This is a genomic window from Consotaella aegiceratis, from assembly GCF_036541425.1.
GTDB lineage: Bacteria > Pseudomonadota > Alphaproteobacteria > Rhizobiales > Rhizobiaceae > Consotaella > Consotaella aegiceratis.
In genome coordinates, this window is sequence record NZ_JAZHFT010000002.1 from 285929 (window position 1) to 343599 (window position 57671).

The following is a 57671-nucleotide window of genomic DNA, read 5'->3' on the forward strand; positions in this document are numbered from 1 at the left end:
AGCGGAGGACGGCAAGAAGAAGGTCGACATCGCGGTTCCGACCTTCGGCTACAAGAGCCACGCCTCGATCGACCGGCGGCATGGCTTCATCCGCGGCTTTACGGTCACCAGCGCGGCGGCCTACGACGGTGCGCAGCTCTGCGAAGTTCTCGATCGCTCGAACACCGGCTCGACGGTGTGGGCTGACACGGCCTACCGATCCGCCAAGAACGAGGCGTGGCTGGTCAGGAACGGCTACGTCTCCAACATCCACCGCAAGAAGCCGGCGGGGCGGCCGATGAGCGAGCGAACGGCTCGCGCCAATGGCCGGCGATCGAAGGTGCGCTCGGCGGTCGAGCATGTCTTCGCCCGGCAGAAAGGGCCGATGGGCCTGTTCGTGCGCACCATCGGCATCGTGCGCGCCGAGGCGAAGGCTTGTGCTCGGGCTTGACCCGAGTATCGGCATGGCGAACCTCGTCCACAATCTCACCCGCTTCGTCTGGCATCAGGGCGAGGTGCGCCCGCATGGCCGGCACAATGGCTACCGATACCCTGCTGTAGCTCTGGTCCGGACCAAAAGCAGAACGCAGACATCGATCAGGCACAGATCCGCCCGCCATCACCGATGCCATTGCCTTCGACGCCCAAAACGCCGGTTCTTCGAGGTGGCCAGTTACGACTTTCCCGATTCCACCGAGATGTTTGGCGAGTTGTTCGGACGCTCGACGGCAACGACGACGGTCAAGCTGACGGCGAACAACTCGGTGAACATCGTCTTGCGGGAACATTTGAGCAGGCTGACGACGCTGCTTTCCATGGTGGGCGGAATCCTGACGATCGGATTGATCTCAGGCGGCCTGATCGTCGTCTACATGACCAAACAGCGTGCTTCCGGCAAACGTCTACGCACCGCGCTGGATCAGGCCCAGCAGGCAAACGAAGCAAAATCGATCTTCCTGGCCAACATGAGCCACGAAGTGCGCACGCCGTTGAACGGCGTGCTGGGCATGGCCGAGCTCCTTCTGACGCGCACACAACTCGACGAGACACAGAGGCGCTTCGCCGAACAGATCAAGTCGTCGGGAACGACTCTCCTGGCCATTCTCAACGACATTCTCGACATTTCCAAGCTCGAGAGCGGCCAACTTTCGATCGATCCGATCCGCACCAATCTGCCCGAGTTGATGAGCTGACATCGTATCGTTCTACGCGGGGACGGCTCAGCACAAGGGATTGCAACTGCTTCTGGACCTCGATCCCGACCTGCCGGAATTCGTGGAGATCGATCCGACGCGCCTGCGTCAGATCGTCGGCAATCTTGTCTCCAATGCGCTGAAGTTCACGAAGGATGGCGAGGTAGTGGCTACCGCCTCTGTCCGCCAGTATGACGACGCCGAGCAGCGCGGCATCGTCGAATTCTCAGTCAAGGACAGTGGCATCAGCATTTCCGATCAGGCGATCGGCAAGCTGTTTTCGCGTTTCATCCACGCGAAAGGCAGCACGACGCGATTTTACGGTGGAACCGGACTGGGTCTCTCCATCTGTAAGGAACTCTGCGAGTTGATGGGAGGCACGATCGGCGTGGTCAGCGAAGAAGGCCATGGCTCGACGTTCACCTTCTCGCTTCCGATGCCCGTTCTGAGGCCCGCCCGCTCCGGGGATGGCAGTCCACTCAAGGCGGTGGTCATCACTGCATCCCCGACATTGAAGCGGATCGTGAGCAAAGGGCTGGAAGCGCGAAAAGTCGCGTGTACCTGGTTCGAGCCCACGATCACCCTCGCCAAGGCACTGGAAGCGGAGATCTCCAAAGCCGAGCGTTTTGATGTGATCGTCGTCGACCAAGGCAAGCACATCAGCGAATGCGTCGAAATAAAGCGCCTCGTAAAGACCATACCGGGCGGCAGGTAGCGCGACCCGGCAGAACCCCGCGCAACCGGGACGGAGGGAGGTGGCGGCCTCGGCACCGAGTGCGCCGCTCGACACTCGCGCATGCCGATGGCAATGATCTTCCAGGGCCGGTCGACGAGCTTGTTTCAGGCTTGATATGCCTGCTTCGGGCTGCTTCTTACGTCCCACGACGGGCGATGGTCCGGCCGGGATTCGCTGGGGAGCCATGATGAAGAAGACCTATCACGGGAGCTGCCACTGCAAGGCGGTGACGTTCGAGGCCGACATCGATCTCGACGCCGGCACCGGCAAGTGCAACTGCACCTTCTGCCGCAAGCAGCGGATGTGGAAGGCCGACAGGATCGAGCCCGGCGAGTTTCGCCTGCTGTCCGGCGAGGAGGCGCTGGGCGACTACGGAAAGTCCGGCGCGTGGGGCGAGAGTCATCACCGCTTCTGCACCCGCTGCGGGATCGCCACCCACAGCCACGGCCGCTTGGATCACGTCGGCGGCGAATTCGTGGTCGTCCAGGTCGCGGCGCTCGACGATCTTGCGGTGGAAGTGCTTCTCGCCGCACCGCTGCGATATGCCGACGGCCTGCACGACAACTGGCAGAATCCGCCCGACGAGACACGCTATCTCTAGGACGATGCAGGCGCTGACCCTGGAACGCTACCACTGAGCGGTGGAATGCGGCGACCGGTAGGCGGAAATTCGGCAGAGGCCGCTTGTGCGCGTGACGTCCGGCCCGCGGAGGTCGGCCAAAGAATAATGCATTGCAGCATCGCGCCTGACCTGTGCAGTATGATGCCATGAGCCCAACAACGCTGTCGATTCTGGTCGTCGATGAAAACCGGGCGCGTGCGGCCATCATCGAGGAGGGCCTGCGCGAGGCGGGGCATCAGCAGGTCGATCTCATCACCGAGATGAAGGGACTCGTGCGGGAAATCGAACGCATCAATCCCGACGTCATCGTCGTCAATCTGGAAAACCCCAACCGGGATCGCCTCGAACACTTCTTTCAGGTCTCGCGGTCGGTGCAGCGGCCCGTGGCCATGTTCGTCGACCGATCCGACGCGGCCTCGATCGAGGCGGCCATCGCCGCCGGCGTCTCGGCCTATGTGGTAGACGGCATGAAGAAGGAACGCATCAAGCCGATCCTCGACATGGCGATCTCCCGTTTCAACGCCTATCGCAGCCTGACGCAGGAGCTGGAAGAGGCCCGCAATGAACTGGAGGCGCGCAAGGTCATCGACCGCGCCAAGGGAATCCTGATGAAGCTGAAGGGGCTCGACGAGCCCAGTGCCTACAAGCTCTTGCGCAAGACCGCGATGAACGAAAACCGCCGCATCGTCGATATCGCGCGCAGTCTGATCACGGCGCAGTCGCTGCTGGGAGAGGACGGATGAAACCGATCGAGATTCGCGCCGGCTACATTCCGCTGCTCGACTGCGCCCTGCTCGTCGTGGCGGCGGAACAGGGGTTCGCCGCCGAGGAGGGATTGGAGCTTCGACTGGTCCGCGAAACCTCGTGGGCGAATATCCGAGACCGCATGGGCGTCGGTCATTTCGACGTGGCGCATATGCTGGCGCCGATGCCGATTGCCGCGACCCTTGGGTTGGCTCCCCTGCCTACGCCGATGCTGGCACCCATCGCGCTTGGTCGCGGCGGCAACACGGTGACGGTCAGCACCGGCCTGTTTCGCGAGATGAGGGAGCAAGGCTTCGACCGCGAAGGTCCGCGGGAGGCCGGCGCATCCCTCAGACACGTGATCGCGGCGCGTCGGGCCGGCGGTGGAGATCTCCTGCGGTTCGGCGTGGTCCATCCCCATTCGAGCCACAACTACGACCTGCGCTATTGGCTGGCAGCCTCGGGAATCGATCCCGCCACCGAAATCGAAATCACCGTGATCCCGCCGCCGTTCATGGCCGATGCTCTGGCTGCCGGTCATATCGACGGATTCTGCGCCGGCGAGCCTTGGGGTACGGTGGCGGTGGCGGCCGGCGCCGGGCGCATCGTCACCACGAAGGCCGAAATCTGGCCCCGCAGTCCCGAGAAGGTGCTGGGCGTTTCCGAGCGGTTCGCCGCAGAACACCCCGATGCCGTTGCAGGTCTGGTGCGGGCTCTCGCCCATGCGGCAAGCTGGTGCGATGAGCCGGCCAACCATCCTGTGCTGATCGACCTGCTGGGCGCGGCGAGCCGTCTCGACGTCGATGCGAGCCTGCTGCGGCCGGCTCTGACCGGCGATCTGATGATCGAGCCCGATCGGGTGCGGCATGTGGAGGAGTTCGTGGTGTTCGGGCGCCACGGAGCCAACCGGCCGGAGCCGCGACACGCCGGCTGGCTGTTTTCTCAGATGGCGCGGTGGGGCGACGCGACGATGTCGGACGACAGCCGACGGCGTGCCATTGCCGTCTTTCGGCCCGACATCTTCGAGTCCGCCCTCCAGAAAAGTCCGATCGCCTCGCTCTTGGCGGCGCCGATCGCGCCGGCGCAAGACCCAGGCGAACCCGACGACCTGTTTGATCGATAGATGGTCAATTTGCTGCCTTTGAGGGCACTCTTCGCAGTTCACCGAACAAGCGGCTGCACACAAAATAAACAGATATCGGACATGTGCAAAATCGCTTCATTTCGCGCTTGCGAGACGGTTTTGGAACGGTTATGAAAACCTACCGGCGGGTTGAAAAACTCGTCGCATAGCCAAGACGGCTAGAGATTTCGGCGTCCAACGGCGGGCGCTTCGGCAAGGCTGCCGACCTTGAGCGAGCATGCAGCGTTTCAGCGCGTGCGCGAGGTCGGGCAGCCTTTTTCATTTTCAAACCATCGGCACGCGGGCGCCTGGCGCCTGCCAGGGGAACGGCTATGCACCACCGGACCATCCATGCCCTGTCGCGGCGCTCCATGCTCAAATTCGCTTCGGCCGCGCTCGCCCTTTTCGCCGCCGCGCCGGCCTCGGCCGACATGGTGTTTCCCGAAAAGGACGAGCTGAAATTCGGCTTCATCAAGCTGACCGACATGGCGCCGCTCGCCATCGCCAAGGAGAAGCACTTCTTCGAGGACGAAGGCCTCTACGTGACGCTGGAGCCGCAGGCCAACTGGAAGGTGCTGCTCGACCGGGTCATCACCGGCGAACTCGACGGCGCCCACATGCTGGCCGGCCAGCCGCTGGCCGCAACCATCGGCTACGGCACCAAGGCCCATATCGTCACGCCCTTTTCCATGGACCTCAACGGCAACGGCATCACCGTGTCGAACACGGTCTGGGCCGAGATGAAGAAGAGCCTGAAGACGGACGCCGACGGCAAGATCGAGCATCCGATTTCGGCGGCCGCCTTAAAGCCGGTGGTCGACGCCTACAAGGCTGAAGGAAAGCCCTTCAACATGGGCATGGTGTTCCCGGTCTCGACCCACAATTACGAGCTGCGCTACTGGCTTGCCGCCGGCGGCCTCAATCCCGGCTACTATTCGCCCTCCGACACCTCCGGCCAGATCAAGGCCGACGTCCTCCTTTCGGTGACGCCGCCGCCGCAGATGCCGGCCACTCTCGAAGCCGGCACGATCCAGGGCTATTGCGTCGGCGAACCCTGGAACCAGCAGGCCGTGTTCAAGGGGATCGGCGTGCCGGTCATCACCGATTACGAGATCTGGAAGGACAATCCCGAAAAGGTCTTCGGCATGACGGCGACCTTCGTCGAGGAGAACCCGAACACCGCGGTCGCCGTCACCAAGGCGCTGATCCGCGCCGGCAAGTGGCTGGACGCCAGTCCTGAAAACCGCAAGGAAGCGGTCGAGATCCTGTCGCGACCCGAATATGTCGGCGCCGACGCCGAGGTCATCGCCAATTCGATGACCGGCACCTTCGAATACGAAAAGGGCGATAAGCGCGAGGCGCCGGACTTCAACGTCTTTTTCAAGAAGTTCGCGACCTACCCCTATTATTCCGACGCCATCTGGTACCTCACCCAGATGCGCCGCTGGGGCCAGATCGCCGAGGAAAAGCCCGACAGCTGGTATGCCGAGACCGCCGCTTCGGTCTATCGCCCGGACATCTACAAGAAGGCCGCCGAGTCGCTGATCGACGACGGCGAGATCGAGGCGTCCGAGGTGCCGGAGACCGACGGCTACAAGCCGGCAACCGCTGCCTTCATCGACGGCGTCGAATATGACGGCCGCAAGCCCAACGCCTATCTCGAACAGTTCAAGATCGGCCTCAAGGGCAGCGAAGACGTCGCCAGCCTCTCCAACTGACGCAACTCCGCGCGTGCCGCCGCCCTCGAGCGGGTCACGCCCTGCCCTTCTCCGTCTCCCAGCCCCAAGCCCCAGGAGAGCCTTCGCGCCATGAGCACGGCATCCGATTTCATGGGACACGAGCTGTCCGCCGAAGAACGCCGCACCCTGAAGCGTGAAAAGCGCATGATGCGGATCACGCGCGCCACCGGCCCTTTGACCGCGATTGGTCTCGGCTGGTTCGTGCCGATCATGAAGATCGCCGCCGGCGACGACCGGCGCTCCAACATGAAGGCGCTCTGGCAGGGCCTGGCGGTGCCGCTGATCGGCATCCTTGCCTTCCTTGCGGTGTGGGCCGCCCTTGCCCCGCAGGTTCAGACCTCGCTCGGCACGGTGCCGGGCCCAGTCGAGGTCTGGGGCCAGGTTGAGAGCCTCTACGCCGACTATCAGCACGGCCGCGAGGACCGCGCCGACTTCTATGCGCGCCAGGAGGCGCGCAACCAGAAGCTCGCCGCCGCCGGCCATGCCGACCGGGTGAAGGTGCGCGACTACACCGGCGCGCCCACCTATCCCGAGCAGATTGTCACCAGCCTGAAAACCGTCTTCCTCGGCTTCCTGCTCGCGACGATCATCGCGGTGCCGCTCGGTATCGCCTGCGGCCTCTCGGCCACGGTCAACGGCGCGCTCAATCCGCTGATCCAGATCTTCAAGCCGGTCTCGCCGCTCGCCTGGCTGCCGATCGTCACGATGATCGTCTCGGCGCTCTATGTGAACGCCTCGGACGCCGTGCCGAAGTCGATGGTGGTCTCGGCGATCACCGTGACGTTGTGCTCGCTGTGGCCGACGCTGATCAACACGGCGCTGGGCGTCGCCTCGATCGACAAGGACCTCGTCAATGTCGGCAAGGTGCTGCAGCTGTCCACCGCCAAGACGATCACCAAACTGGTGCTGCCCTCGGCGATGCCGCTGATCTTCACCGGCCTGCGCCTGTCGCTGGGTGTCGGCTGGATGGTGCTGATCGCCGCCGAAATGCTCGCCCAGAACCCCGGCCTCGGCAAGTTCGTCTGGGACGAGTTCCAGAACGGTTCCTCTGCCTCGCTCGCCCGCATCATCGTTGCGGTGATCACCATCGGCATCGTCGGTTTCGTCCTCGACCGCCTCATGGCCGCCCTGCAGGCCGCCTTCACCTACTCTTCGACGCGATAGGAGGGCCGATCGTGAGCACGCCCATCATCGAATTGAAATCGGTCGCCAAGGGTTATGGCGAGAGCGAGAACCGCGCCCAGATCCTCGAAGGCGTCGACCTTAATGTCGCCGAAGGCGAGTTCGTCGCGATCGTCGGCTTCTCCGGCTCCGGCAAGACGACGCTGATCTCGCTGATCGCCGGCCTCGTTCAGGCCGACCAGGGCGAGGTTCTGATGCGCGGCCAGCCGATCACCGGCCCCGGACCCGAGCGCGGCCTCGTCTTCCAGTCCTATTCGCTGATGCCCTGGCTCACGGTGCGCGGCAACATCGCGCTCGCCGTCGATTCCGTGTTCGCCAAGGAAGCCAAGGCAAGCCGCAAGGCCCGAGTCGAGAAGTATATCGAGATGGTCGGCCTGTCGCACGCCGCCGACCGACGGCCGGCCGAGCTGTCCGGCGGCATGCGCCAGCGCGTCTCCGTCGCCCGGGCGCTTGCCATGAGCCCGGAGATCCTGCTTCTCGACGAGCCGCTGTCGGCGCTCGACGCGCTGACCCGCGCGAAACTTCAGGACGAGTTCGCGGCGATCAGCCAGGTCGAGAAGAAGACCATCATCCTGATCACCAACGACGTCGACGAGGCGATCCTTCTCGCTGACCGCATCATTCCGCTCGATCCCGGCCCGCGCGCCAAGCTGGGGCCCTCCTTCTCCGTCGACCTGCCGCATCCGCGCGTGCGTTCGGAGATGAACACCAACGAGGCCTTCAAGCGCCTGCGCCGCGACGTCACCACCTATCTGATGGAGCGCGGTCGCCATGCCGCGACCGAGGCCGGCGAGGCCAAGGCGCTGCCGAACGTGGTGCCGATCACCCAGGCGCCGCAGAAGGGCCCGGCGCCCGACCTGCCGGCGGCCTATCGCAAGGCGGCCCATTCGCCGATCGAGCGGGGATATCTGGAATTCTCCGAGGTCCGAAAGACCTATCCGACGCCGAAAGGCCCGCTCACCGTCGTCGACGGCTTCGACCTGAAGATGGAAAAGGGCGAGTTCATCACCCTCATCGGCCATTCGGGCTGCGGCAAGTCGACGGTGCTGTCGATGGCGGCCGGCCTCAACGACATCTCGTCGGGCGGCATCATCCTCGACGGCAAGGAAGTGCACGGCGCCGGACCCGACCGCGCCGTCGTCTTCCAGGCGCCCTCGCTGATGCCCTGGCTGACGGCACGCGAGAACGTCGCGTTGGGCGTCGACCGGGTCTATCCCACCGCCTCGTCGGGCGAGCGGCGCGACATCGTCGAGCATTATCTGCATCGCGTCGGTCTGGCGGACGCCATGCACCGCAAGGCGGCCGATCTGTCCAACGGCATGAAGCAGCGCGTCGGCATCGCCCGCGCCTTCGCCCTGTCGCCGAAGCTTCTGCTTCTCGACGAGCCGTTCGGCATGCTCGATTCGCTGACCCGCTGGGAGCTGCAGGACGTTCTGATGGACGTCTGGAAGCGCACCCAGGTGACGGCTGTCTGCGTCACCCACGACGTCGACGAGGCGATCCTCCTCGCCGACCGCGTGGTGATGATGACCAATGGGCCGATGGCCAAGATCGGCAAGGTCATGAAAGTCGACCTGCCGCGCCCGCGCACCCGCAAGGCGCTGCTCGAACATCCCGACTACTACCTCTACCGCGAACAGCTCCTGAGCTTCCTGGAAGAGTACGAAAAGGGCGCCCACGGCTCGGAGCCGAGCGCCGCTCCCGCAAAATCCGAGACGAAGAGAGAGGCAGCATGAGCGCTGTCATGGCACCTCAAGACACCCCCCGTCCGTTCGTCGAAGTGACCGAGGTCTGGGTTCCGGAAGGCGACCGTCTGGTCTGGTCGAGCGGCAATTACGGGGCGCTCGCCTCCTTCGCCGCCGCCTCCGAAAAGCACAGCTTCGCCAAGGGCGAAGGCCTGCCCGGCAAGGCCTGGGCCGAGGCCCGCCCGGTCGTTCTGAAAGGCTTCGACGGCTCCTATTTCCTGCGCGCCGACGCCGCCAAGGCGGTCGGCCTGACCAGCGCCGTCGCCGTGCCGATCTTTCGCGGGCCCGATCTGAAGGCGGTGGTCGTCGTCCTGTGCGCCGACGACGAGGACCGCACCGGCGCCATCGAGATCTGGCGGGCCGACAACGGCTTGATGATGCTCGACGACGGCTATTACGGCGCCGCCAAGCATTTCGAGTGGGTCTCCCAGCACACCCATTTTCCGCGCGGCCAGGGCCTGCCCGGCGGGGTGTGGGCGGCCAATACGCCGATGCTGATGCGCGACCTCGGCTCCGGCTACCGCTTCATTCGCGCCGACAGCGCCGGCAAGGCGGGCCTCACCACCGGCCTCGGCCTGCCGATTCCGGTGCCGGGCGATCCGACCTACGTGTTGACGCTCCTGTCGGCGCGCGGCACGCCGATCGCCCATCGCTTCGAACTGTGGAGCGTGCCCGGCGCCAAGACCGGCAGCTCCAAGGATGCGGTTCTGACCGACGGCATCTGCCAGCGCGAGGGTCCGCTCTGGACCGACGAAGAGGAGCCGCGCGTCGCGCCCTGGCAGGGCACGATCGGTCAGGTGCTCGGATCGGGCATCCCCGTCGTCAAGGTCGACAAGGCGGGTCTGGCCGCCGGCTACGCCTCGATGGTGGCCGTCCCGATCTATCGCGACGGCGCGATCGCCCACGTCGTCGCCTGGTATTACTGAGGTGAAGCCTATGCAGAAACTGGTCGTCATCGGCGCCGGCATGGCGTCCGGCCGCGCGCTGGAACATCTGTTCGAGGCGGACGGCGAGCCTTACGAGGTCACGCTGTTCAACGCCGAAGCCCGCGGCAACTACAACCGCATCATGCTGACCTCCGTGCTCTCCGGAGAAAAGAGCTACGAGGAGATCGTCACCCATGACGAGGCCTGGTATGCGGAGCGCGGCGTGACCTGCCGCTTCGGCGAAAAGGTCGTCGCCATCGATCGGGCCCGCAAGATCGTCGTCGGCGAGAAGGGCGAGGTCCCCTACGACAAGCTGATCGTCGCGACGGGCTCGGTGCCCTTCATCATTCCGGTGGAAGGGCGGGACCTGCCCGGTGTCATCACCTATCGCGATCTCGACGACACCAACGCCATGGTCGAGGCGTGCGGGCCTGAGGGCAAGTCGGCCGTCGTCATCGGCGGCGGCCTTCTCGGCCTTGAAGCCGCCGCCGGCCTGCGGCTGCGCGGCATGGAGGTGACGGTCGTCCATCTCGCCGGCCACCTGATGGAGCGCCAGCTCGACCCGTCCGCCTCCTATCTGCTCGAACGGGCGGTGGAATCGCGCGGCATCCGCGTTCTGACCAAGGCCAACACCCAGGCGATCGAGGGCGAGACCCACGTGACCGGCGTGCGCCTCGACGACGGCACGGTGGTTCCTGCCGACATCGTCGTCATGGCGGTCGGCATCCGCCCCTCGACCCAGCTCGCCAAGGACGCCGGGCTCGAAGTCGGGCGCGGCGTCAAGGTCGGCGACGACCTGCGCACGTCCGATCCCGACATCTTCTCGGTCGGCGAATGCGTCGAACATCGCGGCGTCTGCTACGGCCTGGTCGCGCCACTCTACGAGATGGGCAAGGTGGTCGCCGCCCATCTCGCCGGCCCCTCCGAAAACGTCTATCTCGGCTCGGTCACCTCGACCAAGCTCAAGGTCACCGGCATCGACCTCTTCTCGGCCGGCGACTTTTCCGAGGGCGAGGGCCGCGACGAGATCGTGCTGCGCGATGCCGCCGGCGGCGTCTACAAGCGCCTCGTCATCGAGCACAACACCATTATCGGCGCGGTGCTCTACGGCGATACCGCCGACGGCGCCTGGTTCTTCGACCTGATGAAGAAGACCACCGACATCTCCGAGATGCGTGACACCCTGATCTTCGGCCAGTCCTACCAGGGGGGCGCCCCGCTGGACCCTACGGCGGCCGTTGCAGCCTTGCCGGATGAGGCGGAGATCTGCGGCTGCAACGGCGTCTGCAAGGGCACCATCGTCAACGCCATCACCGAGCGCGGTCTGAACTCGCTGGAAGCGGTGCGCTCGGCCACCAAGGCCTCGGCCTCCTGCGGCTCGTGCACCGGCCTCGTCGACCAGTTGCTGCTGTCGACCCTGGGGCCCGCCTATATCGTCAAGGCGCTGCCCTCGGTCTGCGGCTGCACCGAGCTCTCCCACGGCGCGGTGCGCCGGCTGATCAAGGCGAAGGAGCTGAAGACCATTCCGGCCGTCATGCAGGAGCTGGAGTGGAAGACCGCCAACGGCTGCTCCAAGTGCCGGCCGGCGCTCAACTACTATCTCCTCGCCGACTGGCCGGGCGAATACGTCGACGACCAGCAGTCGCGCTACATCAACGAGCGCGTCCACGCCAATATCCAGAAGGACGGCACCTATTCCGTCGTGCCGCGCATGTGGGGCGGCATCACCTCGGCCAAGGAGCTGCGCGCCATCGCCGACGTGGTCGAAAAATTCGACATCCCGACGGTCAAATGCACCGGCGGCCAGCGCATCGACATGCTGGGGGTCAAGAAGGAGGACCTGCCGGCGGTCTGGTCCGACCTCAACGCCGCCGGCCTCGTCTCCGGCCATGCCTACGGCAAGGCGCTCAGAACGGTGAAGACGTGCGTCGGCACCGACTGGTGCCGCTTCGGCACCCAGGACTCCACCGGTCTCGGCGTTCGCATCGAAAAGTTCATGTGGGGCTCCTGGACGCCCGGCAAGGTCAAGCTCGCCGTCTCCGGGTGCCCGCGCAACTGCGCCGAGGCGACCTGCAAGGATGTCGGCGTCGTCTGTGTCGATTCCGGCTACGAGATCCATGTCGGCGGCGCCGCCGGCCTCGACATAAGGGGCACCGAGCTTCTGACCAAGGTTTCGACCGAGGACGATGCGCTCGAAATGATCGTCGCCACGGTGCAGCTCTATCGCGAGCAGGGCTGGTATCTGGAGCGCATCTACAAGTGGATGCGCCGGGTCGGCCTCGACACCATCAAGAGCCAGGTGGTCGACGATGCGGCCAACCGCAAGGCGCTGTTCGAGCGCTTCGTCTATTCCCAGCAGTTTTCCCAATCCGATCCCTGGCAGGCGCGCACGCAGGGCCTCGACGCCCACGAATTCAAGCCGCTTGCCGATTTGACCCTGGAGGCCGCCGAGTGATGAGCGAGAACTGGATCGAGATCGGCCGCGTCTCCGACATTCCGGCGCTCGGCGCGCGGGTCGTCAAGACGCACGAGATGAACATCGGCGTCTTCAAGACCGCCGACGGCAGCATCTACGCCATCGAGGACAAGTGCCCGCATCGCGGCGGGCCGCTCAGCCAGGGCATCGTCCATGACGAGGCCGTCACCTGCCCGCTGCATTCGGTGGTGATCTCGCTGAAGACCGGCATCGCCGCCAATCACGAAGACGGCTGCGTGCGCACCATTCCGGTGAAGATCGAGGGCGAGCGCATTCTCATCGACCTTGCGGCGGCCGCCACGCGCAAGGCCGCCTGACCCGAGAAAACGGGAGGTGCCAGCCGGCCGGTGTCGGCAGGCCAAGCTCTGACGACGGCGGCGCAACGCGGCGCCGCCGATCCCCTCTTGTCTGACCTCAACGCAATGGAGAGTCCCCATGGCCTATGTCGCACCCTCCGAATTCGTCACCAAAATGGTCGATGCCGGTGAAGCGAAGATCTTCATGTCGACGCGGGACACGGTGATCCGCGCCTATATGGCCGGCGCCATTCTCGCGCTCGCCGCCGCCTTCGCCGTGACGATCAACGTCCAGACCGGCCAGCCGCTGGCCGGCGCCATCCTCTTTCCCGTGGGCTTTTGCCTGCTCTACCTGATGGGCTTCGACCTTTTGACCGGCGTCTTCACGCTGGCGCCGCTCGCCCTGATCGACAAGCGTCCGGGCGTGACGCTCGGCGGCGTGCTGCGCAATTGGGGGCTGGTGTTTCTCGGCAATTTTGCCGGCGCGCTCACCGTCGCGGTGATGATGGCGATCATCTTCACCTTCGCCTTCACCACCGAGCCCAACGCGGTCGGCAAGGCGATCGGCCATATCGGCGAGGGTCGCACGATCGGTTACGCCGCGCACGGCGCCGGCGGCATGCTGACCCTCTTCGTGCGCGGCATCCTGTGCAACTGGATGGTCTCGACCGGTGTCGTCGCGGCGCTGATGTCCAGCACCGTGTCGGGCAAGGTGATCACCATGTGGATGCCGATCATGCTGTTCTTCTACATGGGCTTCGAGCACTCGGTGGTGAACATGTTCCTGTTCCCTTCGGGCCTGATGCTGGAAGGCAACTTCTCGATCGGCGACTACTTCATCTGGAACGAGATCCCCACCGTCCTCGGCAACCTCGTCGGCGGCCTCTCCTTCGTCGGCCTGACGCTCTACGCCACGCACCTGAGGACGGGGGCGGCGCGCGAGCGCCGCATCGTCGAGCCGGCGGCGGTGCCGGCCGAGTAACGAGCGGAACTAGGGCGCGCACGCCCTTAGGCGGCGCGCCTTCTCTAACCCTTTTCGCATCCATCGGAACGGCGGACGCCATGGACGGGTCGATTGTCGATAAGGCGGTGCGCACCACCTGCCCCTATTGTGGGGTGGGCTGCGGCGTCATCGCCACCCCGCACGCCGACGGCAGCGTCGGCATTGCCGGCGATCCGGATCATCCGGCCAATTTCGGCCGGCTTTGCTCCAAGGGCTCGGCCCTCGGCGAGACCCTCGGCCTCGAAACCCGCCTCACCCATCCGACGATCGGCGGCGCGCGGGCAAGCTGGGACGAGGCGCTCGACCGCGTCGCCTCGCGCTTCAGCCAGGCGATTGCCGAACACGGGCCGGATTCGGTCGCCTTCTACGTCTCCGGCCAGCTGCTCACCGAGGACTATTACGTCGCCAACAAGCTGATGAAGGGTTTCATCGGCTCGGCCAACATCGACACCAATTCGCGCCTGTGCATGGCGTCTTCCGTCGCCGGCCATCGCCGGGCCTTCGGCTCGGACACGGTTCCTGGCGTCTACGAGGACCTGGAAGAGGCCGACCTCGTCGTCCTCGTCGGCTCCAACCTCGCCTGGTGCCATCCGGTCCTCTACCAGCGCCTGGCGGCGGCCAAGGCGCTGCGACCCGCGATGAAAGTCGTCCTCGTCGATCCGCGGCGGACCCAGACCGCCGATCTCGCCGATTTGCATCTGCCGATCGCGGCCAATGGCGACGCGGCGCTGTTTGCCGGCCTCCTCGCCCATCTCGCCGAGGTCGGCGCCGTCGCCGCCGACTATGTGGCGCGTCACACCGAAGGCTTCGGGGCCGCCATGAGCGCGGCCCGATCGCTCCGCCGCGCCGACATCGCCCGCCTGACCGGCCTGCCGGCCGCCTCGATTGCAGCCTTCTACGACCTCTTCGCCAGAACCGAGAAGGTCGTTACCGTCTATAGCCAGGGGGTCAACCAGTCGGTCGGCGGCACCGACAAGGTGAACGCCATCGTCAACTGCCATCTGGCGACGGGACGGATCGGCCGGCGCGGCATGGGGCCTTTCTCCGTCACCGGTCAGCCCAACGCCATGGGCGGGCGCGAGGTCGGCGGCATGGCCAACATGCTCGCCGCTCACATGGAGATCGAAAATCCCGACCACCGTGCGCTGGTCCGGGACTTTTGGGCCGCGCCGACCATAGCGGACAAGCCCGGCCTCAAGGCGGTCGACCTGTTCGAAGCGGTCGCGGACGGCCGCATCAAGGCTCTGTGGATCATGGGCACCAATCCGGTCGTTTCGATGCCGGATGCCGATAGCGTCAAGGCGGCGCTGAAAGCCTGCCCCTTCGTCGTCGTCTCCGATGTCGTCGCCTCGACCGATACGCTGCACTTTGCCGACGTGGCGCTACCGGCTGCCGCCTGGGGCGAGAAGACCGGCACGGTCACCAATTCGGAGCGTCGGATCTCGCGCCAGCGCGCCTTCCTTCCGCTGCCCGGCGAGGCCCGGCCCGACTGGGCGATCGTCGCCGACGTCGCCCGCCGCATGGGATTTGGCGAGGCCTTCGCCTTCTCCCATCCGTCCGAGATTTTTGTCGAGCATGCGCGGCTCTCCGGCACCGACAACGACGGCGCCCGCGCTTTCGACATCGGCGCGTTCGGGGTGATCGGACAGGAGGAGTACGACCGCCTCATCCCGACGCTTTGGCCGCAGCCCGCCGCAGGGCCGGCGCGGACGCGCTTCTTTGGCGAAGGCGGCTTTTACCATGGCGATGGCAAGGCGCGTTTCATGCCGGCCGCCCCGATGGATCGCGCACTCGCTGCGCAGACGCTCCTGCTCAACACCGGCCGGGTGCGCGACCATTGGCACACCATGACCCGCACCGGCCTGTCGCCGCGCCTCTCCGGCCATCTGGCCGAACCCTTCGCCGAGATTGCGCCCGACGACGCGGCCGCTCGCGGCATCAAGGACGCCGATCTGGTCGAGGTCACCTCGGCGCGCGGCTCGGTGACCGTACGTGCGCTGGTCACCGAGCGCCAGCAGACGGGGACGGTGTTCGTGCCGATGCACTGGACCGGTGAAGTCGCGGCGAACGCCCGCGTCAACGCCCTGGTCGAGGCCCTGGTCGATCCTGTGTCCGGACAGCCGGGATCCAAGGCGACACCCGTGCGCGTCGCCCGCTTCAAGGCCGCATGGTACGGCTTTGCGGTTCTGACCGAAAAGCCGGCGGCGATCGAGGCGTCCTATTGGGCGCTCGCCCGCACCGAAGGCGGCTGGCGCCTGGAGCTTGCCGGCACCGACCCTCTCACCGACGGAACGGCGCTGGCCGAAAGTCTCTTCGGCTCCGGCAACGAGGCCGAGCGGCTCGCCTATCACGACAGCCGGGCCGGTGCCCATCGCTTCGCTGCGCTCAAGGAGGGGAAGCTCTTCGGCGCGCTTTGGCTTGCGCGCGAGCCCGTCGCCGTTTCGCGGCTCTGGGCCGCCCGGCGTCTGACGGCGGACGATGCGTCGGCGGACCGCTCGCGCATCCTTGCCGGGCGCAGCGGCGGCGACCGGCCCGATCCCGGCGCTATCGTCTGCTCGTGCTTTTCCGTCGGCAGCAACGACATCGTCCGTGCCGTGCACAACGGCGGCTGCATCAGCGTCGAGGCGGTCGGCGAAGCCCTCAAGGCGGGCACCAATTGCGGCTCCTGCCGCAGCGAGATCAAGGAGATCATCGATGGCACGAAGCTTCGACAGTCGGCCTGACGGCTCCCAAGGAGCGGGGCGTGCGGGCCAACCTCGCCGCGCCCGCATGGACGCCTTGGCATCGCTTCCGGTCTTCTACGACCTCGCCGGCAAGCGGGCGGTCGTTGCCGGCGGGACCGCCGCTTCCGCCTGGAAGGCGGAGCTCCTGGCCGCGACCGGGGCAGCCGTCGAGGTCCATGCCCCGGCTCGCGAGGTTTGCGACGAGATGCACGCACTGATCGAGGCCCACTCGATCGTCCATCTCGATCGCCCTTGGACAACGGCGAGTTTTGAGGGAGCGGCGATCGCCATCGGCGACTGCGAAAGCGAAGAGGAAGCGGCGCGCTTTGCTGCCGCCGCCCATGCAGCCGGCGTTCCCGTCAACGTCATCGACAAGCCGGCTTATTGCGACTTCCGCTTCGGCTCGATCGTCAACCGCTCGCCTGTCGTCGTCGGCATTTCCACCGACGGCGCCGCGCCGATCCTCGGCCAGGCGATCCGCCGCCGCATCGAGACGCTGCTGCCGCCGTTTCTCGCCGACTGGGCGGGCCTCGCCGCCAACGTGCGCGACACCGTCATGACGCGCCTTGCCGCGGGCGCGCCCCGACGCGCCTTCTGGGAGCGTTTCAGCGATCGGGCCTTCGTCGCACCGGTGGACAAGGCCGCCGTGACCAACGTGAAGCGCCTCGTCGACGATCTGGCGCAGGCGCCGGCCTCCGGCGGCCGGGTGACGCTGGTCGGCGCCGGACCGGGTGCCGCCGAGCTCCTGACGCTGAAGGCCGTACGCGCACTCCAGGCGGCCGACGTCATCCTGTTCGACGATCTCGTCTCGAGCGAGGTGCTGGAGCTCGCCCGGCGCGAGGCCAAGCGCATGCTGGTCGGCAAGCGCGCGGCGCGCGAAAGCTGCCGCCAGGAAGAGATCAACGCGCTGATGATCAAGCTCGCCAAGGCGGGCAAGCATGTGGTGCGGCTAAAGTCGGGCGACGTCTCGGTGTTCGGACGCGCCGGCGAGGAATTGGCCGAGCTTGCCCGCGAGGGCATCCCGGCGACGATCGTTCCCGGCATCACCGCCGCCTCGGCGCTCGCCGCCGCCTTCGGCGTGTCGCTCACCCATCGCGATCGGGCAAGCCAGCTTCGCCTCGTCACCGGCCATTCCAAGCACGGCGGCCTTCCCGAGGATCTCGACTGGCCGGCACTCGCCGAGCCGCGCGCAACCACCGTTTTCTACATGGGCGGACGCATGGCCGAAAAGATCGCCGCGCGCCTGACCGCCGAGGGCCTCGGCACCGAGACGCCCGTCGCCGTCGCCGCCAACCTGTCGCGGCCCGACGAGACCCTTTGCGCGGGCCGGCTGTCGGATCTCGGCGCCATAGTCGGCCGCATCGGCCTCGACCGCCCCATCTTGATCGGCGTCGGCCAAGTGTTCGCCGAGGCGGAAAGGGCGTTCGCCGAAGAGCCCATGACGGTCGAGGCGGAGCCAGAGGAAGCGCGGACAGTCGGACGTTCCGCTACGGAGCGGTCGGCGATCAGGGCGACTGCACCCTGTGCGTCTTGACCACTGCCGACGATGAAGCCCTGCCGGCTCAGGCGAAGATCAGCCAGACGACGATCAGCGCCGAAACGATGGCCGCGATCAGCCAGATCATCGGCCAGGCCCGGCCTTCCTGGCGCTGAACCGACGCCGAGTCGGCCGGTGCCGGCGTGGAATGGTCGGTATCGACGCTCGTGTCGATTGCGGATTTGAGGGCCGGATTGAGGCCCTTGGCGTCCTTGGGACTCTCGTTCATCGAACTCTCCTCGTCAAAATGCGCCGGTGCCGTCGCTCTCGCGGACAAGACGCCAGTCGAGCATGGTGAAAAGGCAGACGCGGCCAGGGTCGTCTGTGGCCCGGAGGCGCGACGTCAGATCCGCCCAGTCGTCCTCGGAACCGAACTGCGAAAAGTCGGCGACCGCACCGCGCACGAAGCTCGGCACCGTCTCGCCAAGCCGCGCGGCGGCGGTTTCGATGCTGGCCGCACGGTCCGGATCGTTGTCGGCGATCCAACGGACGACCGTACCCGACGAGCGGCGCGCCTCGGCCAGGATGTCGCCGAGCATCATCATCGCCCGATCTCCGGCTCGACGACGACCCCTTCGATCTCCGCCGCCTCGACAAGTCGGGCGACGAGACGGCTGGCCGCGACCGTCCAGGCGCGCGCCGCCAGCATCTCGGCGATCTTCGGCTTCATCACCTCGAAGGGCAGGGTCTCGCCCTCGATACGCCGATGCAGCCGGACGACATGCCAGCCGAAGCGCGAGCGCACCGGCTGGGGGGCCGTCGTGCCGGGGTATAGCGAAAACAGCGCGCCCTCGACCTCCCGCACCAGTTCGCCGCGTCGAATCTGACCCAGCGATCCGTTCTGCCGGGCAGAAGGACAACGGGAGAAAGCCCGCGCCGCCTCGGCAAAGGCCGCGTCATCGTCGCGCACCTGCCCGATAATGGCTGCGGCGTGCTCGCGCGCGGCAGTCCAGGCTTCGTCATCGTCGCTCTCGGGCTCGATCAGGACATGGGAGGCCTCCAGCAGATCGGCCGTGCGGAAGCGTTGGCGCTCGGCCTCGTACACCCGGCGGCACTCCGTGTCGGTCGGCAGGGCCGGTTCCACCTCCCGGTCGAGGAGCGTCGCGATCAGCGCTTCGTCGTCGGCCCCCTCGCCTGGGAGCGCGCGGGTCGGGTCGAGGCGGCGCGCCTCTTCCAGAAGCAGGTGGCGGATCACCAGGGCGCTGGCCGCCGCCGTCCACGCGGCGTCGGCATTCTCGGCCGGGTGATGCTGCATTTCACGAGCGATCGCCTCCGGCGCGATCTCCGCCCCGTTGACGAAGACGTCGGAGAAGACAGGCGGCGCCGGCCGTCGCGGGCTCGGCGCCCCGCCGCAGCCGCCGCTCTCGCAGGCGCTCGGCATGACCGAACGCACGCGCTTTTCGACCGGGGCATGCTCGATGGCGATGGAATGGGCCATGTCAGCGTCCGCCTTCGCCCTTCGCCGCCGTCCGCCTCACACGTCCGACGGGGGCGAGCGAACGCACGATCTGGTAGCCCGGCCGGAACAGGAACCAGATCGGCGCGGAGAACACGTGGACGAGACGCGTGAACGGCGTGATCAGGAACAGGGTCAGTCCAAGGATGATGTGGAGCTTGTAGACCAGCGCCACGTCGACGATGATGTCGGGCGCGGCCGGATTGAACGTCAGGATGCCGTTCGCCCAGCCCATCAGTAGAACCATCTCCTCACCCTGCAGCGCCTGCATCGTCCAGTAGGTGGTGGCGATGCCGAGGGCGAGTTGCAGCCAGATGAGCACCAGCACGGCGATGTCGCCATAGGAGGATGAGCGGCGGATGCGCGCGTCGAACAGCCGGCGATGAAGCAGCAGGCTCGCCCCGACGAAGGCGGAGATGCCGGCGAGCCCGCCGACGATCAGCGCCGTCATCTGCTTGAAGCCATGGCTGACGCCGACGGCGTCGAAGAAGTTGATCGGCGTCAGCAGTCCGACGAAATGGCCGGCGAAGAGCATCAGGACGCCGAGATGGAAGAGGTTCGAGCCGATCATCAGCTGCCGGCGCCGCAGGAACTGGCTCGACTGCGAGCGCCAGGAATACTGGTCCTTGTCGAAACGCAGGATGGAGCCGACCACGAGAACGGTGATGGCCAGATAGGGATACCAGCCGAAGGCCAGCTGGTTGATGAAGTTGCTCACTTGGGTTCCTCCCGTCAGGCCGATTTGGCGGCGACGGCCGCCTTGCGGGCGGCGCGGATCTTGGCGACGAGCCCGGTCGGCCCCCCCATGTCGTGCGGGCCCGTAAAGGCGATGGGCGCCTCTTCCCATTCCTCGTCGATCGTCGAGATGTCATCCGACGGCGCGGCCTGCTGAAGCTCGGCCAGCGCCTCGCCGTCGGGCTTGGCACCGGCGACGGCCAAGATCGCGCCGAACACCGGCGCATAGTCCGATCCCCGCTCGCCGAGCCGTTCTTCGAGCGCGGCGAAGACGTGAGCCGGCTGGCCCAGCATCTCGCGCGCCTCCGCCTCCGGCAGGCAGGAGGCGAATTCGAGGAAGGCAGGCACGTAGTCCGGCAGTTCCTCGCTCTCCATCAGCAGGCCGTGGCGGGCATAGGTCTCGCCGAGATCGACCATCGCCTGGCCGCGCTCGCGGCTTTCGCCGTGAACGTGTTCGAAGAGATGCAGGGCGAGCGAACGTGAGCGATCGAACAGCTCGCTATAGGCCGCCTGGCTGTCGAGGACGTCGTCCGCCTCGATGCGGAGAAGCAGCGGCTCCAGCCGACGGAGCGCCGGGCGAGCAAGGGTTCCCTCTTCCTGCAAGGCGCTCCGCACCTCGCCCATATGAGCTTTCAGCTCGTCGTTCGGATAGGTGAGAAGCGCCGCGAAGGCGCGCAGCGTCCGTCTCATGTCGGGATATCCATGTAAGGTTTGCGGGGCGTTCGCTTGGAACTGCCGAAGAGATTGGTTTCGGTCCGGCCGTTGGTGCCTTCGCGGAAGCCGAAGCCGGCCGAGCCGCGCAGCAGATAGGCGTCCTCCTCCCACTCGCGGTGGGCGGTGGGGATGACGTAGCGGTCCTCATAGGCCGCGAGCGCCATCACCTTGTACATCTCCTCGATCGTCTCGACCGAGAGCCCGACGCGGCCTGGGATCGAGGCGTCTGCCGCCCCGTCGACGCTCAGCCCACGCATATAGGCGCGCATCGCCAGCATCCGCTCCAGCGCCTGGGCGACCGGTGCCTCGTCGCCGGCCGTCAGGAGGTTGGCGAGATAGCGCAGCGGGATACGCAGGCTGCGGACGTCGGGCATGTTGTCCTTGACCGACATCCTGCCCGCCTCGGCCGCCGACTGGATCGGCGAAAGCGGCGGCACGTACCAGACCATCGGCAGCGTGCGGTATTCGGGATGGAGCGGGAAGGCCACCTTCCACTCCATCGCCATCTTGTAGACCGGCGAACGACGTGCCGCTTCCAGCCATGCCTCGGGCACGCCATCCGCCCGCGCCTGCGCCGTCACCTCTTCGTCGTAAGGGTTCAGGAAGACGCCGAGTTGGGCCTCGTAGAGGTCCTTGGGATCCTCGACGGAGGCCGCCGCCTCGATGCGGTCGGCGTCGTAGAGGACGACGCCGAGATAGCGAATGCGCCCGACGCAGGTTTCCGAGCACACGGTCGGCTGGCCGGTCTCGATCCTCGGATAGCAGAAGATGCACTTCTCGGATTTGCCCGAAGACCAGTTGTAGTAGATCTTCTTGTAGGGGCAGCCGGAGACGCACATGCGCCAGCCGCGGCACTTCTCCTGGTCGATGAGGACGATGCCGTCCTCGGCGCGCTTGTAGATCGCGCCCGACGGGCAGGAGGCGAGGCAGGTCGGGTTGAGGCAGTGCTCGCACAGCCTCGGCAGATACATCATGAAGGTCTGCTCGAACTCGCCGAGCATCGCCTTTTCGACGCCTTCGAAGTTGTAGTCCTTCGAGCGCTTGTCGAACTCGCCGCCGAGCATGTCCTCCCAGTTGCCGCTCCACTCGATCTTGTCCATCACCTCGCCGGTGACGAGCGAGCGCGGCTTGGCCGAGGGCTGGGCCTGGAGCTCCGGCGCCTTCTGCAGCCATTCGTATTCGAACGTATAGGGCTCGTAGAAGTCGTCGATCTCCGGCAGATGCGGGTTGGCGAAGATCTTGGACAGGATCCGCCACTTGGCGCCCTGCTTCGGCACGATCTTGCCGTTCGACTGGCGCGTCCAGCCGCCCTGCCAGCGGGTCTGGTTCTCCCAGTCCTTGGGATAGCCGATGCCGGGCTTGGTCTCGACATTGTTGAACCAGGCGTATTCGACGCCCTCGCGGTTGGTCCAGACGTTCTTGCAGGTGATCGAGCAGGTGTGACAGCCGATGCACTTGTCGAGGTTGAGGACCATCGCGACCTGTGCGCGGATCTTCATTCTGCGGCCTCCTTGCTCGCGGCTTGGCCGGTGCCCCAACCGTCCGTTCCCGCTCCGGGGTCGATGCCGTCCTCGGCGGCCTTGTCGAACCAGTTCACCTCGCTCATCTTCCTGACGATTACGAACTCGTCGCGGTTGGCGCCGACCGTGCCGTAGTAGTTGAAGCCGTAGGCGAGCTGGGCATAGCCGCCGATCATGTGGGTGGGTTTGGTGACGATGCGTGTCACCGAGTTATGGACGCCGCCGCGCTGGCCGGTGATCTCCGAACCCACCGTGTTCACCAGCTTCTCCTGGGCATGGTACATCAGGGCCGAACCCGGCATGATGCGCTGGGAGACGATGGCGCGCGCCGTGAGCGCTCCGTTGACGTTGAAGACCTCGATCCAGTCGTTGTCGACGATGCCGGCCGCCTTCGCGTCGTCTTCGCTGATCCACACCGCCGGTCCGCCGCGGTTGAGCGACAGCATGATGAGGTTTTCGGCGTAGGTGGAGTGGATGCCCCATTTCTGGTGGGGCGTCAGGAAGTTGAGCAGCACCTCCTTGTTGCCGTTCGGCAGCTTGCCGAGGGCGGCGGCGACGCTCTTGGTGTCGATGGGAGGGCGCCAGGTGACGAAGGCCTCGCCGAAGGCGCGCATCCAGTGGTGATCCTGATAGAGCTGCTGACGACCCGAGATTGTGCGCCAGGGGATCAGCTCGTGCACGTTGGTGTAGCCGGCGTTGTAGCAGACCTTCTCGCTTTCTATGCCCGACCATGTCGGTGAGGAGATGATCTTCCTCGGCTGGGCGACGATGTCGCGGAAGCGGATCTTCTCCTCCTCCTTGCCTTCGGCGAGATGGGCGTGTTCGCGGCCCGTCGCCTTCGACAGCGACTCCCAGGCCTTGAGCGCCACCTGGCCGTTGGTCTCCGGCGCCAGCATCAGGATCGTCTCGCAGGCGTCGATGTCGGTGTCGATCTTCGGCCGGCCCTTGGCGGGACCGTCGAGGACCTTGCCGTTCAGCTGGCCGAGCAGCTCGACCTCGTGTTCGGTGTTCCAGTTGAGGCCCTTGGAGCCGTTGCCGAGGGTGTCGATCGCCGGACCGAGCGAGGTGAAGCGCGCGAAGAGGTCGGGATAGTTGCGCTCCACCAGATGGACGGTGGCCATGGTCTTGCCCGGGATCGGATCGCACTCGCCCTTGCCCCAGTCCTTGGGCTCATAGGGCTGGGCCAGTTCGTTGGGCGTGTCGTGCTGGATCGGGAAGAGCACGACGTCGTGCTCGACGCCGAGCACCTCGGGCGCCACCTTCGAGAAGGTTTCCGCGATGCCGCGGAAGATCGCCCAGTCGCTTCTCGCCTCCCACGCCGGGTCGACCGCCGCCGACAGCGGATGGATGAAGGGGTGCATGTCGGTGGTGTTGAGATCGTTCTTCTCGTACCAGGTGGCGGTCGGCAGAACGATGTCGGAATAGATCGACGTGGTCGACATGCGGAAATCGATGTTGACCATCAGGTCGAGCTTGCCGACCGGGGCCTCCTCGCGCCAGGTCACATCCTCGGGCCGGCAGTCCTTGCCCGCCTCCTCGGTGCCGATGACGCCGTGCAGCGAGCCGACGAAGTGCTTGAGGAAGTATTCGTGGCCCTTTCCGCTGGCGCCGAGAACGTTGGAGCGCCAGAAGAACATGTTGCGCGGCCAGTTCTGCGGATTGTCCGGGTCCATGCACGCCATCTTGAGCGCGCCGGACTTCAGGTCCGCCGCCACCACGTCGCCGGCATTGGCACCCTCAGCGGCGATCCGGTTGCCCAGCTCCAGCGGGTTCGCCTGGAGCTGCGGCGCCGAGGGCAGCCAGCCCATGCGCTCGGCCTTGGCGTTGAAGTCGATCAGCGAGCCGGACCAGTCGCCCTTGGGCGCCAGCGGCGACAGGATGTCGGAGACCTTCAGCGTCTCGTAGCGCCACTGGTCGGTGTGGGCGTAGTAGAAGCTGGTGGAGTTCATCTGGCGGGGCGGACGGTTCCAGTCCAGCGCGAAGGCGAGCGGCAGCCAGCCGGTCTGGGGCCTGAGCTTCTCCTGGCCGACATAATGCGACCAGCCGCCGCCCGACTGGCCGACGCAGCCGCACATCACCAGAAGCGAGATGATGCCGCGGTAACTCATGTCCATGTGGTACCAGTGGTTGAGACCGGCACCGAGGATGACCATGGACCGGCCGTGCGTGCGCTCGGCATTGTCGGCGAATTCGCGCGCCACCTGGACGATCGCCTGGCGCGGCACGCCGGTGACCTTTTCCGCCCAGGCGGGCGTGAACGGCACGTCCTCGTCGTAGCTTCTCGCAACGTTCCCGCCGCCGAAGCCGCGATCAAGGCCGTAATTGGCGCAGAACAGGTCGAAGACGGTGGCGACCTTGATCGTCGTGCCGCCGGCGCCCGCGATTGCTTTCACCGGAACGTTGCGAACGAGCACCTGATCGTGCGACGTGGCGACGAAGTCATAGGGCGCATCGCCGCCGAAATACGGAAATGCGACCGATTCGATCGCATCGTGGCCCTCGGCGAGCGTGACCTTGAAACGAACGTCGCGGCCCTGGCCGTCCTTTTCCTCCAGGTTCCATTTGCCCTTCTCACCCCAGCGGAAGCCGGACGAGCCTTGCGGCGCCATCAGCTCGCCCGACGTCTCGTCGATGGCGACGGTCTTCCAGTCCGGGTTGTTCGCCTCGTCCAGCGCGCCGTCGAGGTCCGCCGCGCGCAGCAGCCGGTCCGCGACCAGCCGCCCGTCGCGCTCGACCAGCGTCACCAGGCAAGGAAAGTCGGAATAGCGCCGCGTATAGTCGGCAAAGTACTCGGCCTGACGATCCAGATGGAATTCGCGCAGCACCACGTGGCCAAGCGCCAAAGCCAGCGCCGCGTCAGTGCCCTGCTTGGGATGGAGCCACAGGTCGGAAAACTTGGCCGCCTCGTTGTAGTCCGGCGCGATGACGACGCTCTTGGCGCCGCGATAGCGCACCTCCGAGTAGAAGTGGGCGTCGGGCGCGCGGGTCATCGGCACGTTGGAGCCCCAGACCAGCAGGTAGCCGGCATTGTACCAATCTGCCGATTCCGGCACGTCGGTCTGTTCGCCCCAGGTCTGGGGCGAGGACGGCGGCAGGTCGCAGTACCAGTCGTAGAAGCTCATCACCGTGCCGCCGAGCAGCGACAGGTAGCGGCTGCCGGCCGCATAGGAGACCATCGACATGGCCGGGATCGGCGAGAAGCCGGCGACGCGGTCTGGGCCGTAGGTCTTGGTGGTGTAGGCGTTGGCGGCGGCGATGATCTCGTTCGCCTCCTCCCAGGAGACGCGCACGAAGCCGCCGCGTCCGCGCTTCGACACGTAGTCGTGGCGCTTGTCCGGAGTCTCCACGATGGAGGCCCAGGCCTTGACCGGCGTCATCGTCTTTCGTGCCGCCCGCCAGTGGCGGATCAACCGGGCGCGCACCATCGGGTGTTTGATGCGCGTTCCCGAGTAGAGATACCAGCTGTAGGATGCCCCGCGCGGGCAGCCGCGCGGCTCGTGGTTCGGCAGGTCCGGGCGGGTACGCGGATAGTCGGTCTGCTGGGTCTCCCAGGTGACGATGCCGCCCTTGACGTAGATCTTCCAGGAACAGGAGCCGGTGCAGTTCACGCCGTGGGTGGAGCGGACGATCTTGTCCACCGCCCAGCGCTTTCGATAGGCGTCTTCCCAGGCCCGGCTCTCGTCGGTGGTGATGCCGTGGCCGCCGGCGAAGCGTTCCTGCTTGCGCTGGAAGAACGTCAGGCGGTCGAGGAAATGGGACATGAAGCCCTCCTATTCCGCAGCGGCCGCCGCGCGGCCATGCTCGATGTCGTAAAGGTGGCCGCCCCGGCGCGTGTAGAGCGCCCAGGTGAGGACGACGCAGGTCGCGTAGAAGATCATGAAGCACCAGAGCGCGGCCTCGGGCCCGCCCGTGAGGTCGATCGAGGTGCCGTAACTCTTGGGGATGAAGAAGGCGCCGTAGGCGGCGATCGCCGAGGTGAAGCCGATGATGGCGGCCGATTCCTTCTCCGCCTGGCGCTGCTTCAATGCGGGATCAGCGCCGGGCATCAGGCGGTCCATGTCCTTGCGCATGATCGCGGGGATCATCTGGAAGGTGGAGGCGTTGCCGATGCCGGTGGCGCAGAACAGCACCATGAACATGGCGAAGAAGCCCCAGAACGCGCCCGGCTCACCCTTGATCGACAGGAAGAAGAGGACGCCCGCAACGGCGGCGATCATCACCAGGAAGGTCCAGACCGTGACGCGGCCGCCGCCCCAGCGGTCGGAGACCCAGCCGGTCAGGGAGCGGGAGAGCGCGCCGACGAGAGGCCCGAGAAAGGCGAATGCGAGCGCATCGACGGCCGGAAACTGCGTCTTCATCAGCAGCGGGAAGCCCGCCGAATAGCCGATGAAGGAGCCGAAGGTGCCGGTGTAGAGCCAGCACATCGCCCAGTTGTGCTTGCGCTTGAAGATGACGGACTGCTCGGCGAAGGAGGCGCGGGCCGAGGCGATGTCGTCCATGCCGAACCAGGAGGCCAGCGTGCACACGATGAGGAACGGCACCCAGACGAAGCCGGCGTTCTGGAGCCAAAGCGTCGTCGTCACGTCAGCCTTGGTGCCGGTCTGGGGATCGCCAGCAACGGCGCCGAAGACGGCGGCTGTGATGACCAGCGGCACGACGAACTGGACCACCGAGACGCCCAAGTTTCCGAGGCCGGCGTTGAGGGCGAGCGCGTTGCCCTTCTGGCTCTTGGGGTAGAAGAATGAGATGTTGGCCATGGACGAGGCGAAATTGCCGCCGCCGAAGCCGCAGAGCAGCGCCAGCAGCGCGAACTCCCAATAGGGCGTCGTGGGATCCTGGACGGCGAAGCCGATGCCGAGCGCCGGGATGATCAGCGAGGCGGTGGTCAGCGTCGTCCACAGCCGGCCGCCGAAGATCGGCACCATGAAGGAATAGAAGATCCGGAGCGTCGCCCCGGACAGGCCGGGCAGCGCGGCCAGCCAGAACAGCTGACCGGTCGTGAAATTGAAGCCGACCAGGGGAAGCTTGGCCACCACCACCGACCAGACCTGCCAGATGACGAAGGACAGGAGCAGGGCGGGGATCGAAATCCAGAGGTTGCGGCTCGCGATGCGGCGGCCTTCGGCGCGCCAGAAGCCGGCATCCTCGGGACGCCAGTCGTCGAGAACGTGAGAAGACATCAATTTTTGCCTTGCGGAGAAGGAAGGGGACGCCGGTGCCGTCGAGGCTGCCGGCGCCGGATCGGTTCAGTTCGTCGAAGCGCTTTGCGCCTGGAGCGCGCGCTCGCCGGAGAGCGAAGTGTGCCTTGCCGTATGCGGAGCCGGCACCGGGGCGTCCGGAACGTCGCTCAGCTGCGTTTCGCCGGCGATGCCGGGGAAGCGGCGGCGCTCCATGCGGCGGATGGCGACATGCATCCAGACGGTGGAGACGAGGACGATGACGAAGAGCGCCATGAAGCAGCTCGTCCACACGCCGGTATAGTCGTTGAGCATGCCGAAGAGGATCGGCAGGACGAAGCCGCCGAGGCCGCCGATCATGCCGACGAGGCCGCCAACCGAGCCGACATGCTCGGGATAATAGACCGGGATGTGCTTATAGACCGCGGCCTTGCCCAGCGACATGACGAAGCCGAGAGCGACGGTCAGCGCCACGAACAGCGGCAGCGACACGGCGAAGGAGAACTCCATCGGCCCCTTGATGCCGTCGACCACATAGTGGGTCGCCGGGTAAGACAGGACGAAGAGGCAGACAAGCGACACGATGAAGGTGAGATACATCACCGCCCGCGCGCCCCAACGGTCCGACATCCAGCCGCCCAGCGCACGGAACACCGAGCCCGGCAACGCATAGGCCGCCGCCAGCATGCCGGCGGTCGCCAGAGGCAGCTCGTAGGCGCCGACATAATAGCGCGGCAGCCAGGACGCCAACGCCACGAAGCCGCCGAAGACGAAGAAATAGTAGGTGGCGAACCGCCAGACCTGAAGGTGCCGGAGCGGCTCGAGCTGTGCGGCGGCGGAGACGGGCTTCTCGCCCTTCACCTTGCGCGCCCGATGCGCCGGATCGTCCTTGGTGGTGAGGAAGAAGACGATCGCCATGATGGCGAGCAGGACCGAATAGATCTGCGCGGTCTCCTGCCAGCCGTAGGCCAACACCAGGAAGGGGGCGCCGAAATTGGTCACCGCCGCGCCGACATTGCCGGCCCCGAAGATGCCGAGCGCGGTGCCCTGCCGCTCCTTGCCGAACCAGCGGGACACATAGGCGACGCCGACGATGAAGGAGCCGCCGGCGAGACCGACGCCGAGCGCGGCGACGAGGAACATCGTGTAGGTGGTGGCCCACGAGATGAGGAAGCAGGCCACGGCCGTCAAAAGCATTTGGAGGGTGTAGACGAGCCTGCCGCCGAACTGCTCGGTCCAGACGCCGAGAAAGATGCGGCTGACCGAACCGGTGAGCACCGGGGTGGCCACCAGAAGGCCGAATTCGGTCTCCGAAAGACCGAGCTGCTGCTTGATCCTGACGCCGATGATCGAGAAGATCGTCCAAACGGCGAAACAGGCCGTGAATGCGATGGTGCTTAGGGCGAGCGCTCGATATTGCTCGCCACGACTGACCCCTGCGAGCTGTTGCATGATCCCCCTCCAATCTCCTTGTCGAACCATTACCGCTGGGTATTGGCGGGGTGTTGCTCCTTTAGAGCCACTCTATATTTGTTCCAGATCAACCAAATCGCCGTAAGTCCCTCCAAAAAATACGTGTATTACATTGATCATAACCTCAGATAAAAAATACAATACATCCAAATGATCGAGTTCACTGCTTCAATTGACATTTATCAAGCAAATAATATAACCGCGTCGAGAGACAAAACTGGGAATGCAGCGCGATGCGTCCGGGCGACATAGAGCATGTTCGCGCCCTGAGCCTGTTTCGGGATGTTGCGGAAGATACCTTCGCCATGCTGCTCAAGGCGGGTTTCCTGCAGCGGTTTCCGCCCGGTGTCGTGCTCATTCACGAAAGCGACCCGGCCGACTTCCTCCACATCGTGATGGAGGGCATGGTCGAAATGTTCGCCCATACCGGCGAGCGCGAGACGACGGTGAGCTTCGTCAAGCCCATCGGCACGTTCATCCTGGCGGCGGTGCTGAAGGATCAGGTCTACCTGCAGTCGGCCCGCACGCTGGAGCCGTCGCGCATCCTGATGATCCCGTCGGCCGGCGTGCGCCACGCCATGGAAACCGACCCAGCCTTCATGTCGGCGATCGTCACCGAACTGGCCACCTGCTATCGCACCACCGTCAAGGACCTGAAGAACCAGAAGCTGCGCAGCGGCGCCGAGCGCCTCGCCAACTGGCTGATCCGGCTCGACCTGGAGCAGGGCGAGCGTGGCGAAGCCGAAATCGAGGTGGAAAAGCGCGTGCTCGCCTCGCTTTTGGGCATGACGCCGGAGAACCTCTCGCGCGCCTTCGCGGCGTTGCGCCGCCATGGGGTCGACGTTCAGGGGGCCCACATCGTGATCACCCAGCGGGAAAAGCTGCTCCGCTTCGCCCGGCCCAACCCGCTGATCGACGATTATCGCAGCTGATCGGCCCGGGTCCGTGGCCCGCCGGGATCATGGCAGCGCGCAGAGGCCGGCGGGCGGCTCCCGCTTGCCCCGTCAGGCAAAGATGATAATGCTTGTCATGTTAGGAAAGCATGCAGGGGGTGGTCGTTTGGCGGAAGACCAGAGTCGTAACGCTTGCGGCGGCACGACGGCGTCTCGCGACGCCGCGCCGGGCCGGCCTACGATCCGTCCTGCCTAGCACGAGCGGCTTGGAACAGTGGGCTTTCACCATTCGATGATCAGCCATACCGAGGGCATCCGGCCGGTCGCGCCGGCCAAATGGCGCAGCCTCAACGGGATCATGAGCGTGTTCTGGGACGCCGAAGGCCAGCGCGGCGCCAAGGGCCATTACCTCTCCCCCGATCCGCGCATCATGATCTTCTTCAACGACGTGTCGTCCCATATCCGGATGTCCAACCGCATGGGCGGACTGGAACCGCATTATCGTCCGATGACGCGTGCGATGTATGTCCCCGCCGGCCTTCCCCTGCAGACCAGTTTCGTCTCGATGCATCGCTTTGCCCATCTCGATCTGCATGTGCACAAGGATCGGCTGCTGCGATTCCTGTCGCCCTCGGTGGGAGGGTCGGCCGCCCAGGCGGCGTTGCGCCGGCCGACCGAGATCCAGAACGCCGGCGCGATCGAGACATTGGCCCGTCTGCTCGTCGGCGAACTGTCGAGCCCGTCCAAGCACCCGGTTCATTCGGAAAGCCTTGTGGGCAGCATCGCGACGGCTCTTCTGGATATTCCGGAACCCGATGGCGAGCGGCCCAACGGCCGGCTGACGCAGGCACAGATGAACAAGCTGACCTCGCGCATCAACTCCCGTAGCGACCGCCGTCTGGCCGTCGCCGAAATGGCTGCCACCGTCGGTTTGTCCGAAAGCTGGTTCGCCTGCGTCTTCAAACAGACGACCGGCCAGACGCCGCTGCAATGGCAGCTCGCCAACCGCATCGAACTGGCCAAGAGATTGCTGGCGGACAGCGACCACACCTTGGCGGCGGTCGCCGTCCAACTCGGCTTCGCCGATCAGGCCCATCTGACCAAAGCCTTCCGGCGCATCGTAGGCGAGACGCCGGCGGCATGGCGCCGCAAGCATCGGCCCGCCTGAATGTAGGCTGCTCACCCAAGCGGGGCGGATTATACGGGCTAGCCGATCGACCGCCTTTTAGTCTTTTCCGGTTGGTCTTTTCCGGCGCCTTTTGCGCGATTGTTACCAAGTGTACTTCAGCGTCGCCAACACGCTTCGGCCGTCACCATAATAGGCCGTGTTGCTGTAGGTATCGACTGAGGAGATGTATTCCTTATCGAACAGGTTGGTCGCGTTGACGGCCAGAGTGGCGTTTTCTGTGATCTCATAACTGATCGCCGCATCTATGACCGTGAAGGAGTCGAGCTTGATCGTGTTCTCGTCGTCCGCATACCTTGATCCCATGAACCGCGCCCCCACGCCGAGCACCAGATCGCCGAACATGTTCCAACCCGGAATCGTGTAATCCACCCAGGCCGATGCGATGTGCTCCGGCACAAGCTCGGGACGATTGCCCGTATTGCCCGACACATCCTCCTTGATCTCCGAATCCCAGTAGGAATAGGCGAGCGTCATGTTGAGGTGATCTGCCAGCGCCATCTTACCCTCCAGCTCGACGCCGCGAACGTTGATCTCGCCAACCTGATACTGGTTGTAGCTGGAGTCATACTGCGAGACATTTGTCTGGGTGAGGTCGAAGAGAGCCAGCGTAAAAAGGGCGTCGAGTCCGGCGGGTGTGAATTTCGCGCCCACCTCGTATTGCGTGCCTTCCTGGGGCTTTGCCGAATTCACGAGATAGGCCCGCGATACGCCGAGCGGCTGGAACGACTCCGAATAGTTCGCATAAAGTGAGAGCTGATCGGTCGCTTTGAACGTCAGGCCGAAGCGCTTGGTAAAAGCTTCGTCGGTCGCATCATAAGTTCCTTCATCGGTGTATCCGTACAAGGTCGTATAGTCGTAGATGTAGTCGTCGGCCTGCTCGACCCGGTCGAAGCGGCCGCCGGCCGTGAAGATCCAGCGGTCGTCGACGGTCAGCTCTTCCTGCAGATAGAGGCCGTAGATCGAAATCTCGTTGTTGTCCCGCAGTTGCCAGTATGGGCTGACGCAACCCCGGCCGCAATGGACCGGATCGTAGATGTTGATCTCGTCCGCCGTGCCGTCTTCGCGATTTTCCTTGATTTTGTAGTGCGAATAGTCGGTGCCGAGCAGCGTCCGGCTGTCGAACATCCCGACCGATGCGTCATACTGGAACTGATTGTCCGTGACGAAGCTCTCGGAGCGGCCGTAGATCCCGAGAGACGAGCGACTGATGGTGGAATCCGAGCTCGAAGTCCCGACGGCGCCGGGATAAACCGACTCGTAGGTCATATCGAGGTTCGAATACCGCGCATTCGAGCGGAACTGCAGGCCGTTGCCGAAATCGTGCGCGAACTCGTAGCCGATGTTCCACTCTTCGGTGTCCATATTGTCGAAATCGGACTCGCCGAGATAGGTGTCCGGATCGATGCCCGAGCCGTAGGGGATACCGTGGGAGGTGTTGCCGTCGCGCTTAGTATAGTCGCCCAGGATCGTCAGCGTCGTGGCGTCGGTCGGATTCCAGGTCAGGGCGGGTGCAATATAAAGCCGGTCGTCCTGGGTGAAATCCAAGCCGTTGTCCGCGTCCTGCCATTTTGCCGTGACGCGATAGCTCCAATCGCCGCCTTCGTCGATCGGGCCGCCGAAGTCGGTGCCGGTTTCCACGTGGCCGTTGCCCAGCGTGGTATAGATTTCGCCGAATTTAGTATCCTGAGGTCGCTTGGTGATCGCGTTGACGAGGCCGCCTGGCGCGTTCAGGCCGAACAAGGTCGATGTCGACCCCTTCAGAACCTCGAAGCGCTGCATCCCGTAGGGCTCGACCCGGCTGCCAGTAAAATTCCAGATTCGGATCGGCAGCCCATCGCGATAGGTGCCATAGCTGCCCTCGTAGAAGCCGCGGATGAGATAGAAATCGTAGCGATCATCCGACCCGTAGATGTCGGTGGACACGCTCGACGTATAGGCAAGAGCCTCGTCGAGGTTCTTGACGCCGCGTTTTTCCATCTCCTCTTCGGTCACGATGGAGACAGCGGCCGGAACATCGACGATTGGGGTATCAGTCTTGCTGCCCACCGCCGTACTGTTCGCAACAATCGTATCATCCGGCCCGACGGCACTATCGCCCTGGCCTTCAATGACCACGGTTTCCAGCTCGGTCGTCTCGCTCTGCGCAAAGGAACTGGATGGCAGGACCAAGAGCAACGCCGTGCATGCCAGAAGCGTCGCCTTGCGATCGCCGATCAGCCTCCCTGCGGCATCGCCGTCCATTTTCTGGTTCGTCATGGTCAAGCTCCAGACATTGATACTCGTTGACTGACGGATGGTCGGACAGGTGGCGCGTCGCTGAAGTCTTGGCCGGAAATCGCGATCGGAAGCATTTGCGAGAGCCTGATGCGTACGACGTTACCTTGGGGCGCGGACCGGCGCCGCGACGCCGTCCCTTGGGGAACTCCATTAACTTGAGAAAATTTGTCGGGTATTGTCGATTCCTGCGGTTTTGTCGAAACCCATGGGTAGTTCGCCCATTCATCCACGCAGGCCCGGGCGCTGTCTTGACGCCGATCGCTTAACCTGAAACTGACGATCCACTTTGGAATCTGTGGAGGTGTCGCGCCATGCCGCGGTCCTTTCGTTTCGTCGTTTTGTGGACCACGTTTTGTCTCGCGACCCTGGTCTATGCCGCCGCGGCGAACGCCACCGACCAAGCCACCTATCCCATCGAGATCAGGCATGCCCTCGGGACGACCGTCATCCCGAAGAAGCCCGAGCGGGTCGCGACCGTCGCCTGGGCGAACCATGAAGTCCCGCTGGCGCTCGGGATCGTGCCGGTCGGGTTCGCCGCCGCCAATTTCGGCGACGACGACGGCGACGGGCTGCTTCCATGGGTATCGGAAAAGCTGGCCGACCTGGGCGCCGAGCCGCCGGCCCTGTTCGACGAAACCGACGGCATCGATTTCGAGGCGGTCGCGGCGACCGATCCCGACGTCATCCTGGCCGCCTATTCCGGACTGAGCCAGTCGGACTACGACATGCTCAGCCAGATCGCCCCCGTGGTTGCTTATCCCGATGCGCCCTGGTCCACGGATTGGCGCGACATGATCCGGCTGAACAGCGCCGGATTGGGCATGGTCGCCGACGGCGAGGCGCTGATCGCCGACATCGAGGCCGAGATCGCGCAAGTCAGCGCCAAGCATCCCGAACTGCGAGGCAAGACGGCGCTGTTCGTCAGCCACCTGGATATGACCAATCTGAGCACGGTGAACTTCTATACGGCCAACGACACGCGGGTGAAGTTCTTCGAGGATTTGGGGCTGACGGTGCCGGACGCGGTGAAGGAGGTTTCGACCGGAGGCCTTTTTTCCGGATCGATCAGCGCCGAGCGCATCGACAGGTTCGACGATGTCGACATCGTCGTCACCTACGGCACGCCAGACATGCTGAGCGCTCTGGCCGAGAACCCCCTGCTGGCCAAGATGCCGGCAATCCGAAACGGCGCGGTCGTCACCCTGGGTCGAGACCCGCTCGGCACGGCCGCCAACCCGACCCCGCTTTCGATCCCCTGGGTTCTCGAGGACTACGTCGACCTGCTCGCCGCAGCGGCGCGAAAGTCGGAATGACGATCGGCGCCACCGTGTCGTCCCGTCGACCGCCGCGTTTTCGGAGATCGAACCGCACGCGCATGCTTTGGCTGGTCGCGTTGATCGTTGTCCTGTTGCTGTTGTGCGGCCTGTCCGTCGCGATCGGCACACGCCCGGTGGCGATGAGCGATATCGTCGCCGCGCTGGAGGGCCGGGTCGACACGATCGGTCAGGCGGCCGTGGCCGTGCGGATTCCGCGCACCGTGCTCGCCGTCCTCGCCGGGATGGCGCTCGGGCTCGCCGGAGCGATCATGCAGGGCGTCACCCGCAATCCGCTCGCCGACCCCGGAATTCTCGGCGTCAACATCGGCGCCTCGCTCGCCGTGGTCGTCGGCGTCGTCTGGTTCGATATCGTCTCGGCCTACGCCTATGTCTGGACCGCCATCCTCGGGGCCGGCGTTTCGGCGACATTCGTCTATACGATCGGCTCCATGGGGCGCGGCGGCGCCACGCCGCTCAAGCTGGCGCTGGCCGGAGCTGCGACCACCGTGGCGTTCTCGTCCCTCGTGATCGCCGTGGTGCTCCCCCGCAACGACATTGCAGGCGGCATTCGCCAATGGCAGATCGGCGGCGTCGGCGGCGCGACCTTCGAGGGCATTTCCCACGTGCTGCCGTTTCTCGCAGTCGGCTTCGCCATCAGCCTTCTGTCGGCGCGGGCGCTGAATTTGCTGGCGCTGGGAGAGGACCTGGCGGCCGGTCTTGGCGAGCGCGTTGCCATGGTCCGCGCCGTCTCCGCGCTGGGCGCCATTCTGCTGTGCGGCGCGACCACGGCGGTCTGCGGGCCGATCGGCTTTCTCGGGCTGGTCGTTCCCCATCTCTGCCGCCTGCTGGTCGGCGTCGACCATCGATGGCTGCTGCCGTTTTCCGCGATCTGCGGCGCGGGCCTGCTGCTCGTTGCCGATATCCTCGGCCGCGTGGTCGCGCGGCCTTCCGAGATCGACGTCGGCATCATCACCGCGCTCGTGGGGGCGCCCTTCTTCATCTGGGTTGTCAGGCGCCAGCGGGTCCGCGAATTGTGACGACGTTTTCCCTTCCCATCGAGGCCATCGTCGACAGCCGGCGGCGCGGCACGCGCCGATACCGTCAGGTGGTGGCCGCACTCGTCGCCGTCATGGCCGCGATGTTCGTCCTGACGCTCGTTCTTGGGCAGTCCTTCACGCCGCCCAGCGCGGTGATCCGCGTGCTCATGGGAGAAGACGTGCCGGGGGCGAGCTTCACCGTCGGGCAATTGCGCCTGCCGCGAGCAGTCCTGTCCATCTTGACGGGACTGAGCTTCGGATTGGGCGGCGTGGCCTTCCAACTCATGCTGCGCAATCCGCTTGCCAGTCCCGATATCATCGGCATCAGTTCGGGCGCGAGCACGGCTGCGGTGTTTGCCATCGTCGTGCTGTCGCTGACGGGACCGATCGTTTCGATCTTCGCGGTGGTGGCCGGCCTGGCGGTCGCGCTGCTGGTCTATGGCCTTTCCGTCAAGAATGGGGTCGCCGGGACGCGGCTGATCCTCGTCGGCATCGGCGTATCAAGCATGCTGCAGAGCGCCATCGCCTACATCCTGTCGATCGCGCCGGCCTGGAGCCTGCAGGAGGCGATGCGCTGGCTGACCGGCAGCGTCAACGGCGCACGGCTCGACCAGTCGCTGCTCTTGTCGATCGCGCTCACCGTCTTCGGCGGATTGCTGCTGACGCGGGCGCGCGACCTCGATATGCTGCGCCTGGGCGACGACACGGCCGCGGCCCTGGGCGTGCCAGTCGCCCGCACGCGCGTGACGGTCATCGTCGCGGCGGTCGGCATGATCTCCTTCGCGACGGCGGTGGCGGGGCCGATCGCCTTCGTGGCGTTTCTGTCCGGACCGATCGCCGCCCGCACCGTGGGCCACAACGGCTCGCTGCTGATCCCCGCCGCGCTTATCGGCGCGACCCTCGTGTTGGTCGGCGACTATTGCGGGCAATTCCTGCTGCCTGCCCGCTATCCCGTCGGCGTGATCACCGGCGCGCTGGGCGCGCCCTACCTGCTCTTCCTGATCATCCGGTCGAACCGGACCGGACATTCGCTATGACGACCCGCTCTTTCGACATCAGCGCGCTATCGGCCGGCTATGGCGACGCACTGATCCTGGATGGGATCGACCTCGCGATCCCCACCGGCAAGATCACCGCGATCGTCGGCGCAAACGCCTGCGGCAAGTCCACGCTGCTGCGCACCATGTCGCGGCTGATCACACCCCGATCCGGGCAGGTCCTGCTCGACGGCAAATCGATCCATCGGCTGCCGTCCCGGCAATTGGCACAGACCTTGGGACTGCTTCCCCAATCGCCGACGGCGCCGGAAGGGATCACCGTCGTCGATCTCGTCAGCCGGGGACGGCATCCGCACCAGGGGCTGTTTTCGTTCTGGAGCCGCGCCGACGACGAGGCCGTGGCTGCGGCCCTCGCGGCGACCAGAACCGACAGGCTCGCCGACAAGCCCGTCGACGAGCTTTCGGGCGGACAGCGCCAGCGCGTCTGGATCGCCATGGCGCTGGCGCAGCAGACGGAAATCCTGCTGCTGGACGAGCCAACGACGTTTCTCGACGTCAGCCATCAGATCGACGTGCTGGATCTGCTGACGGATCTCAATCACGAGCGCGGGACGACGATCGTCATGGTGCTGCACGATCTTAATCTGGCGGCCCGCTACGCCGACTATCTGGTGGCGATGGCGAACGGACGCCTACATGTCTTCGGCAAGCCGGAGGACGTTCTGACCGAGCAGACCGTGCGAGAAGTCTTCAGCCTGGAAAGCCGCATCATCACCGACCCGATCTCGGGGCGGCCGATCATGCTTCCCATCGGCCGGCACAAAATGACGGCCGCTCAAGAGATTTGATCGGGGTACGCGCCCCTCGACCATCTCAAGACCGCCCCCCAGCGGGACTTCATCCGGGGCTGAACGCCTCCTCGGGTTCCTCGTCTTCGGCGACGAGACGCCAGGTCGCCTGCGACGTCGCCAGCAGGCCGGCCGCGTAATAGAGAAGAAACGCCCCGATCGTGTAGGGCGGCAGTGTATCGAGTTCGAAGAAGGACCGTACGAGGAGCATCAGACAAAGGCCGACCATCATGTGCGAGACGAGATTGCGGTGGTCGGAGAGCAGTCGCAGGAGATGTCCGCCGAGAATCCACAGCAGCAGCAGGACGAACAGGATCAGGCCGACCGTTCCGAGCTCGACGAGAATTTCGATATAGGTGTCGTGGAAGTGGAAGCCGCTCTTGGCGGTGATGTAGAATTCGTCCCAGAGGCGCTCGGCATCCGGAAAACCGGGCACCCAGAACGCGCGATAGCCGACGCCGAACGTCGGCGCCCGATGCCAGGCGGCCAGACCCTGCGACCAGAGATAGGTTCGCCCCGTCAGCGTCGAATCCTTGCCGAAGGCGCCCAGGATCAGATCGACGAGACCGGCGTTGAGGGCGACGACCATGCCGCCCAAACCGATCACGAGGGCGGAGAAAAACACGATCTTGCGCAGACGCGGCGGAAACAGCAGAGCCGCGGACAGCCCGAAGGTCGTCGCGATCGTCGCCGCGCAGGCAATGATCGAAGTGGCCGATTGCGATGCGACGAGGCACTGCGCGCAGAGGGCGGCGACCGCACAACAGACCAGGAGCCCGAGACCACGCTCGCGCAGAATGATCGCCAGCGCGAAAGCGAAATAGAGCCCGATGGACGCGAACAGGCCAAGCTGGTTCTTGGATTCGAAGGCGCCGACGAAGCTGTAGGTGCCGTCGAGCGCGTCATACTGATAGCTGCCGTATGCCAACGAATAGAGCAGCACGATCGCAACACCGGCCAACATGCCGTAGCTGAAGGTTCTCACGCCCACGGTCCGGGCAGCGATCAGCGCGCACAGCACATGGGTGAAATATTGGACGCCGGCGCGCGCCGTGACCGACGGCGCCGAGGACCAGAACACCGATAGTAGCACGAAGATGCTGAACAGGGCGATCCAGAGAAATCGCCCGGGATGGCCCAGCGACCGCCGGTAGTCGATGAGGATCAGCGGCAGCCAGCACGCATAGTAGAGCAGGATCGAGACTTGGCCGAAGCGGATCGAATAGGCGAAGACGAACACGGAGACGGCCACCGCGACCGTGCCGAACAGCTGGTTGCAATCGGGATCGACGAAACGCGCCTTGGCGATCCTCATGACCGTCCTCGCTGTCTGCCCCGGTGAAGGCCGGCAGCCGACGCGGAGCCGGCCGGCCTAAACGGCGCGATGCAGTCCGCGCTACTGCGCAAGGAGCGGCGCGGCCATGTCGACCTTGACGACGTCGCCGGGCAAAACCGGCGTGTTCTCGTCGGCCGAAATGGTCTTCGTCGCACCGTCGTCCCCGGTCCGGACGATGGCGAAGTCCACCGGTGGTTCGTCTCCGTCGGCGGCGGCCGCCTCCGGCGCATTGGCCAGCGCCTCGCCCATCAGGCTCTGATACATCGCCATCTTGCGGGCGACCTCGGCAAGGCTGGCCTCGGTTTCCTGATGCTGTTGGGCGATTTCGGCGGCGCGGTCGTTCTGCAGATCCGTTGCCGTCTGGTCGGCCTTGCTGATGTCCTGCTTGGCCTGCAGGGACGCGGTTTCCAGATCCAGCACCTGCCCTTGCAGATCGGCAATATTGCGCTCCAGCGACAGCACCCGAGAATTGACGACGAGCCCCTGGTCGGCAAGATTGCCGATGCCGTCGAGATCCTTCCTGGCCAATTCGAGCTGGCGGTTCTGGGTCTCGATCTTCTTCTCCAGCGACTCGATTTCGCTGTTCAACAGCGTCTTCAGGTCCGCCTGCGCCTGAAGCTGCAGCCGCAGGCGATTGGCTCGCGTCTTCATGATCTCGGTCTCGCCTGAGAGCACGGCATCGAGATCGTCGGCACCCTCCGCGATGCCGTCCGGAAGCTCGATCCGATCCCGATCGCTCGCCTCGGCCTCAAGCCGGGCCAGCTTGACGCGCAATCGCGCGCTTTCGTTCTGCAGGACGTCGTAGCTGCCGCGCGCGTTGAGATAGTCGCGCTCGTAGCGTTGGCCCATCTCCGGCGAACGCCGCAGGCCGCCGGCGACGCTCATCGCCTTCAGAACCGTCAGACCGGGGCTGAAGGCGTATTGTCCGGGCGTCTGCACGTCGCCGGAGACGAAGACCGGCCGGAATTCGGCGATCTCGACCGATGCCGCCGGCCGGTCGAGCAGGCCGAACTTCTGCTGCAACTGGTCGGCGACGGCTTCGGCGATCTCGGCCGTCGTCTGGCCGGCGGCCGGCATCTCGCCCAGAAACGGCAACGAGATCGAACCCGACGGCCCGACCGTATAGTCGCCGCTGAGCGTCGACCATTCGCGGGCCTCGCCCTGCGCCGCCTGCCACTCCGCCACGCGGAGATGGAGCTTGTCCATCGCCCCCAGCCGGTACTCGTCCGCCCAGGAGGGGATGGCCCAGCCGGCCGCCACAAGCAGGATGGAGGCCTGCAGACAGGTGAACAAGGTGGCCGCGCCGCGCTGATTGACGTCTCTCGCCATCATCCGCCTTCTCGACAGTTGCAAAGGGAAGCGCAGAGCCGGCCGAGGCCGGCCAACTCCGCGATGATGCCCGGCCTTCGAGGCCGGAACCGCAGCTCGATCCGGACTCCGGTCGAGAGCTAGTAGCAGCCGCGAGAGGTGATCACCGCCGGTACGGTCTTGCAGATGATCACCATGTCGGCGACCATCGACCAGTTCTCGACGTAGTGGCGATCGAAGGCGATGCGCTCGTTGTAGGAGACGTCGTTGCGCCCGCTGATCTGCCACAGTCCGGTCAGGCCTGGACGGGAGCGCAGATAGAAGGCGGCCGACGTGCCGTAGATGTCGAGCTCGTCGGTCACCACCGGACGCGGACCGACGATGCTCATCTCGCCCCGGACGATATTGAGGAGCTGCGGGAGTTCGTCCAGGCTGAGCCGGCGCAGCACGTCGCCGACCCGGGTCACGCGCGGATCGTTCTGCAGCTTGCGCGTCGCGTTCCATTCCTCCTGGGCCTGAGGGTTGGTCGCGAAATGCGCCTGAAGCACCTCCGGGCCATTGGGAACCATGGTCCGAAACTTGAGGCAGCGGAAGGTTCTGCCGTTCTGCCCTACCCGATTGTGGGCAAAAAACACGCTGCCGCCGTCGGACAGCTTCACCAATGCCGCAAGCATCAGCAGCAACGGGCTGAGCAGCGCCAGGGCGGCGATGGCGCCGACGATATCGAACGAGCGTTTGGCGAATCCGCCCAGGGGGCGAATGTCCTCCTTATGGAAGGAGGCGTAGGACGAGGGACTGGAAAGGACTCGTGTAGCCAGTTTCGCAACGGATTTCATGAAGTCGCTCCGCGGGAAGACCACCGGTTAACGCCAAAGGGTATGCGGAATTTGCTGCATCGCAATATCCACCGATTGGGGGGTTTGATAAGGGCGGCTTGTGGTCGAAATCGGGCACAAAACAGCGCGAAGCCCATCCCATGCCCTCGATGGACTCGGTCATAGGACCCGCCGCAAGGGAAACCGACCGGTCCCGGCGCCCACGCGATCGTTCGCTTTTTAGGAAAAAAGCCCTTCTCTCAGTAAGTTGATCCGACGAGGGGCAAACGGCGCCCGTCCGGCCTGCACTTGAAATCGATTCCAACCTGCGATTATGATAACGGCTGCGCTAACGGTCCGCTAAGACTGTTGAAGGGGTGGGAAAGTTCTGCGCTAAAAATTAATAAGCGTCAGCCAAGCTGTTCCACGAACGGCCGGCTTTGGAATATTGATGAAGGTCAATGTCCGTCGGCGGGCCGGATTAATAAGAACAAGAAAAGGTCTCTCGTCGAGCCATTCGACCGGGCTGCGATGATTTTTGGCGTCTATGGGAGTGCTCCACACATGTCTTTTGACCTGAAGCGGCACGACAGGGCATCGTAACGATATGTCGTTTTCCCTGTTCTTCCGCGGCCAGCTTTTGGCGCTGATCGTTTTCGCAGCCGTCATCTATTTTCTCAATGGCTCGATCTGGACGACCGTCATCGAGACCGCTGTCTGCGCCGTGCTCATTCAGGTGGGTTATTTCGCCTCCGTGCTGTTCATGGTCTGGCGGTCCGGTCGGCCACAGCCGGCGGAGACCTCTGCGGAAAAGAAGACGGAGCCGGGCCGTGGCGGCCGGCCATCGGAAACCGCGACCTGACGGCCCGAAGAACCGTGCCCTGCCGATCGCGCAATGAGCGATCGACCGATGTTCGTCGGATAGGGGCGACCGCCAGCATCAACTTCCCGCATTCTTGAAATCGTCGCGTTTCCTGTCCACCCTCGGATGTCCTGACAGCTCCGAGGGTTGAACGTGAACGCATCCCGGCAAGCCGAAGTCTGTGTCGTCATCGCGGCGATGAATGCCGCCGACACGATTTCCAGAGCCATCGCATCCGCCCTGCGCGAGCCGGCTGTTTCGGAAGTTCTGGTCGTCAACGACGCGTCGCAGGATGGCACCGCCGAAGCCGCATCGGCGGCGGACGATGGCAGCGGCCGGCTGCAGGTGCACACGTTCGAGGTCAACCGCGGACCGGCTGCGGCCCGCAACCATGCGATCGCGCATTCCCAGGCACCGTTGATCGCCATTCTCGATGCCGACGATCTTTATCTCGACGGCCGCTTCGCGACGCTCATCGATGGCGACGACTGGGATCTCGTCGCCGACAACATCGTCTTCGTCGATGCCGACGAAGAGAAGGCCGAGCCGTCGCCGCCCAATTTTGCCGCCGAGCCGCGCTTTCTGGGTCTGAAGGACTTTATCGAAGGCAACATCTCGAAGCGGGGCGCGCGCCGTGGCGAAGTCGGGTTCCTCAAACCGGTCATCCGACGGTCGTTCCTCGACGCCCACAAACTCCGCTACCGGGAGGATCTGCGTCTTGGCGAGGATTACGAATTCTATGTGCGCGCACTGGCCTGCGGAGCCCGCTACAAGATCGTGCGGTCCTGCGGATATGCCGCGACGATTCGGGCGAATTCCCTGAGCAGCCGCCATCGCACCGAGGACCTGAAGCGGCTTTTCCAGGCAGACCAGGCGATCCTCTCGACCCAGCCGCTGCCGGACGACGCGGCCGCGGCGCTGCGCGAGCACGAACGCCATATTCGCGCGCGCTACGAGTTGCGGCAGTTCCTCGACCTCAAGGCGCAGAAAGGGCTGATGGCGGCCGGCCTCGCCACCCTGGCGCGCCCCGCCGCGCTTCCCGCCGTGACCGGCGGCGTCCTCGCGGACAAGCTGGAGGGCGCATTCGGCAAACCGCAACCGGCCTTCGGCGCCGGCGGTACGGAAGGCAGTCTCTCCTTCCTCATGCCCGGCCGCGTGGTCAGCTGACGGGCGAACGGCATTGCCGACCTTCGCAACGCGTCTTGCGAACGAATGGACCGATGGAGACCGGTTTCAGAGATAATCCCGGCGCACGGCATCGAGCACCGCCCGCAAACGCTCCTTGCGCTGGTCCAGCAGTCCATCCGGGCTGAGTTGGGGCTTGGCCTTGCGGGCCTGCCACAGGCCGAGAACGGACGGCATGGCGAGGATCTGCTTGGCCATCAGGCGAAGCTGCGATCCCCCCTCGTCCGGCCGCACCGCCAATTCGCCGCCCGAACCGTCGTCCGCCCACGGCGGTGCCCTGCCGGAGAACTCGATGCCCCAGAACCGCGCCCCCTTGGTGATCGCTTCGGCGCGCGACGAGATCGGAATGCGACGAGGCTCGTAGGTCACGCCGCCCGTCGCGGCCCAGTCCTGCCATTTGAAGCTGTTGATCGAATCCGAGGTCGAAACGGCGACCCAGGGCACGCGAAAGGCATCGGCGAGAATGGCGGCATGCATCGATTCGGCGACGACGAGTCGCGCCTGCGCGATCGCCCGGATCACCGCCTTCGCATCGCCGCACGGGTCGACATAGGTCAGCCCCGCCGTCTGGCAGACGAGCGGCCAGACGCCGCCCCTGGTCGACTCCCAATGGGGCACGAAGATCGCAGCGTGGCACTTGGGCAGACCCTGGAATTCGGGCATCTCGGCGACCATCACGGCCGGATCGACGATCCCCTTGTCGGAGGGAAGACCGATTCGTTCGGCGGTCAGCGGTCCGCGCACGCAGCGGATGTCCCAGGCGGGACCGCTCATGTCCGGCAGCGCGCCGTAGCCGCAGCCGCTGCCCAGCACCAGCTTCGGCCCGGGTTGCGACAGCAGCGCGTCGCTCAGCACTGTACCGACGCCGACGAGAAGCACCTCGGGGTGGACCTCGCGGAACCCCGGCAACAGGAAATCCCAGAGCCAGAGATTGAGATCGTCGCCGAAATTGCCGTGGCTGGACTGCCAGTAGAAGGGCTGCATGAGACGCTCCGGTTGCGCGGCGTTAACGGTTTCGGGGCCAGTCGGCCTGCTATTGCCCCGGGGCGGCGCGCCGGCCGTGGCCCATGACCTTGCCGGCCGCAAGTTCCAGTGCGCTCGTCAGCAGTTTCGGATCGCGGCGAATCCATTCGGCCAGCAGGCTCCATTGCGGCGCCTTGCGCCGCTTGAACTGAGCGGCCTGGCTCCACAGTGCCTGCTGCCGCGCCGTCCGCTTGTAGGAATCGATCGACGCGCGATCCTCGGCATTGTGGTCGAAGCGGCGCGCCAGATTGTCCAGGGCCACCCAGGTGTTGAATTGCTGCCGCAGGAACAGCGGCGAGCTGTTGTCGATGCTGTGGAAGATGTTGAGCCCCTCGCCGCGGTAGGCGCCCGCCGCGTCGCACAGAATGGGATGCCGGGCGTTGCGCACGCAGTCGTAGAAGAACAGAACGTCCTCGGCCGCCAGCCGCAGCGAAGGCTCGAAGCGCACCTTGGGAAAGAGATCGCCGCCCAGCACCATGCACGACATGTGCATGAAGCTCCAATTCTGCAGCATCACGCCGGCAAGGTTGGGCACATCGAGCACCACGGGATCGTCGGAGAGCCGCGTCGTCGGCGTCTTCTCCTCCACGGTCGCCATACCGAAATGGTAGTAGAAGGCGGAACCGCCCTCGATCGCGTCCCAGTAGCAGTCGGCCTCGAACCTCGTCATCGCGCCGACCGCGTTTTCCAGATGGTGCGGTGCCCATTCGTCGTCCGAATCGAGGAAGGCGACGAAGCGGGTTTCCGGCGCGACATGGTCGAGGCCGGTGTTTCGGGCCCCGCCCGGCCCGCTGTTGTCCTGCCGGATGACCTCGATGCGCTGCCGGTCTTCCGCAGCAAGACCGGCGAGTTCATCCTCGGCCGGCAAGGGCGAGGCGTCGTCGACGACGAGCACCTGAAAATCCTGGAAGGTCTGGGCAAAGACGGATTTCAGGGCACGCGAGAGAATTTCGGGCTGCTTCTGATAGAACGGGATGATCACCGAGCAGACGGCCATCTTGCACCTTGCACTTTGGTGGATCGGGTGGCCCCGAAGGCATGACACACGAGTTCGGTCCGAAATGTGGCCCCATTCGCATGGCCAACTTAATTATTGTTGCAGTGCAAAAAGCAATGGGGCCGCGCATGCCGCCACACGTCAGCATCAGGACGGTGACGAACAATGTCGGGTGGAGCATGCTGTCTCGGACCGGCACGTTCGCCCTGAAATTCTTTATCGTTCCGATCCTCGCGCGACTGCTGAGTCCAGAAGAGTTCGGCGTCGTCGCCGTTGCCCTGACGGTGGTTCAATTCCTTGCGATGATCGGGGGGGCGGGATTGGCCGCCGCCTTGATCATCGAACCCGAGGACGACCAGGACAGCGTTCACTCGGTCTTCTGGGCCAATCTCGCGGTCTCATGCCTGATGGCGCTGGTGCTGTTTCTGGGTGCCGACTTCTTCGCCACGCTGCTCGGTGCGCGCGAGGCGGCGTATCTGCTCCGGATCATGAGCATCTTGATTCCGCTGCAGCTTTCCGGCGACGTCGCCTATGCCCTGCTCGCGCGGCGGATGGCGTTTCACAAGGACGCCATGTGGAGCGTCACCTCCGAAAGCCTCGGCGTGCTCGTCGCTCTGGCCCTGGCCTTTTCGGGCTGGACCATCACCGCCCTCGTCGCCCAGCAGTTCGTCGCCGCGATCGTCCGGGTCGGCGGCTGCTATACGGCGGCGCGCTACGTGCCGCGTTTCGTCGTCTCGCTGCCGACCCTGCGCCGGCTCGCCGGCTTCAGCCTGGGTCTGATGGGGTCGGACTTCGCCAACTTCATCACCTTCCAGTCGCCGCTGGTGGTGATCACGCGCTTTCTCGGCCTTGCCGACGCCGGTGCCTATTCGGTGGCGAACCGCTTTTCCAGCATCCCCAACCAGGTCATGCTGACGGCCTTGATGGGCGTATTGTTTCCAGCGTTCCGGCACATGACGGACGATCGCCAGCGGCGCTTCCAGGCGCTGATGCTGAGCACGCAGGTGTCGACGGTGTTTCTCGCGCCGATGATGTTCGGCCTGTGGGCGGTGGCCGAGCCGGCCATGCTGGTGCTGTTCGGCGAGAAATGGGCCTATGCGTGGCCGGTGCTCGGGCTGCTGGCCCTGTCCAAGGGGATCATGTCGCCTTGCGGCACCTTCATCCCCTATCTGAAAGGCGTCCAGCAGGGCGGCGTTCTCTGGTGGTCAGCGATGCTGCGCGCGATCCTGGTCACCGGCTGCGTCGCCTACGGCGCAGCCACGGGTAGCCTGATCACGGCGATGGTCGCGCTTTGCATCGCCAACGCGATCACCCTGGTCGGCTATTCCTGGGCGGTGCTGCGCACCAGCGACGGCCCGGTGCTGCGCAACTTCCTGATGATCAATCGTCCGATGATCTCGGCCGCCGTCATGGCCGTCCTGGTGCGCTTGCTGCTCGTTCGCATCGACGATCTGGTGCCCAGCGCCATCGGTCAGATCCTGGTCGGGGCCGCCGCCGGCGCACTGATCTACGCCCTCCTGCTGCTGCTGCTCGAACGCCCTCTGGTGCGCAAGATGGCCGGGCTCGTGCTCGATCGCCTTCGCCCCGAAGCACGTGCCGGCGCCTGAAACCCCATTCGCCGCAATGGCGCCGGCCGGCCCCAATCCACGAGAACAGAAGCGCAGAAGACCGCGGCCCGACCTATGCCAGGCAAAAAATCAGGCTTGCTTTTCAGGAGCTTGGCGACTGTCACCGGATCTTATTGTGCACTGCCACATTCTGACCGGAAAGACTCGTGACCCTTCGGCGATCAACAGCCCGGTTCCGACCGGAGTGCACCAGCTGGAAACGAGGTCTCCAGCCCCCGTGTGAACGAGAATGAGCGGCCGGTCCGATGCGAGGATCGCGCCGGGCGCTCTTTGCCCTGCCGAACCCTTCGGGACCGGAGAAGACTTGATGATGCGGCGACACAGTAGATTGTTCGGCGTCTCGATGGCGGCAGCCTTGGCCTTGGCCTTGGCCGGCGCGGCTTCGGGCGCCTCGGCGCAGCAGGGTCCGTGCGGCCCCTCCTTTGTCGATCGCTTCGACACACTGAACACCAGTCGCTGGTACGTTTCCGACGGCTGGGCGAACGGCGATTACCAGAACTGCCTGTGGTCCAAGTCCCAGGTCAGCATTTCGGACGGGATTCTCCATCTCGGCTACGGCCCGCAGCCGTCGGAGGATCGCGACTATGCCTGCTCGGAGATCCAGACGCGCCAGCGATACGGCTACGGCATCTACGAAGCGCGGATGAAGACGGCGGCCGGCCCCGGCCTGAACTCCAGTCTATTCTCCTATGTCGGCCCGACCGACAAGCAGCCGCACGACGAGATCGACTTCGAGATTCTCGGCAAGGACGCCTCCCAGGTCCAGCTGAACTATTACGCGGACGGCAAAGGCGGCCACGAGACCCTGGTTCCGGTGCCCGGCGGCGCCGACGCCGGCTTCAACGACTATGCCTTCGTCTGGGAGGAAGGCCGGATCCGCTGGTACATCAACGGCGAACTGGTCGAGGAGGCAAGCGATCCCGAGGGATTGCCCGAGCACACTCAGAAGATTTTCCTGACCCTGTGGGGCAGCGACAGCAAGCCGGAATGGCTGGGCCGTTTCCAGGATCCCGGCTCCGTTCAGGTGGATGTCGACTGGGTCGCCTTCACGGCGCCGGGGGACGACTGCCAATTTCCCGAGTCGATCGCCTGCACGCTGTCGTCGAAAGGCGATTGACGGCGCCCCGACGGCTTCCATGTTGCAGCGCAACATAGGCACTGCTAGCTTAATATCTGGGATAGAGCATATCGAGGATGACCGAGCATGCTTCACGTCCTGTACCTGGTGCATGACCTGCTCGACCCGGCCGTGCGCCGCCGCGTGGCCATGTTTCAAGCCGGTGGGGCCTCGGTGACGCTGGCGGGATTTTGCCGCGGGCCTGCCCCCGCCGACATTGCCGGCACGACGCCGATTCTTCTCGGCACCACGAAGGACGGCGCCTTCGCCCAGCGCATCGCGGCGGTGATGCGGGCGGCCGTTCGCCTCGGCAAGGCCTTGCGGTCCATCCGGCGCCCGGACGTGATCGTCGGCCGGCATCTGGAGATGCTGGCGCTCGCCAATCGCGCGGTTCGCCTGTTCGGGGGAAACGTCCCGATCGTCTACGAAAGCCTCGACATCCACCGGCTTTTGCTGCGTGGCGACGGCATCGGCCGCGCCATGCGCAGCGCCGAACGGCTGTTCGGCCGGCAGGCCGCTCTCTTGATGACGAGTTCGCCGGCCTTCGTGCGCGAATATTTCGAGCCACGCGGCCATCTGGCGGCGCCGATCCTGCTCGTAGAGAACAAGGTTCTCGAACTCGACGGCGCCGATGGCGAGGCCGTCGGCGATTTGGCTCTCCCACGCCTTGTCGAGCCCGGCGAGCCGTGGCGGATCGGCTGGTTCGGCGCCCTGCGCTGCCGCCGGTCGCTGGAGCTCTTGGCGGGCTTCACCCATCGCATGGAAGGGCGCTGCGAGATCGTCCTGCGGGGTCGTCCGGCCTATTCGGAATTCGACGATTTCGATGGCTTCCTCGCCGCCGAGCCGCATCTCCACTTCCACGGCGCCTACCGCAATCCGGAGGATCTGGCTGCGATCTATGGCGAGGTACATTTCGCCTGGGCCGTCGACTTCTTCGAGGAAGGGCTGAACTCGTCCTGGCTGCTGCCGAACCGGCTCTACGAAAGCTGCCGCTACGGCGTCGTGCCCATCGCCGTTCAGGGCACCGAGACCGCCCGGTTTCTCGAACAGCGGCAGATGGGACTGGTCTTCGCCGAGCCATCGGTGGACGCCCTCGCGGCGCTGTTCGAGGCCTTCGTGGCGGAGCGTTACGCCGAGGAGCGCCAGCGCGTGGCGCGCCACGAACGCCGAACCTGGATCTGCGACCGGGCCGGCTGCACGGAACTGGTGGATCAGTTGCGTGCCGTCGCGGGCCGCACCACGCCTGGACCGGCCTTGGAGGTGATGGGATGACGACGCTAGCCAACCAAGATACGCGGCCGCTCGGCGGGATTGAACGGGGCATGGTGATCGTGCCCTGCCTGAACGAAGCCGAACACATCGCGGCCCTCGTCGCCGGCCTGCAGGGCCCCGCCGAGCGGCTTGATCTGAAGATCGTCGTGGCCGACGGCGGCAGCACCGACGGCACGCGCGAGATCCTGGCCGGACTGGTGGACGATTATCCCGGCCTCCAGCTTCTCGATAATCCGCGGCGGCTGCAGAGCGCGGCGATCAACCGCGCGGTCGAGGTCTTCGGCGACGGCTGCGACTATTTCATCCGGATCGACGTGCACGGCGACTACCCGCCGGACTATTGCGACCGGCTGGTCGAGGAGGCGGCCTCAACGCGAGCGGATTCCGTCGTGGTCGCCATGGCGACGGTCGGCCGGACGCCGTTTCAGCAGGCCGTGGCGCTGGCGCAGAATTCCAAGCTGGGCAACGGCGGTTCGGCCCATCGCACGGGGGCCAGCGGCCATTGGACCGACCACGGCCATCACGCCTTGATGCGCATCGCGCCGTTCCGCTCCGTCGGCGGCTACGACGAAACCTTCAGCCACAACGAGGACGCCGAGCTCGACCAGCGGCAGACGGCGGCGGGCTATCGTATCTGGATGACCGATGCGACGGTGATGACCTATTATCCCCGTGCCACCGCCGGCGGCCTGTTCCGCCAGTATTTCGGCTATGGCCGCGGCCGTGCCAAGACGCTGCTGAAGCACCGCGGCCGTCCCAAGCTGCGCCAGATGGCGCCGCTGGTGATCATGCCGGCCGCGGCCGGACTGATCCTGGCGCTGCTGCATTGGGCGGCCGCCGTACCCTTCGTGGTCTGGGCAGCCATGTGCGTGGGCTACGGCGCAATTCTCGGCCTCGGCGAAGGAGCGGCCGCCTCGCCGCTGGTGGGAATCGCAGCGATGATCATGCACTTCGCCTGGTCGGCCGGCTTCTGGCTGCAGATCCTCAACCCCCGCAACTGGCCGAAGACCGATGCGGCGCCCAAGGAAGGCCTGGCATGAACGCAGGCCTCACGCCACGCCGCGTCGATATCGGCGTCTGCACTTTCAAACGGACCGAACTGGCGGAAACGATCGCCTCGCTGGGGCGTCTGCAACTGCCCGAAGACGTTGCCGTCCGCATCATCGTCGCCGACAACGACGAGTGGCCGAGCGCCAAGCCTCGGGTCGACGCTCTCGCGGCCGCTTGCCCGCACGAGATCGTCTATGTGCATGCGCCGATGCGCAACATCTCGCTGGCGCGCAACGCCTGCCTCGACCATGCGACGGGCGACTTCCTGGCGTTCATCGATGACGACGAGGTCGCCTCGACGCAGTGGCTCGCCGAACTTCTGGCGGTGGCGGAAGCCTCCGGTGCCGAAGCGGTGCTCGGCCCCGTCCGGGCCGACTATCGCCCCGGCGCACCCGAATGGATGAAGCGCGGTGATTTCCACTCGACTTTTCCGGTCTGGGTGAAGGGCGAGATCGTCACCGGCTATACCTGCAACGTGCTCGTGCGGCTCGACGCCCCGAGCGTAGCCGGTCGGCGCTTCGATCTCGCGCTCGGCCGCTCAGGCGGTGAAGACACCGCCTATTTCACCCGTCTGACGAAGAGCGGCGGCCGCATTGCCTATGCGCCGGAGGCCTGGACGTCCGAGACCGTGCCCGACCCGCGCGCGACGCTCTTCTGGCTCGGCAAGCGCAAATTCCGCATGGGCCAGACGCACGGCCGGCTGGTGGCCGAGCAGGCGCGGGGGATGGCACGGATTCGCCAGATCTGCCTTGCCGCATCGAAGGCCGGCTATTGCATGGCGGCGGCTGCGGGGCTCGCGGCGGCGCCACGGATGCGCAACCGCTATGCCCTTCGCGGCCTGCTCCATGCCGGCGCCGTCAGCGGCCTTCTGGGCGTGCGCGAGATCCGGCAATACGGCGGCATCGATCCAAGCGAGGGAGAGCGCCATCCAGCCTGACGTCACCTTTCTCATCGCCGCCTACAATGCCGAGGCCTCGCTGCCTCGGGCGATCCGCAGCGCGCTCGACCAGGAGAGCGTGGACGTCGAGGTCATCGTGGTCGACGATCGCTCGCAGGACGGCACGGCGGCGGCGGCGCGCGCCATCGGCGACGATCGCGTGCGCGTCATCGAGCTGCCGGACAATCGCGGCCCCGGCGGCGCGCGCAACGCCGGGCTGGCCGAAGCGCGCGGCACCTTCATCGCCATTCTCGATTCCGACGATGACGTCCTGCCCGGGCGCCTTGCCCGCATCGTCGCTCGCGCCGAGGCGATGAAGGCCGATGTCGTCGTCGACAATCTCGAGGTCGTCCAGGAGACCACGGGCCGGCGCGAGACGATGTTCGACGAAGTGTTCCTGGCCGGGCTGGACGAGATCAGCCTCGCCGATTTCATCGGCTCGAACGTGATCTTCCGCTCCGAGTTCAACTACGGCTACATGAAGCCGGTGTTCCGGCGCTCGTTTCTTGCCGAACACGGCATTCGCTACGACGAGAGCCTGCGCATCGGCGAAGACTACATCTTTCTCGCCAGCGCCTTGGCGTGTGGCGCGCGCTGCGTCGTGGAGCCGGCCGCGGGCTACGTCTATCACATTCGCAGCGGCTCGATCTCGCGCGTGCTGGACCTTCGCCACGTGGCGAACATGCTGGCAGCCGACATCGCCTTCGAGAACGCCCATCCCCTCGATCCAGCAGCCCGCGAAGCGCAGCGCCGGCGCACGCGCAGCCTGAAGCGCGCGACGTCCTATCTCACCCTGATCCAGCATCTGAAGGGCCGGGCGGCCTTCAAGGCGGCGCGCGTCGCCCTCAGCGATCCGCTCGCCCTCCCCCTCCTGCGCATGCCCATCGAGGTGCGGCTGCGACGCCTGATCGGCCAGACCCATGCCGGCCTGTGACCGATCGCAGCGACCAGAAGACGGAGCGCCAACCGCATGATGCACCAGAAGACGATACCGCTGCACAACAAGGTCACGGTCGTCCCGCAGGATGGTGAGGGCTTCATCGATCTCGACCGCCTCGTCGGGGTCGCCTTGCGCCATTGGCGCCTGGTCGCTCTGTGCGTCCTCGTGTGCCTGGCGCTGGGTATCGCCTATCTCGTGATGACGCCGCCGACCTATACGACCTCGACGCGCATTCTCCTCGATCAGAACCTGGCGCGGTTCACCCAGGACGATCAGCCGCCTGCCGCACGCGCCGAGGCCGATTCGATGGTCCTCAACGAGATCGAAATCCTGAAGTCGAAGCAGCTCGCCACTTCGGTGGTCAACGCACTCGGCCTTGCCCGCAACGAAGCGTTTCTCGATCCGCCGCGCGCACCGCTCGCTTCCCTCAAGGCGCAGGTGAAGGCGTTGGTCGCGCGTTTCGCCACCAGCGAAGAAGCGTCCGCGCCACCGAGCGAAAACGCCAGGATCGGCAAGGCCGTGGCCCTTCTTCAGGCGGGGCTCAGCGTCGAACGGATGGGGCGCAGCTACGTGATCGAGGTCGGCTTTCGCTCGCCCGATCCCGAGCTGGCAGGTCAGATCACGCGCACCTACGCCCAGACCTATCTCGCCGACCAGCTCGACGCCAATTTCGAGGCCACGCAACGCGCCGCCCTCTGGCTACAGCAGCGGATCGACGATCTGCGCGAAAGCTCTCAGGCGGCCTCGCTCGCCGTCGAGACCTATCGGGCCGAGCATGGCCTTACCACGGCGAGCGGCGAGCTTCTGTCCGATCAGCAGCTGTCCGATCTCAACGAGCAGCTGATGCTGGCCCAGGCAGAGACCGCCAAGACCCAGGCGCGCTACCGCCAGTTCCAGTCGATCGTCGAAATGGGACCGGAGAAAGCCGTCGAAAACGCGTCAATCGCACCGGACCAGGCCGGCAGTTCGCTGATCTCCGATCTGAAGCAGCAATACAGCCAGCTCGGCAAGCGCGCCGACGACATCGCCACGCGGTTCGGCCAGGACCATCCGCAGGCGGTCGCCCTGCGCCGCGAGCAGTCCGACATCCGCCAGCAGATCTTTTCGGAGTTGCAGCGCCTCACCGCCAGCTATCGCAACGACTACGAGGTGGCTCGCTCGCGGGAGGAATCGCTGCGCCAGAACGTGAGCACGGCGGCGGGCGAGAATTCGCAGGCCGGCCAGTCGTTGGTCAAGCTGCGCGAACTCGAGCAGCGTGCGACGGCATTGTCGACCCTCTATCAGAATTATTTGGCGCGCTACGAGGAGGCGACGCAGCAGCAGTCCCTGCCGATCGCCAAGGCACGCGTGATCTCGCAGGCGGACAATCCGGTCGATCCGTCCAGCCCGAAAAAGAGCATGGTGCTCGCGCTGTCCATGGTGCTCGGCCTGTTTGCCGGCGGCGGCATCGCGGCGCTGCTGGAGTTCCGCGAACGCTATTTCCGCACTGGCGAGGACGTTTCGTCGGCTCTCGACACCAAGTTTCTCGGCTATCTGCCGAGCGTGCCAAAGCGCAGCGTGGAGGAGACCGCAGACGGCGAAGGCAAGCCGACGCCGACGGATGCGCCGGACGGTCGGATCGCGGCCCCGCCGATGCTTCGATTTGCGCTCGACGAGCCCGCCTCGTCCTTCGCCGAGACCCTGCGCAACGTGAAGATCGCCTGCGACGTGTCCATCCCGGACCAGCCCAGCAAGGTGATCGGTTTCCTGTCGGTGCTGCCGCACGAAGGCAAGACCACGGTGGCGGCGAACTTCGCCAACCTGTTGGCCGCCAACGGCCTGCGCACCGTCCTGATCGACGCCGACCTGCGCAATCCCAGCCTCGGTCGGCGAATGTCGATGCGCGTCGACGCAGGGCTGGTCGAGACGGTCATCGGCCAGCGGGATTGGAAGAGCGTTGCACGGCAGGACAGCCGGTCGGGGCTCGTGGTGCTTCCCTCGGTCGCGCGAGGACATCTCTCCCATACCGCCGAGCTCCTGTCGTCGGCCGGAATGGCCGATTTGCTCGCCAACCTTCGGCAGTCGTTCAACTACGTGGTGGTCGACCTGCCGCCGCTCGGTCCAGTGGTCGACGCAAAGGCCTTCGAGCCGCTGGTCGACGGCTTCGTCTTCGTGTCCGAGTGGGGCTCGACGCCTCGCGCGCTGGTTCGCTCGGCGCTGACGGACGAGCCGCAGCTCTCTCGCAAGATGGTCGGGCTGATCTTGAACAAGACGGACATGAAGAAGCTGCGCCGGTACAGCGGCTTCGGCGGTACCGAGCGCTATGCGAGCCTCTATTCGGCCTACTATACGAGTCGGGCCTGACCGCCCCAACGGTTCAAGGCCCCGATTTCAACCCCGGCCGACGAGGAAACGGCCCGTCGCCCGCCAGAGCCGCACCGCCGTCAGCCGCCCGCTGAAACAGGCGCCGGTATCGATGTTGAGACGTCGGCCCTCCAGCTTCGGTTCGGTGATCGGCGTATGGCCGTGCACCAGGAGCTGCCGTTCCTCGTAGGGCACGTCGAGGAACTCGGAGCGGATGAACGCCAGATCGTGGTCGGACTGATCGGCGAGCGCCACGTTGGGCCGCAGCCCGGCATGGACGAGCAGGTGGCGATCCGTTTCGATCAGAATCGGCAGGTCGCGCAGAAAGGCCCGATGCGCCGGAGGGATCGCTTCCTCCACAGCCTCGTCCCACGCCTCGCTCGACCGCCAGCCGGCCGCCAGACGCGTGCTGTCGATGCCGTAGGAGGCAAGCGTTGCGGTGGCGCCGGCCCGCAGCCAGTCGGACCGGCCGATCCGGCCCTCCAGATAGTCGAGCATCAGGATTTCGTGGTTGCCGGCCAGGCAAAGCCGCTCGAAGCCGTGCGGCGGGGCCGCCAGGAGATGGTTGATCACCTGCGCCGAAGCCGGACCGCGATCGACATAATCGCCGAGCATCACGATCGCCTTGCGGCCCGAAAACTTCTTGGCGTCCTCGACGATCTCGTCTTCCAGCGCCAGCAATGCCTTGAGCGCGCCATGGACGTCGCCCACCGCGTAGACGATATCGTCGTCTACGCAAAGATCGAGGCGGAGCCTCGACCTCGGCGGGCGCAGCGGCATCTGCGGCCGCTTCCAACTCTGCAACAGCCCTTCCGCCGAACCTCGCCGCCCGCGCCGCGTCGCCGAACCGTCATTCATGCCTGGTCAAATACTCCGATCAAAACCGCTCGGCAGCGGGGCTGCGAAGCGTCGCGGCGCCCGAGCGCGAAGCGTCCACCCTGGCCTGGGCCGACAGATGGGTCGCCAGGCGCAACGCCAGCGCGACCGCCGGCAGGGTCGGGTTGGCCTGCCCGCTGGTCGGAAACACCGAGCTCCCGGCGACATAGCAGTTGGCAAGGTCATGGACCCGGCATTGCGGGTCGACCACACCCTGGCTCGGCGCGTCGGACATGCGCGTCGTGCCGATCTGATGATAGCCGTCGAGCGCCTGGTTCAACACCGAGCCGCGACGCGCCTCGGCATCATCCTGCAGATAGTCGAGCCGGCCGAAGGCGCGGCGCTGCAGCCACCGATCCAGGATATCGTGCGAGCGCAGTACCGATTCGACATCCTGCGAATGGTACCGAAAGTCGACCATCAGCGACCCCGCATTGCCCTCCTCGCCCGTCTGGCGAAGCCGCACGCGGCTTTCGGGATTGGGTATCTGTTCGGCATGATAGCGCAGCAGATAGCGCCGACGCGGATTGCGCAGGGCAAAACAGCTGGATTGGATGCGGCGTTCGGCGATCTGCTTCATCAGCCTCCACGATCCGCCGATGACCCAGGGATCGAGCAGAAGGTTGCGCAGGTGCTGGCGGTAGCCGCGATCGACCAGGGCCGTGGGCGAAGGAGCGAGACCACGGCCAAAGCGGCGGTAGAGGCCGAAGAAGGTAGTGATCAGATAAAGCAGGGACAGGACACCACTGCCATGGCCCGGGTCGGAGACCGAAAAGCTGTCCAGCCAGAACGCCGTATTCAGCACCTCCTCCTGGAGTTGTGCGGACGGCGTGATGGCCAGGCGCCGGCGCAGATGCGAGCCATCGCCGCAGCTGCGAAACCACAGCTCCTGCGCGATTTCCGCGCCGGAAAACTCGATCGCCGCGAGATAACCGGTCAGGTGCCCGGCGTAGAATCGCCCGAGCGCTCCCTCGGCGCCCCCGAATTTGCGCGGCTGGTCGCGCTGGACGGCGAGCAGCAAACGGGCGTTCTCCAGACCGCCGGCGGCCAGCACATAGGTCTTCGCGGTCACCTGCAGGTGCCGGTCCGCCCGCCGCACCCTGAGCCCGGCCACCCGCTCGCCATCGGCGGACAGACGGATGCGATCAACGGTGCAACCGGTGTGGACCTGGATCCGCTCAGAGGCGCGGAGCCTCGCGCCGTGCAGCCGGCCGATGTCCGGCTCGGCGCTCCACTGTTCCAGGCTCTCGATCCAGACCTCCTGGTCGGGATCGCCCGGCTCCTTCGGTTCGACAGTCCGAGCCGTGCCGCAGCCGAGAAAGGCGAAGGCCTCCTCGTAGTGCTGCCGCAGGTCGGCGGGTCGGATCGGCCAGCCGGAAAAATCGACGAAGGACCGCGGGGCGAAGTCGATGTCGTCGAAGGCCACGCAGCGTCCGCCCCACAGACGCGAGGTGCCCCCGAGACCGGGGCGGACGGCCAGCCGGATCGGCGCGTGGTGGCCGCCCGCGGCGATCTCGATGTCCGCCGGTTCGGTGATCGTCAGATCGTCGAACGCACCCCCGGCTTCGAGGACGAGGACGCGCCGTCCCTCCGCGGCGAGCTTACAGGCGAGCGCGAGGCCGACCGGCCCCGCACCGACGATGCAGATATCGCTATGATCCGGCAGGTTCGCCGTCGGATCCTCGACGATCATGCCGAGGAGGAGGCCGCGACGAGCCCCTTCAGTGGCGGCACCCGGCGCCCCGCGTTGAACAGGACCAACAGCGACGGGACGCCTCGAATGATCTGCAGGGCCGCCACCGAGGCGAGCAGCCCGATGACCGGCAGCAGGAAAAAGGTGATGGGAAAGAGGTCGTCGCCGAAATTGCCGAAGAAGCGGCGGAAGACGATGCCGGCAAAGACGAACAGGATGCCGTGGCTGCAGAACATGAAGAACACGTACGGCTCGAGGTTGGCGCAGACGTCCCCGAAGGTCGTCTCGTTCAGCACCTTCGTCAGCCGCCACGTGGCCGCCCCCATGGTGATTCGGAGCAACGTGTCGAGGGTCAGCCGCAGCGAGGGATCCATCGCCGCGATCGAGATGCTTTCGATGCGGATCGTCAGAAAGACCGCCGCCATGGCGATCAAGCCGATGCTGAAGAAACCGGCCACCTTGTCGAGGCGCTCTTCGTCGCCGCCGGCGATCCGCAGCCACATGCCAAACGCGAAGAAAAGGAGGAGCTGGGGCCGTTCCATGATGTGCGCGCCCTCGCCGAGAAAGGCGAACAGGATCAGCGCGACGATGGTGGATCTGGACCACCGCGCCAGACCGTAGAGAACGACCGG

At 65.5% G+C, this 57671-nt stretch carries 45 protein-coding genes and 2 pseudogenes (2 of these 47 running past the window's edge); 30 read left to right on the top strand and 17 right to left on the bottom strand.

The window, feature by feature from the left end; genetic code table 11:
• From SMD10_RS02895 to cysG, 15 genes and pseudogenes are all read left to right on the top strand, one after another.
• A pseudogene (locus tag SMD10_RS02895) lies at positions 1–412 on the top strand (IS5 family transposase) (its annotated part extends 380 nt beyond the left edge of the window); the annotation flags it as partial.
• A 232-nt stretch (positions 413–644) separates the two neighbouring features.
• Positions 645–1172: a histidine kinase dimerization/phospho-acceptor domain-containing protein gene (locus tag SMD10_RS02900; protein ID WP_331684134.1), complete on the top strand. Its 528-nt coding sequence runs from the start codon at positions 645–647 to the stop codon at positions 1170–1172.
• Between the two features lie 40 nt (positions 1173–1212).
• Positions 1213–1887, top strand: coding sequence for an ATP-binding protein (locus SMD10_RS02905; RefSeq protein WP_331684135.1), 675 nt, complete (start codon positions 1213–1215; stop codon positions 1885–1887).
• Positions 1888–2095: 208 nt separating this feature from the next.
• Positions 2096–2509 (top strand): GFA family protein, encoded by a 414-nt coding sequence (locus SMD10_RS02910; RefSeq protein ID WP_331684136.1) that lies wholly within the window; start codon positions 2096–2098, stop codon positions 2507–2509.
• A gap of 167 nt (positions 2510–2676) precedes the next feature.
• Entirely contained in the window at positions 2677–3273 is a 597-nt protein-coding gene (locus tag SMD10_RS02915) for an ANTAR domain-containing response regulator (RefSeq protein ID WP_331684137.1), read from the top strand.
• Positions 3270–4397 carry a CmpA/NrtA family ABC transporter substrate-binding protein gene (locus tag SMD10_RS02920; RefSeq protein WP_331684138.1) on the top strand — a complete coding sequence of 376 codons (1128 nt, stop codon included), beginning with the start codon at positions 3270–3272 and terminating at the stop codon, positions 4395–4397. Before SMD10_RS02915 ends, SMD10_RS02920 begins: the two co-directional genes overlap by 4 nt.
• Positions 4398–4729: 332 nt before the next feature.
• Positions 4730–6115 carry a CmpA/NrtA family ABC transporter substrate-binding protein gene (locus SMD10_RS02925; protein ID WP_432757161.1) on the top strand — a complete coding sequence of 462 codons (1386 nt, stop codon included), beginning with the start codon at positions 4730–4732 and terminating at the stop codon, positions 6113–6115.
• Between the two features lie 90 nt (positions 6116–6205).
• Positions 6206–7300 carry an ABC transporter permease gene (locus SMD10_RS02930; RefSeq protein ID WP_331684139.1) on the top strand — a complete coding sequence of 365 codons (1095 nt, stop codon included), beginning with the start codon at positions 6206–6208 and terminating at the stop codon, positions 7298–7300.
• Positions 7301–7308: 8 nt separating this feature from the next.
• Positions 7309–9054: an ABC transporter ATP-binding protein gene (locus SMD10_RS02935; protein WP_331684193.1), complete on the top strand. Its 1746-nt coding sequence runs from the start codon at positions 7309–7311 to the stop codon at positions 9052–9054.
• Between the two features lie 8 nt (positions 9055–9062).
• Complete coding sequence (locus SMD10_RS02940) at positions 9063–9989, top strand: GAF domain-containing protein (RefSeq protein ID WP_331684140.1); 927 nt, start codon at positions 9063–9065, stop codon at positions 9987–9989.
• Between the two features lie 10 nt (positions 9990–9999).
• Positions 10000–12444 (top strand): nitrite reductase large subunit NirB, encoded by a 2445-nt coding sequence (nirB, locus tag SMD10_RS02945; RefSeq protein ID WP_331684141.1) that lies wholly within the window; start codon positions 10000–10002, stop codon positions 12442–12444.
• Positions 12444–12782 carry a nitrite reductase small subunit NirD gene (gene nirD / locus SMD10_RS02950; protein ID WP_331684142.1) on the top strand — a complete coding sequence of 113 codons (339 nt, stop codon included), beginning with the start codon at positions 12444–12446 and terminating at the stop codon, positions 12780–12782. The genes nirB and nirD overlap by 1 nt, the downstream gene beginning before the upstream one ends.
• Before the next feature lie 118 nt (positions 12783–12900).
• Positions 12901–13743, top strand: coding sequence for a formate/nitrite transporter family protein (locus SMD10_RS02955; protein ID WP_331684143.1), 843 nt, complete (start codon positions 12901–12903; stop codon positions 13741–13743).
• 80 nt (positions 13744–13823) lie between these two features.
• Positions 13824–16487 carry a nitrate reductase gene (locus SMD10_RS02960; protein ID WP_331684144.1) on the top strand — a complete coding sequence of 888 codons (2664 nt, stop codon included), beginning with the start codon at positions 13824–13826 and terminating at the stop codon, positions 16485–16487.
• Between the two features lie 46 nt (positions 16488–16533).
• Positions 16534–18021 carry a siroheme synthase CysG gene (gene cysG / locus SMD10_RS02965; protein WP_331684194.1) on the top strand — a complete coding sequence of 496 codons (1488 nt, stop codon included), beginning with the start codon at positions 16534–16536 and terminating at the stop codon, positions 18019–18021.
• Between the two features lie 28 nt (positions 18022–18049).
• Here cysG and SMD10_RS02970 read toward each other — a convergent pair whose 3' ends face one another.
• The 8 genes and pseudogenes from SMD10_RS02970 to SMD10_RS03005 all read right to left on the bottom strand — a co-directional run bounded on the left by SMD10_RS02970 (position 18050) and on the right by SMD10_RS03005 (position 29078).
• A complete protein-coding gene (locus SMD10_RS02970) occupies positions 18050–18253 on the bottom strand; it encodes a hypothetical protein (protein WP_331684145.1) in 204 nt (67 codons plus the stop codon).
• 13 nt (positions 18254–18266) lie between these two features.
• Entirely contained in the window at positions 18267–18569 is a 303-nt protein-coding gene (locus tag SMD10_RS02975) for a hypothetical protein (RefSeq protein ID WP_331684146.1), read from the bottom strand.
• A complete protein-coding gene (locus SMD10_RS02980) occupies positions 18566–19462 on the bottom strand; it encodes a peptidylprolyl isomerase (protein WP_331684147.1) in 897 nt (298 codons plus the stop codon). The genes SMD10_RS02975 and SMD10_RS02980 overlap by 4 nt, the downstream gene beginning before the upstream one ends.
• 1 nt (position 19463) lies before the next feature.
• Complete coding sequence (gene narI / locus SMD10_RS02985; protein WP_331684148.1) at positions 19464–20198, bottom strand: respiratory nitrate reductase subunit gamma; 735 nt, start codon at positions 20196–20198, stop codon at positions 19464–19466.
• A 14-nt stretch (positions 20199–20212) separates the two neighbouring features.
• Positions 20213–20905, bottom strand: coding sequence for a nitrate reductase molybdenum cofactor assembly chaperone (gene narJ / locus SMD10_RS02990; protein ID WP_331684149.1), 693 nt, complete (start codon positions 20903–20905; stop codon positions 20213–20215).
• Entirely contained in the window at positions 20902–22428 is a 1527-nt protein-coding gene (narH, locus tag SMD10_RS02995; protein WP_331684150.1) for a nitrate reductase subunit beta, read from the bottom strand. Before narH ends, narJ begins: the two co-directional genes overlap by 4 nt.
• Complete coding sequence (locus tag SMD10_RS03000; RefSeq protein WP_331684151.1) at positions 22425–26210, bottom strand: nitrate reductase subunit alpha; 3786 nt, start codon at positions 26208–26210, stop codon at positions 22425–22427. The genes narH and SMD10_RS03000 overlap by 4 nt, the downstream gene beginning before the upstream one ends.
• A 9-nt stretch (positions 26211–26219) precedes the next feature.
• A pseudogene (locus SMD10_RS03005) lies at positions 26220–29078 on the bottom strand (nitrate/nitrite transporter).
• Positions 29079–29332: 254 nt separating this feature from the next.
• Between SMD10_RS03005 and SMD10_RS03010 the strand changes: the two are divergent.
• Both SMD10_RS03010 and SMD10_RS03015 read left to right on the top strand, forming a co-directional pair.
• On the top strand, positions 29333–30031 hold the full coding sequence (locus SMD10_RS03010) for a cyclic nucleotide-binding domain-containing protein (RefSeq protein ID WP_331684152.1): 699 nt from the start codon (positions 29333–29335) through the stop codon (positions 30029–30031).
• A gap of 235 nt (positions 30032–30266) precedes the next feature.
• Positions 30267–31160, top strand: coding sequence for a helix-turn-helix domain-containing protein (locus tag SMD10_RS03015; RefSeq protein WP_331684153.1), 894 nt, complete (start codon positions 30267–30269; stop codon positions 31158–31160).
• A 102-nt stretch (positions 31161–31262) separates the two neighbouring features.
• On the opposite strand, the gene SMD10_RS03020 is transcribed toward SMD10_RS03015, so the two are convergent.
• Positions 31263–33422 carry a TonB-dependent siderophore receptor gene (locus tag SMD10_RS03020; protein WP_432757170.1) on the bottom strand — a complete coding sequence of 720 codons (2160 nt, stop codon included), beginning with the start codon at positions 33420–33422 and terminating at the stop codon, positions 31263–31265.
• Between the two features lie 347 nt (positions 33423–33769).
• On the opposite strand from SMD10_RS03020, the gene SMD10_RS03025 reads away from it, so the two are divergent.
• The 4 genes from SMD10_RS03025 to SMD10_RS03040 all read left to right on the top strand — a co-directional run bounded on the left by SMD10_RS03025 (position 33770) and on the right by SMD10_RS03040 (position 37657).
• Positions 33770–34771: an iron-siderophore ABC transporter substrate-binding protein gene (locus tag SMD10_RS03025; protein ID WP_331684155.1), complete on the top strand. Its 1002-nt coding sequence runs from the start codon at positions 33770–33772 to the stop codon at positions 34769–34771.
• Entirely contained in the window at positions 34768–35811 is a 1044-nt protein-coding gene (locus SMD10_RS03030) for a FecCD family ABC transporter permease (RefSeq protein WP_331684156.1), read from the top strand. The genes SMD10_RS03025 and SMD10_RS03030 overlap by 4 nt, the downstream gene beginning before the upstream one ends.
• Positions 35812–35879: 68 nt before the next feature.
• Entirely contained in the window at positions 35880–36848 is a 969-nt protein-coding gene (locus SMD10_RS03035; protein WP_432757171.1) for a FecCD family ABC transporter permease, read from the top strand.
• Positions 36845–37657 (top strand): ABC transporter ATP-binding protein, encoded by an 813-nt coding sequence (locus tag SMD10_RS03040; protein WP_331684158.1) that lies wholly within the window; start codon positions 36845–36847, stop codon positions 37655–37657. Before SMD10_RS03035 ends, SMD10_RS03040 begins: the two co-directional genes overlap by 4 nt.
• 49 nt (positions 37658–37706) lie before the next feature.
• On the opposite strand, the gene SMD10_RS03045 is transcribed toward SMD10_RS03040, so the two are convergent.
• From SMD10_RS03045 to SMD10_RS03055, 3 genes are all read right to left on the bottom strand, one after another.
• Positions 37707–38972 carry an O-antigen ligase family protein gene (locus tag SMD10_RS03045; RefSeq protein ID WP_331684159.1) on the bottom strand — a complete coding sequence of 422 codons (1266 nt, stop codon included), beginning with the start codon at positions 38970–38972 and terminating at the stop codon, positions 37707–37709.
• A gap of 81 nt (positions 38973–39053) precedes the next feature.
• Positions 39054–40325, bottom strand: coding sequence for a polysaccharide biosynthesis/export family protein (locus tag SMD10_RS03050; protein ID WP_331684160.1), 1272 nt, complete (start codon positions 40323–40325; stop codon positions 39054–39056).
• Positions 40326–40441: 116 nt separating this feature from the next.
• Entirely contained in the window at positions 40442–41137 is a 696-nt protein-coding gene (locus SMD10_RS03055) for a sugar transferase (RefSeq protein WP_331684161.1), read from the bottom strand.
• Between the two features lie 586 nt (positions 41138–41723).
• Between SMD10_RS03055 and SMD10_RS03060 the strand changes: the two genes are divergently transcribed.
• The gene (locus tag SMD10_RS03060; protein WP_331684162.1) at positions 41724–41978 is read left to right on the top strand and encodes an exopolysaccharide production repressor protein; all 255 of its coding nucleotides are present in this window, start codon (positions 41724–41726) and stop codon (positions 41976–41978) included.
• A 153-nt stretch (positions 41979–42131) separates the two neighbouring features.
• A complete protein-coding gene (locus SMD10_RS03065; protein WP_331684163.1) occupies positions 42132–43145 on the top strand; it encodes a glycosyltransferase family 2 protein in 1014 nt (337 codons plus the stop codon).
• Between the two features lie 66 nt (positions 43146–43211).
• Here the strand turns inward: SMD10_RS03065 and SMD10_RS03070 are convergent, their stop codons facing one another.
• Together SMD10_RS03070 and SMD10_RS03075 are read right to left on the bottom strand one after the other, a co-directional pair.
• Entirely contained in the window at positions 43212–44147 is a 936-nt protein-coding gene (locus tag SMD10_RS03070) for a polysaccharide pyruvyl transferase family protein (protein ID WP_331684164.1), read from the bottom strand.
• Positions 44148–44196: 49 nt separating this feature from the next.
• A complete protein-coding gene (locus tag SMD10_RS03075; RefSeq protein WP_331684165.1) occupies positions 44197–45183 on the bottom strand; it encodes a glycosyltransferase in 987 nt (328 codons plus the stop codon).
• A 128-nt stretch (positions 45184–45311) separates the two neighbouring features.
• On the opposite strand from SMD10_RS03075, the gene SMD10_RS03080 reads away from it, so the two are divergent.
• From SMD10_RS03080 to SMD10_RS03110, 7 genes are all read left to right on the top strand, one after another.
• Positions 45312–46790 carry a lipopolysaccharide biosynthesis protein gene (locus SMD10_RS03080; RefSeq protein WP_331684166.1) on the top strand — a complete coding sequence of 493 codons (1479 nt, stop codon included), beginning with the start codon at positions 45312–45314 and terminating at the stop codon, positions 46788–46790.
• A 328-nt stretch (positions 46791–47118) separates the two neighbouring features.
• A complete protein-coding gene (gene exoK / locus SMD10_RS03085) occupies positions 47119–47928 on the top strand; it encodes an endo-1,3-1,4-beta-glycanase ExoK (RefSeq protein ID WP_331684167.1) in 810 nt (269 codons plus the stop codon).
• Positions 47929–48015: 87 nt separating this feature from the next.
• The gene (locus tag SMD10_RS03090; protein WP_331684168.1) at positions 48016–49200 is read left to right on the top strand and encodes a glycosyltransferase family protein; all 1185 of its coding nucleotides are present in this window, start codon (positions 48016–48018) and stop codon (positions 49198–49200) included.
• Entirely contained in the window at positions 49197–50240 is a 1044-nt protein-coding gene (locus SMD10_RS03095; protein WP_331684169.1) for a glycosyltransferase family 2 protein, read from the top strand. The genes SMD10_RS03090 and SMD10_RS03095 overlap by 4 nt, the downstream gene beginning before the upstream one ends.
• The gene (locus tag SMD10_RS03100) at positions 50237–51187 is read left to right on the top strand and encodes a glycosyltransferase family 2 protein (RefSeq protein ID WP_331684170.1); all 951 of its coding nucleotides are present in this window, start codon (positions 50237–50239) and stop codon (positions 51185–51187) included. Before SMD10_RS03095 ends, SMD10_RS03100 begins: the two co-directional genes overlap by 4 nt.
• The gene (locus SMD10_RS03105) at positions 51096–52121 is read left to right on the top strand and encodes a glycosyltransferase family 2 protein (protein ID WP_432757162.1); all 1026 of its coding nucleotides are present in this window, start codon (positions 51096–51098) and stop codon (positions 52119–52121) included. Before SMD10_RS03100 ends, SMD10_RS03105 begins: the two co-directional genes overlap by 92 nt.
• Before the next feature lie 36 nt (positions 52122–52157).
• Positions 52158–54470, top strand: coding sequence for a Wzz/FepE/Etk N-terminal domain-containing protein (locus SMD10_RS03110; protein ID WP_331684171.1), 2313 nt, complete (start codon positions 52158–52160; stop codon positions 54468–54470).
• 27 nt (positions 54471–54497) lie between these two features.
• Here SMD10_RS03110 and SMD10_RS03115 read toward each other — a convergent pair whose 3' ends face one another.
• The 3 genes from SMD10_RS03115 to SMD10_RS03125 form a co-directional block, all read right to left on the bottom strand.
• Positions 54498–55274, bottom strand: a complete 777-nt coding sequence (locus SMD10_RS03115) for a metallophosphoesterase (RefSeq protein WP_331684172.1) — start codon at positions 55272–55274, stop codon at positions 54498–54500.
• A 73-nt stretch (positions 55275–55347) separates the two neighbouring features.
• On the bottom strand, positions 55348–57039 hold the full coding sequence (locus SMD10_RS03120; RefSeq protein ID WP_331684173.1) for a GMC family oxidoreductase: 1692 nt from the start codon (positions 57037–57039) through the stop codon (positions 55348–55350).
• Positions 57036–57671: the 3' portion of an acyltransferase family protein gene (locus SMD10_RS03125; protein WP_331684174.1), read on the bottom strand. It continues 510 nt past the right edge of the window; the window shows 636 of its 1146 coding nt (coding positions 511–1146); the start codon falls outside the window, past its right edge — the gene reads right to left on this strand; it ends in the stop codon at positions 57036–57038. Before SMD10_RS03125 ends, SMD10_RS03120 begins: the two co-directional genes overlap by 4 nt.

What these genes read in the sequence shown, in the direction of transcription:
- SMD10_RS02910 (WP_331684136.1), top strand. Translation starts at nt 2,096, where the DNA reads ATGAAGAAGACCTATCACGGGAGCTGCCACTGCAAGGCGGTGACGTTC.
- SMD10_RS02915 (WP_331684137.1), top strand. Translation starts at nt 2,677, where the DNA reads ATGAGCCCAACAACGCTGTCGATTCTGGTCGTCGATGAAAACCGGGCG.
- SMD10_RS02920 (WP_331684138.1), top strand. Translation starts at nt 3,270, where the DNA reads ATGAAACCGATCGAGATTCGCGCCGGCTACATTCCGCTGCTCGACTGC.
- SMD10_RS02925 (WP_432757161.1), top strand. Translation starts at nt 4,730, where the DNA reads ATGCACCACCGGACCATCCATGCCCTGTCGCGGCGCTCCATGCTCAAA.
- SMD10_RS02930 (WP_331684139.1), top strand. Translation starts at nt 6,206, where the DNA reads ATGAGCACGGCATCCGATTTCATGGGACACGAGCTGTCCGCCGAAGAA.
- SMD10_RS02940 (WP_331684140.1), top strand. Translation starts at nt 9,063, where the DNA reads ATGGCACCTCAAGACACCCCCCGTCCGTTCGTCGAAGTGACCGAGGTC.
- nirB (WP_331684141.1), top strand. Translation starts at nt 10,000, where the DNA reads ATGCAGAAACTGGTCGTCATCGGCGCCGGCATGGCGTCCGGCCGCGCG.
- nirD (WP_331684142.1), top strand. Translation starts at nt 12,444, where the DNA reads ATGAGCGAGAACTGGATCGAGATCGGCCGCGTCTCCGACATTCCGGCG.
- SMD10_RS02955 (WP_331684143.1), top strand. Translation starts at nt 12,901, where the DNA reads ATGGCCTATGTCGCACCCTCCGAATTCGTCACCAAAATGGTCGATGCC.
- SMD10_RS02960 (WP_331684144.1), top strand. Translation starts at nt 13,824, where the DNA reads ATGGACGGGTCGATTGTCGATAAGGCGGTGCGCACCACCTGCCCCTAT.
- cysG (WP_331684194.1), top strand. Translation starts at nt 16,534, where the DNA reads ATGGACGCCTTGGCATCGCTTCCGGTCTTCTACGACCTCGCCGGCAAG.
- SMD10_RS02970 (WP_331684145.1), bottom strand. Translation starts at nt 18,253, where the DNA reads ATGAACGAGAGTCCCAAGGACGCCAAGGGCCTCAATCCGGCCCTCAAA.
- SMD10_RS02975 (WP_331684146.1), bottom strand. Translation starts at nt 18,569, where the DNA reads ATGATGATGCTCGGCGACATCCTGGCCGAGGCGCGCCGCTCGTCGGGT.
- SMD10_RS02980 (WP_331684147.1), bottom strand. Translation starts at nt 19,462, where the DNA reads ATGGCCCATTCCATCGCCATCGAGCATGCCCCGGTCGAAAAGCGCGTG.
- narJ (WP_331684149.1), bottom strand. Translation starts at nt 20,905, where the DNA reads ATGAGACGGACGCTGCGCGCCTTCGCGGCGCTTCTCACCTATCCGAAC.
- narH (WP_331684150.1), bottom strand. Translation starts at nt 22,428, where the DNA reads ATGAAGATCCGCGCACAGGTCGCGATGGTCCTCAACCTCGACAAGTGC.
- SMD10_RS03000 (WP_331684151.1), bottom strand. Translation starts at nt 26,210, where the DNA reads ATGTCCCATTTCCTCGACCGCCTGACGTTCTTCCAGCGCAAGCAGGAA.
- SMD10_RS03010 (WP_331684152.1), top strand. Translation starts at nt 29,333, where the DNA reads ATGCGTCCGGGCGACATAGAGCATGTTCGCGCCCTGAGCCTGTTTCGG.
- SMD10_RS03020 (WP_432757170.1), bottom strand. Translation starts at nt 33,422, where the DNA reads ATGGACGGCGATGCCGCAGGGAGGCTGATCGGCGATCGCAAGGCGACG.
- SMD10_RS03025 (WP_331684155.1), top strand. Translation starts at nt 33,770, where the DNA reads ATGCCGCGGTCCTTTCGTTTCGTCGTTTTGTGGACCACGTTTTGTCTC.
- SMD10_RS03030 (WP_331684156.1), top strand. Translation starts at nt 34,768, where the DNA reads ATGACGATCGGCGCCACCGTGTCGTCCCGTCGACCGCCGCGTTTTCGG.
- SMD10_RS03040 (WP_331684158.1), top strand. Translation starts at nt 36,845, where the DNA reads ATGACGACCCGCTCTTTCGACATCAGCGCGCTATCGGCCGGCTATGGC.
- SMD10_RS03045 (WP_331684159.1), bottom strand. Translation starts at nt 38,972, where the DNA reads ATGAGGATCGCCAAGGCGCGTTTCGTCGATCCCGATTGCAACCAGCTG.
- SMD10_RS03050 (WP_331684160.1), bottom strand. Translation starts at nt 40,325, where the DNA reads ATGATGGCGAGAGACGTCAATCAGCGCGGCGCGGCCACCTTGTTCACC.
- SMD10_RS03055 (WP_331684161.1), bottom strand. Translation starts at nt 41,137, where the DNA reads ATGAAATCCGTTGCGAAACTGGCTACACGAGTCCTTTCCAGTCCCTCG.
- SMD10_RS03060 (WP_331684162.1), top strand. Translation starts at nt 41,724, where the DNA reads ATGTCGTTTTCCCTGTTCTTCCGCGGCCAGCTTTTGGCGCTGATCGTT.
- SMD10_RS03070 (WP_331684164.1), bottom strand. Translation starts at nt 44,147, where the DNA reads ATGCAGCCCTTCTACTGGCAGTCCAGCCACGGCAATTTCGGCGACGAT.
- SMD10_RS03075 (WP_331684165.1), bottom strand. Translation starts at nt 45,183, where the DNA reads ATGGCCGTCTGCTCGGTGATCATCCCGTTCTATCAGAAGCAGCCCGAA.
- SMD10_RS03080 (WP_331684166.1), top strand. Translation starts at nt 45,312, where the DNA reads ATGCCGCCACACGTCAGCATCAGGACGGTGACGAACAATGTCGGGTGG.
- exoK (WP_331684167.1), top strand. Translation starts at nt 47,119, where the DNA reads ATGATGCGGCGACACAGTAGATTGTTCGGCGTCTCGATGGCGGCAGCC.
- SMD10_RS03090 (WP_331684168.1), top strand. Translation starts at nt 48,016, where the DNA reads ATGCTTCACGTCCTGTACCTGGTGCATGACCTGCTCGACCCGGCCGTG.
- SMD10_RS03095 (WP_331684169.1), top strand. Translation starts at nt 49,197, where the DNA reads ATGACGACGCTAGCCAACCAAGATACGCGGCCGCTCGGCGGGATTGAA.
- SMD10_RS03100 (WP_331684170.1), top strand. Translation starts at nt 50,237, where the DNA reads ATGAACGCAGGCCTCACGCCACGCCGCGTCGATATCGGCGTCTGCACT.
- SMD10_RS03105 (WP_432757162.1), top strand. Translation starts at nt 51,096, where the DNA reads ATGCCGGCGCCGTCAGCGGCCTTCTGGGCGTGCGCGAGATCCGGCAAT.
- SMD10_RS03110 (WP_331684171.1), top strand. Translation starts at nt 52,158, where the DNA reads ATGATGCACCAGAAGACGATACCGCTGCACAACAAGGTCACGGTCGTC.
- SMD10_RS03120 (WP_331684173.1), bottom strand. Translation starts at nt 57,039, where the DNA reads ATGATCGTCGAGGATCCGACGGCGAACCTGCCGGATCATAGCGATATC.